Genomic DNA, 56,410 nt, shown 5'->3' on the forward strand with positions numbered 1-56,410 from the left:
GGAGGAGGAGAGCGCCCGGTGTATCAAGCCCGGTCTGTTGGACCGGTATGAAGGATGCGGCGACATCAGGGAGGAGGAAAGATGCCGCCGCTCTTACAACACCAAGACGCAGGGAGGAGGAGAGCGCCCGATGTATCAAGCCCGGTCTGTTGGACCGGTATAAAGGTGCGGCGACATCAGGGAGGAGGAGAGATGCCGCCGCTAGAAACAGACCCTCCAGGGAGGAGGAGAGGAGAGTCTGAACTCAAAAACTGGTGTGATCCTAAGATCAGCTCGCTTCGTAAGCGGCTTGATAGGCAATGCGTTTCAGCATAGAGCGGTGCAGGCCGAGATCGGCAAGCTCACGGTCCGACAGGACCGACAATTCGCTCAGTGTGTGGCGATATACGCGATAGCTTTGAAACCGCGATTTAAGCCCCTGCAGCCAGTCGGTTGTGACCGGGCTGCCGTTTGATTTCTTCAGTACAAGTGTGCTCATTGTTCTTAACCTCAGATGCGTTGGCGATTGTTAGCGCCTCAACTTGATACAAAGATAGGGTAATGCTGCAGATGCACAATAGTCGACTGTTCAATGCTGCCATGCAGCAATTGCATGGGGTAAATGTATGTTTAGCGGGCAGTTGCAGCAGAACTGCACAGAATACAGTCGTATTTCCCGCTTTGGGCGAATAGGACCGGGGTAACGCAAACAACGGGCAAGGGATGGTCTCATGAAGCTTACGCAAGGTCATGTAAAGACAGTGCTTTCGACTCTGATTCTTCCTGACGGTGGTGACTTGGTGAGTCGCGATATGGTGCGTGCCGTCGCGATTGATGGTGGCGCCGTGCGTTTTGTGATCGAAGCACCGTCGCCAGAAATCGCACAACAGATGGAGCCTCTGCGCCGCGCGGCAGAGGCTGCGGTTCTGGCGATGGACGGTGTAGATACGGTGTCGGTTGCCCTGACGGCGCATGGCCCCGCAGAAAAGCCCGCCGCACCCAGCCTCAAGATCGGCGGTCACCCAAAACCGCAGGAGGGGCCGACACGCCCCAGCGGTGTGGACCGGATCATCGCGGTTGCGTCAGGCAAGGGTGGCGTGGGTAAATCCACTGTATCATCCAATCTCGCCGTGGCGCTGGCGCGTGCCGGGCGCAAGGTCGGGCTGCTTGATGCTGATATATATGGCCCCAGCCAGCCGCGCATGATGGGTGCGTCGGGCAAGCCGGCCTCGCCTGATGGCAAGACCATCATTCCCCTGCACGCGCATGGGGTCACATTGATGTCGATCGGGTTCATGGTCGAAGAGGGCAAGGCAGTCGTCTGGCGCGGGCCGATGTTGATGGGCGCGTTGCAGCAGATGTTGGGGCAGGTGGAATGGGGCAAGCTGGACGTGTTGATCGTTGATCTGCCTCCGGGAACCGGGGATGTGCAGCTGACACTATGTACCAAGTCGCAATTGACCGGGGCCGTTGTGGTTAGCACACCGCAGGATGTTGCACTGCTGGATGCGCGCAAGGCGTTGGATATGTTCGCCACCCTCAAGACGCCGGTTCTGGGATTGATAGAGAATATGTCTGGCTTTGTCTGTCCGGACTGCGGATCAGAACACAATATATTCGGTCATGGTGGTGTGGCTGCCGAAGCCGACAAGCTGGGTGTGCCCCTGCTTGGAACCTTGCCGATTGATCTGGAGACGCGACTCGCGGGGGACGCCGGCACTCCGATCGCAATCGGAACCGGTCCGGCGGCGGAGGCCTATGCGCGTATGGCGGAGCGATTGATTAAAGGCGGCATGGCCTGAACCAGCCCGATTACACTTCTGGGAAATCATGGGACGAAGGTCGATTGGTGGCGCTTTCCTCTCGAATCAAAGCGCGCGACTCTGTTCTGACAGAAGCAATTACACCACCTCGCCAAGAACGTATCGGGAACAAGAGAGTAGTGCAGGTCACATGATGAAAAAATCTGGGAAATCGTGGGACGAATTTTCGCTCAAGAGCTCGCACTACATATAGTGTATTTTGGCGATTGAGTCGCAATTTGTGACAAAAAATCCACAAAATTAGGAATTTTTCGGGCGCGCCGTGGTGTTTCTCAATCCCGTGTGCACGCGCTTTCCCGTAAAAAACAGTTGCTTCCCATGAATTCCCGTGCGATCCCTTGTTCATCGGATGAAGAAGACAGCAGGGGCACCAAACGACCCCAAACCAACGATAAGCAGGTTTCATACAGGCTTCGACTTCATCAGACCAAGAGATCCGGCGCGCAAGCGAGCAGACATCCCCCCAGGTGGCGCGCGCGACTGGACACCCGCAAAGCGGGACAAGGCGGCGGGTTGATCAGTGGCAGCGGATCAACTCGCCGTTTTCTCTTTCAGGGGGCAAGCGAACGGGCGTCGGGACGCATAAAGAAGGGCAGGGAACTTGGGTCGCAGGTTCAGAGGCGAAGGCCACCACAAGGTGGATGTTAAGGGCAGGGTGACAATCCCGGCCTCTTTTCGCCGTGTTCTCGTCGAAGGCGATCCCAACTGTCAAACCGGCGGCAACCCCGAACTCGTCATCGTTTATGGCGATCATCGCCGCAATTACCTTGAATGTTATACGATGGAGGCGATCGACGAGGTCGATGCCAAGATCGACGCGATGCCGCGCGGCTCTATGGAGCGCAAGATGCTGCAGCGCATGTTCCACGGACAGTCCTTTCCGACCACTGTCGACGAGACCGGGCGTCTGGTTCTGCCCGCAAAGCTGCGCAGCAAGATCGATCTTGAAGGGATGGCGTTCTTTATCGCCGCCGGTGACACATTCCAGATATGGAAGCCCGAGACCTATGATACTGAGGAATTGGCCAAGGCAGAGGCCTGGCTGGACGAACTTCCCGGCGATTTCGATCCCCTTATATTCCTGGACGGTGCCGCACCGCCCAGCAATTCCGAGGGTTGAGCGGATGGCGGTCGAGGCCCATCCGGAAAAATCTGACGCCCACATTCCCGTTCTGCTGCGCCCGTTGCTTGCAGCGGTTGCACCGGTTGGCGGCATCTGGCTTGACGGAACCTTTGGCGCGGGTGGGTACACGCGTGGTCTGCTGGATGCAGGGGCAGAACGGGTTGTCGCAGTTGATCGTGACCCGCTGGCGTTCGACATGGCAAAAGGTTGGGCCGATCAATATGGCGACCGGCTGGTCATGCAATCGGGCGTGTTCTCGCGTATGGATGAATATGCAAGCGATCTGGATGGCGTCGTGCTTGATCTCGGTGTTTCGTCCATGCAGCTTGATCAGGCGGAACGCGGATTTTCGTTCATGAAGGATGGTCCGCTGGACATGCGGATGTCGCAGTCCGGTCCATCTGCCGCCGATCTGGTCAACGAGGCAGGCGAAAGCGTGCTCGCTGACGTTCTGTTTCATTATGGAGAAGAGCGCGCGAGCCGTCGCATCGCACGCGCAATCATCCGGGCACGGACAGAGGCTCCGATCACCACGACATTGCAACTCGCCGGGATCATCGAGTCTTGCCTGCCTCGACCCAAACCCGGGCAATCGCATCCGGCAACGCGCAGCTTTCAGGCGCTTCGGATTGCGGTCAACGAAGAATATGATGAATTGTATCGCGGCCTCATGGCGGCAGAGCGGGCGTTGAAGCCCGGCGGGCAATTGGCCGTGGTCAGCTTTCATTCCATCGAGGACCGTATGGTCAAACGGTTTCTGTCGGCACGTGCCGGGCAGGGCGGGCGCGCAAACCGCTATGCTCCCGAGATCGAAGAGGCCGCGCCGCAGTTCACGCTCAAGTCGCGCAAGGCAATCGGACCGGATGATGAGGAACTAGCCGAAAATCCGCGTTCGCGTTCTGCAAAGCTGCGGGTGGCGATCCGCACGGATGCACCGGCTGGCGAGGTTGATGCGCAGACCATCGGGACGCCACAGCTGAAAGGGGGACACTGATGCGAAGCATCGCGTATGTTCTGGCCGCACTGGCGGTCTTTGGGCTGGCCTTTTGGGCCTATCGTGAAAACTACGCAACGCAGCGGGTGCTGAGCGAAACCCGGCAATTGCAGCGTGATATCGGCGCAGCGCAGGTGCGCCTCAGCGTGTTGCGTGCGGAATGGGCCTATCTGAACCGCCCAAACCGGTTGCGTGAATTGGCGAATATCAATTTTGACCGGCTGGGTCTGTTGCCCCTGCGCCCGGATCAGTTTGGTCGCGTGGACGAGGTCAGCTATCCGACGGTCGACCTGTTGCCATTAATGAACCCGATCGACATCTCGACTTTGGCAGAGGAGGAGCCGCTGTGATCCGCACACCTCTGCGCCCACTGGCGCGCATTCTGTCGGCCCGTGCCAAAGGCGAAAACCCGGATACGATCGAACGCGAGAATATCCGCCGCCGCCACGAAGAAATGCGCGATCGGACCCGCGCCCGCGCCGAAGGGCGTCTGCTGGTGCTTGGCGTGTTCTTCTTCTGCGCCTTCGCCGTCGTTGGTGGGCGCATGGGGCTGCTGGCGACATCTGAAGCCACTGAACCGGTGGCCAGTGGGGGCGATACCACCATCGCCACACAACGTGCCGACATCGTGGACCGCAAGGGTCGGATACTCGCCACCAATTTCGAGACACATTCGCTTTATGCGCAGCCGCCGTATCTGATCGATCCGGTCGCAGCCGCCGAAGGGCTCGCGCGGATTTTCCCTGATCTTGAGGCCGAACGGTTGCTCAAGGATTTTACCGGGAAACGCAAGTTTGTCTGGATCAAGAAAAAGATCAGCCCCGAGCAAAAGCAGGCGGTGCATGACCTGGGCGATCCAGGATTGTTGTTCGGCCCGCGCGAAATGCGCCTTTATCCCAACGGTACGCTGGCGGCGCATGTTCTGGGTGGGGCGAGTTTCGGCAAGGAAGGCGTGAATGCTGCCGAGGTGATCGGGGTTGCTGGTGTTGAAAAGCAATTTGACGACTATCTGCGCGACCCGGCCAATGGCGCGACGCCGCTGCAACTGTCGCTAGACCTGACGGTGCAGGCGGCGGCCGAACGGGTGCTATACGGTGGCATGAAGCTGATGAACGCCCGCGGCGCGACATCCATCCTGATGGATGTGCACACAGGCGAGGTGATCTCGGTTGTGTCGTTGCCAGATTTTGATCCCAACGAACGCCCGCGCCCGCCGACATCCGGCTTTGACCCCTCGGCAAGCCCACTGTTCAATAGGGCGGTCCAAGGGGTGTACGAACTGGGTTCGACATTCAAGATTTTTGCGACCGCACAAGCGATGGACCTGGGGCTAGTCAGCCCGGAAACCATGATCGACATTCGTGGTCCGCTGCGGTGGGGCAAGTTCCGCATCAATGATTTCCATAACTATGGCAAAGAGTTGTCGGTCACAAAGATCATCGTGAAGTCGTCCAACATCGGTACCGCACGGCTGGCGCAACAGATCGGTGCCGACCGCCAGAAACAATTCATGGGTGCGCTTGGCATGCTGAAGGCAACGCCATTCGAAGTGGTCGAGGCAAGTGGGGGTGCCCCGCTCTTGCCCAAGAACTGGTCAGAACTCAGCGCAATGACAGTATCCTACGGCCACGGTCTGTCCGTCAGCCCGATGCATCTCGCAGCAGGATATGCGGCGATCGCCAATGGCGGTTTCTATGTCAATCCGACGATCATCCGTCAGGACGGCCCGCAGTATGGGCCGCGTGTGATGTCGGACCGGGCAGCGGCAGCATCGCGCCGTATGTTGCGGCAGGTCGTGACCGATGGCACCGCGAGCTTTGGCGAAGTTCCGGGGTACGGCGTTGCGGGCAAGACCGGCACAGCAGACAAGCCCAAACCGCGCGGTGGATATTACGAAGACAAGGTCATCGCCACCTTTGCGAGCCTGTTTCCGGTGCAGGACCCGAAATACGTTCTCATCGTGACACTTGACGAACCGTCCGAGAATTCGGGATCGAAACCGCGCCGCACCGCCGGGTGGACGGCTGTGCCAGTGGCGGCAGAGATGATCGGTCGGATCGCGCCGCTTCTGGGCGTGCGTCCGGACGTTGAACCGGGGCAGTCGGCTGGTATAAGGCTGACCTCGAACTAGCCTTGGGGGCCGGGCAAATGAGTACAGCCGAAACACACCCTGTAAAGTCACTCAGCCAACTGGCGTTGACCGCGCGCGGGGGGCGAGATCCGCAGATCACCGGCCTCGCGGTGGACAGTCGCGAGGTGAAGGATGGGTATCTGTTTGCCGCCTTGCCCGGCAGCCGTGTACACGGTGGCGAGTTCATCCAATACGCGCTGCGCATGGGGGCATCGGCAATCCTGACCGACGCAGAAGGCGCGGCGCTGGCAGAAACCGAGCTGGCCGCATCGGACGCGGCGCTGGTCGTCACCGAAGATCCCCGACAGGCATTGGCGTTCACCGCCGCGTTGTGGTTCGGGGAACAGCCCAAGACGATCATTGCGGTGACGGGTACCAACGGCAAGACTTCGGTTGCGACCTTTGTGCGCCAAATCTGGACCGAACTCGGACATGCGGCGATCAACCTGGGAACCACAGGGGTTGAAGGGGCGTGGTCAGCGCCGCTTGCCCATACCACACCCGAGCCGATCACCCTGCAACGCACGCTGGCCGAGGCCGCTGCGCATGGCATCACCCACGCCGCGATGGAGGCGTCGAGTCACGGCTTGGAGCAACGGCGCCTTGACGGGGTACATCTGACGGCGGCCGGATTCACAAATTTTACCCAGGATCATCTGGATTACCACGATACATTCGAAGCCTATTTCGCCGCCAAGGCGGGATTGTTCCGTCGGGTTCTTCCGGCTGAGGGCACGGCTGTCATCAACCTTGATGATGATCGCGGCCCGGAAATGCGCGCCATCGCGGCTGCGCGCGGGCAGCAGATCCTGACAACGGGGCGCGGGTTGGGCGACATCAACCTGCTGTCGCAGCGTTTTGACTCCACCGGACAGGACATCCGCTTCGGCTATCGCGACAAACCGCACCAGATCCGCCTGAACCTGATCGGCGGCTTTCAGGCGGAAAACGTGCTTCTAGCCTGCGGGCTGGCAATTGCCTGTGGCGATGCCGCAGGCGATGTCTTCGAAACCTTGCCGCGCCTGACGACGGTACGAGGTCGGATGCAATTGGCGGCGACTCGGTCCAATGGGGCTACGGTTTTTGTCGACTACGCACACACACCGGATGCGGTCGCGACCGCGCTCAAGGCGATGCGCCCGCATGTGATGGGGCGTCTCATTGCCATTGTCGGGGCTGGCGGTGACAGGGATGTCACCAAACGCCCGTTGATGGGGCAGGCGGCGGCAGAAAACGCCGATCTGGTTATCGTGACCGATGACAATCCACGCAGCGAAGACCCGGCGCTGATCCGCACCGCCGTTTTGGGCGGCGCACCCGAAGCAACAGAGGTCGGGGACCGCGCCGAAGCGATCCTGCGCGGTATAGATGAATTGGGGGCGGGTGATGCCCTGCTGATTGCCGGCAAGGGCCATGAAACCGGGCAGATCGTCGGGGATGATGTTTTGCCCTTTGATGACGTCGAACAGGCCAGTGTCGCGGTAGCGGCGCTGGATGGAGGGATCGCATGACGCTCTGGACCGCGCAAGACGCCGCCGAGGCCACGGGAGGGCAGGCGCAGGGTGACTGGGCGGCCAACGGAGTCTCTATTGATACGCGGACATTGCAGCCGGGTGATCTCTTTGTGGCACTGAAGGCCGCGCGGGATGGTCATGACTTTGTTGCGCAGGCGCTTAGCAAAGGGGCCGCCGCAGCATTGGTCACGCACGTCCCCGACGGCGTTGACCCAGATGCGCCCCTCTTGATCGTGGATGATGTGTTGCGGGGGCTTGAGCGTTTGGGGCAAGCTGGCCGTGCCCGCACGGATGCCCGTGTTATTGCGGTCACTGGCAGTGTCGGCAAGACCTCGACCAAGGAAATGCTGGCGCGGATGCTGGGCGATCAGGGGCGCACCCATGCCAGCGTTGCCAGCTATAACAACCATTGGGGGGTGCCGCTGACCTTGGCGCGGATGCCCAGCGACACCCAATTTGCCGTGATCGAGATCGGCATGAACCATCCCGGCGAAATCGAGCCGCTGGCCCGCATGGCGCGCCCGCATGTGGCGATGATCACCACCGTTGCTGCCGTGCATCTGGAAGCTTTCGCCAATGTTGCGGCGATTGCGACGGAAAAGGCCGCGATCCTTGACGGTTTGGAACCCGCCGGAACTGCCATTCTGAACGTTGATATCGAAGAGGCCGATATCTTGCGCGACAAGGCGGCGTCGGTTGGTGCCGCGATCGCTGAATTCGGAACCCGTGCGCAGGACTATCAATTGCTGGATGTCACGGTGACCGGTGACAAGACCGTCGCCCGTGCAACTGTGCATGGCGAGGAACTGCTCTTCAAAATTGCCACCGCCGGGCGGCATTTCGCGATGAATGGTCTTGGTGCGCTGGCCGCTGCGACGGCGCTGGGCGCAGATTCCGCACTCGCGGCACTTAGCCTTGGCAGGTGGAGCCCGTATCAAGGGCGCGGCGTGCGCGAGGTGATACAAATGGATGCGGTGGAAGCGGATCACGACATGATCCTGCTGGACGACGCCTATAACGCCAATCCAACGTCAGTGGCCGCCGCGCTGGATGTGTTGGCAGCGACCGACAAGGGCAAAGGTAGACGGATCGCGATTCTGGGCGACATGAAGGAACTTGGTCCGCAAGGGGCGGCGATGCATGCGGCTCTGGCCGACCTGCCCGCGATGGCGCAGATCGACACAGTGCATTGCATCGGTCCGTTGATGGGCGATCTGCACGCAGCACTTCCCCCGGCAAAGCGGGGTCGCCACGAACAGACCAGTGCGGCACTGCTCCCCATCCTGAACAAAATCGTGCATGGTGGTGATGTGGTTCTGGTCAAAGGCTCGCTCAGCATGAAACTGGGCGAAATCGTTGACGGCATCCGCAAAATGGGTCATGGCGAGCCGAAATTCGCGACACAAGATAATGAGTAGGGGGCGTTGAAATGCTCTATTGGTTGACTGCGCTTTCTGACGGGGGGGATTTTTTCAACCTCTTCCGCTATATCACATTCCGTGCCGGGGGGGCGTTTCTGACGGCCCTGATTTTTGGATTTCTCTTTGGAAAACCGTTGATTGCAGTGCTGCGCAAGCGGCAAGGTAAAGGCCAGCCGATCCGGGACGATGGTCCCGAAGGTCATTTCGTCAAGGCTGGCACTCCGACCATGGGTGGCCTGCTGATTGTTGGCGCGTTGATCACCGCCACGCTGCTTTGGGCGCGGCTGGACAATCCGTTTGTCTGGCTGGTGCTGTTCGTGACGATGAGCTTTGCGGCAATCGGGTTTGCCGACGACTATGCCAAGGTCAGCAAGCAAAATACATCTGGCGTACCGGGCAAGCTGCGGTTGGCCTTAGGTATTCTGATCGCGATGATCGCGTCGTGGTGGGCTGCACAGTATCATCCTGCGAATCTACAGGGGCAACTGGCCCTGCCGGTGTTCAAGGATACGCTGATCAATCTCGGTTATTTCTATGTTCCTTTTGGCATCATTGTCATTGTGGGTGCCGCCAATGCGGTGAACCTGACAGATGGCCTCGACGGGCTGGCGATCATGCCGGTGATGATCGCGGCCTCGACTCTGGGGGTGATCGCCTATGCGGTTGGGCGTGTCGACTTTACCGAATATCTTGATGTGCACTACGTGCCGGGTACTGGTGAGATCCTGATCTTCAGTTCCGCGCTCTTTGGCGGCGGGCTCGGTTTTCTCTGGTATAATGCGCCACCCGCTGCGGTGTTCATGGGCGACACAGGCTCGCTTGCCCTCGGCGGGGCACTTGGGGCGATTGCAGTCGCGACCAAGCACGAACTGGTGCTGGCCATCGTTGGCGGGCTATTCGTGGTCGAAGCGATGAGCGTGATCATTCAGGTGCTTTACTTCAAGAAAACCGGCAAGCGGGTGTTCCTGATGGCGCCGATCCATCACCATTACGAGAAAAAGGGTTGGGCAGAGCCCACCATCGTCATCCGGTTCTGGATCATTTCCCTGATCCTTGCGATGATCGGGCTGGCAACGCTGAAGGTGCGGTAGAAAAGCTAGACTGTTGGACCGCAATGTCCAAGGGCTGCATGTGTCAAAAGGGGCGCATCACACATAGCGGCCGGTGCATGAACAGGCACCGGTTTGGTCATGAAACCTGACGGGCCGGGGGGAAATCATGTCGCTTGAAACGCTGGTGCAGACCCTAGGCTTGCCGGGGATTGCCGTCGGTACTGTGGTCGAAGGTGATGCGGTTGCGTTTCTGGGTGGCGTGCTGGCGCATCGCGAACTTTTGCCCTTTGTCGGTGTCGTGCTTGCCGCAGCGCTTGGTGGCGCAGTGATCGACAACGTGATGTTTCTGATCGGGCGATATGCCGGGCATCGGGCCATTGTTCGGAAACAGCTGGCGCGCGGGCCGGTCCCTGCCCTTCAGGCACGGATCGAACGCCACCGGGTTACGACGATCCTCGGATTTCGGTTCATCTATGGTATGAAAAGCGTTGGTGCGATCCTGATTGGCATGACCCCTATTTCATGGCTGCGTTTTGCATTGCTAGATGTCGCTGCGACATTGCTGTGGGCCACGGTGTTTTGCGGTCTGGGCTTTGGCGTTGGCGGAACGATCCGGTCGGTCTTTGGACATATGAAATTGCACTTGCACCTCGGGCTCGCTGCGGCGATTTTCCTGTTCGGAGTTCTGCTGGTTTGGCTGGGGCTGCGATGGTGGAACAGGCACAAGGAAGCGCCTCAATGATCCCAGTTACGGGTATGGCCGATCGGCAAGTTGCGGTTCTGGGGCTCGGGCGTTCCGGGCTGAGTGCGGCGCGGGCACTCAGGGCCGGGGGCGCACACCCGGTCTGTTGGGATGACAATCCGGCGGCGCGCGCGACGGCCGAGGACGAAGGCTTTACCTGTCGCGATCTGACCGGAGCAGGGGCGTTTGACGAGGTCGCAGCACTGATCGTCAGTCCGGGTATTCCGCATCTTTATCCTGCGCCAAACTCGGTGGTCGCCGCTGCGTTGCGCGCCGGGGTTCCGGTGGACAATGATATCGGGCTGTTCTTTCGGTCATTTGCGACGCGAGCGTGGGACAAGTTTGACAGCCCGCCGCGCGTCGTGGCGGTGACCGGTTCCAACGGCAAATCAACCACCGCCGCGCTGATCCATCACATCCTGACCGAGGCGGGGCGCCCGGCACAGTTGGCTGGGAACATCGGGCGCGGGGTGCTGGATATCGATCCACCCGGTGATGGCGAGGTTATCGTGTTGGAGCTTAGCAGTTACCAAACCGATTTGGCGCGCGCCCTGACCCCTGACATTGCAGTGTTTACCAACCTGTCGCCGGACCATCTGGATCGGCACGGGGGGCTCGGCGGTTACTTCGCGGCCAAGCGTCGGCTGTTTGCCGAAGGTGGACCGGACCGTGCGGTGGTTGGTGTTGATGAGAACGAAGGCGAGTTTCTCGCCGGACAACTCTCGGAAGGGCCCACCGATGATCGGGTGATCCGTGTGTCGGTCACGCAGAAACCCGGTGGGCTGGGCTGGCAGGTGTTTGCACGCAAGGGGTTTCTCTCGGAATACCGCAAGGGGCGACAGGCCGGGTCCATCGATTTGCGCCAGATCGCGGGCTTGCCCGGTGCGCACAACCATCAGAACGCCTGCGCCGCTTATGCCGCATGTCGGGCCTTGGGTTTGGCGCCTCGGGTGATTGAGCAAGCGCTGCGCAGTTATCCGGGCTTGCCCCATCGCAGTCAGATCATCGCCGAAGTTGAGGGTATAACCTATGTGAATGACAGCAAGGCCACCAATGTGGACAGCGCCGCAAAGGCGCTGAGCGCGTTTTCCAGAATTCGCTGGATCTGTGGCGGGCTTGAAAAAGAAGGTGGGTTGGCGCAGCTGAATGCATCAAGCGGTACGGTCGCCAAGGCCTATGTCATTGGACGCGAGGCGGCGAATTTTGCGATGCAGCTTGATGTTGAAGCCGAGATTTGCACGACCATGGCCGAGGCGGTTGCGCGTGCAATGGCCGAGGCCGAACCGGGGGATACGGTGCTTTTGGCGCCCGCTGCTGCGAGCTTCGATCAGTATGACAATTTCGAACAGCGGGGTAATGATTTCACCGCAAACGTTCGCGAGCGGCTGGCAGGATAGGGGCGCTGCCCCCTTCCGGAGTATTTTCGCAAAGATGAAGCGCGGGGTCAGCTTCCGAAGGCAATGGCGATGCCGGCAGCATGTCCGGAGGACCAGGCCCATTGGAAATTGTACCCGCCTAGCCAGCCTGTGACATCGACCGCTTCACCGATTGCGTAAAGCCCTGGCACCGCTTGCGCCTGCATCGTCTTTGACGATAGCGCAGCCGTGTCGATGCCGCCCAGTGTCACTTCGGCAGTACGATAACCTTCGCTGCCCGACGGGGTGAGACGCCATTCAGACAACGCCGCAACCAGCGCGGATAGGGCGTTATCCGATTGATCGGCGAGGCGTCCGGTCAGGGGCAGATGGGCCGACAGGTGTTGTACCAACCGGGTAGGCAGATGTTGGGACAGTTCTGTATTGAGCTGGCGCCGACCTTCAGATTGGCGTTGTGTGCGCAGTGTCTCTAACAGCGGCATATCCGGGATCAGGTTCACGGCGATGTCTTCACCCTCGCGCCAGTATGAAGACAGTTGCAGTACTGCAGGTCCGGAGATGCCGCGATGAGTGAACAGCAATGCCTCGTCAAACCCGGTACGATCGTTGGAGAGACGTACAGGCAGCGAGACCCCGGAGAGTTCGGAAAATCGCCCATCTGGGAACGTCAGCGGCACAAGGGCAGGGCGTGTTTCGGTTACGCGCAGTCCAAATTGGGCCGCAATATCATAGGCCAAACCGGTTGCGCCCATCTTGGGGATTGATTTACCGCCCGTGGCGAGCACCAGATTGCGGCATCGTATCACGTGCCGTGCACCCTCGCGGTCCAAGGTGACTGCAAAGCCTGCATCGGTCTTTTGCACCTTTGTGACAGTGGTTTGCTGCCAGAGCGTGGCACCGGCGCGCTCGATCTCGGCCAACAGCATCGCGATGATTTGTTTGGCGGAGCCATCACAAAACAGCTGCCCGAGCGTTTTCTCGTGCCAGGCGATGCCGTGACGTTCTACGAGGTCGATGAAATCCCACTGAGTGTACCGCGCCAGTGCGGATTTGGCGAAATGCGCGTTTTCGGAGAGGAAATTCGCAGGCCCTGCATAAAGGTTGGTAAAATTACAGCGTCCGCCGCCGGAAATGCGGATCTTCTCGCCAGGTGCGCGCGCGTGATCGATGACCAGAACACCCGGTCCTGCGTGCGCTGCGCACATCAGACCGGCGGCGCCTGCGCCCAGAATGAGGGTTTCATACTCCATCCCTGCCGGTTGGCGCGGATTGCCGCCAAAAGCAAGAGGAAGAGACTGGCCTGATGCCCGATTATGATGTAGCTTTGCGTAATAGACCCCGAAAAGGGGCGGGCAGAGGCAGAAACGGCGGTAATCCATGACCGAAATGGTGTATGGCGCGGTCCCTGAACGGGGTGGCGATCCTATTCTTCCAAAATGGTGGCGGACCATCGACAAATGGTCGATGTCCTGCGTGCTGATCCTGTTTGTGATCGGCCTGTTGCTGGGGCTTGCGGCCTCGCCCCCATTGGCGGCGCGAAACGGCTTCGAGCCGTTTCATTATGTGTCCCGACAGGCGGTGTTCGGCAGTCTGGCATTGGTTGCCATGTTGCTGACGTCGATGATGTCACCGACACTGGTACGACGGTTGGCGGTGCTTGGGTTTCTTGCGGCCTTTGTCGGGTTGGCGATGCTGCCATTTTTAGGAACAGATTTCGGCAAAGGTGCGGTGCGCTGGTATAGCCTTGGGTTTGCAAGCGTGCAGCCCTCGGAATTCCTCAAGCCCGGATTTATCGTTGTCGGCGCCTGGATGTTGGCCGCCAGCCAGCAGATCAACGGGCCTCCGGGCACGGCGTGGTCATTTGCATTATGTGTCGCGATCGTGCTGATGCTGGCCTTGCAACCCGATTTCGGGCAGGCCTGTCTGGTGCTGTTCGGCTGGGGCGTAATGTACTTTGTCGCGGGTGCTCCAATGATCCTGCTGGTCGGAATGGCAGGGTTGGTCATTCTGGGCGGAACATTGGCTTATTCCAATTCCGAGCACTTTGCCCGCCGTATCGATGGTTTCCTCACCCCGGATGTCGATCCGACAACCCAGCTTGGTTATGCGACCAACGCGATCCGCGAGGGTGGTTTATTTGGTGTAGGCGTCGGCGAGGGGCAGGTGAAATGGTCGTTGCCAGATGCGCATACCGATTTCATCGTCGCGGTCGCGGCGGAGGAATATGGGCTGGTTCTGGTCCTGATCATCATCGCGCTTTACGCCAGCATCGTCGTGCGGTCGCTGCTGCGGCTGATGCGGGAACGTGATCCGTTCATCCGGTTGGCCGGAACCGGGCTTGCCTGTGTTTTTGGAGTGCAAGCGATGATCAACATGGGCGTGGCGGTGCGGTTGTTGCCAGCCAAGGGTATGACGCTGCCGTTCGTCAGCTATGGTGGATCGTCCCTGATTGCGGGTGGTATTGCGGTTGGCATGTTGCTGGCCTTTACCCGCTCCCGCCCACAGGGCGAATTCGCCGATCTGCTGCGAGGGCGCAGCAGATGAGCCAACCGCTCTTGATGATGGCGGCGGGCGGGACGGGTGGTCACATGTTCCCCGCGCAGGCACTGGCCGAGGCGATCCTTGCTCGGGGCTGGCGGGTCAAACTGTCAACCGATGCGCGCGGCGCGCGGTATACCGGCGGTTTCCCCCATTCTACCGAAATCACCGAAGTGAACAGCGCCACATTTGCGCGCGGCGGTCTTGCCGCCAAGGCGATGGTGGCGCCCAAGATTGCGTCCGGCGTTATAGGCGCGATGTTGCAGATGCGGCGCGATCGCCCGGATGTCGTGGTTGGCTTTGGAGGCTATCCGACGATTCCGGCATTGGGCGCGGCAGTTCTGTTAAAGCTGCCACGCATGATCCATGAACAGAACGGTGTTCTTGGCCGGGTCAACCAACTGTTTTCAACCCGTGTCGCCTGTGTTGGCTGCGGAGTCTGGCCCACCGACCTGCCCGAAGGGGCCGACGGTATTCATGTGGGCAACCCTGTGCGGGCGGCCGTGCTGGATCGGGCCGGGGCATCCTATATCCCGCCGGGTGACTACCCCATGTCACTTCTCGTCATGGGCGGCAGTCAGGGCGCGCGAATTCTTTCGGACGTAGTGCCGGACGCCATCGTCGCCTTGCCAGAACCGATCCGCAGGCATCTTCGTGTCAGCCATCAGGCCCGCCCCGAAGACATCGACCGAGTCACCGCACGCTATGCCGCCAACGGTATCGACGCCGATGTGCAGACATTCTTTCAGGACGTGCCGCGCCGGATGAGCGAAGCACAACTGGTCATCAGTCGCGCGGGCGCATCCTCGATTGCAGACCTGACCGTGATTGGGCGGCCTTCGATCCTGATCCCCTTTGCCGCAGCCGCGGGGGATCATCAGACCGCCAATGCGCGTGGGCTGGTCGATGCCGGGGCCGCGATCCTGATTCCAGAAGGGGCGCTTGCGGCGGCAAGCCTCGCAGATCAGATGACGGCGATTCTGGAAAACCCCAAAGCAGCAATGCAGATGAGCAACGCCGCGCTGACTTCGGGTGCTCCGGACGCGACAGAGCGTCTTGTTGCCCTTGTCACTGAATTGGCACAAAGGACGGATTGAACTGATGATGGATGGAAGCCCAGTTATGAATGCAGCCACCAAACTCCCCCTTGATATCGGCCCGATTCACTTTGTCGGTATCGGCGGTATCGGCATGTCGGGCATTGCCGAGGTTCTGCTGAATCATGGCTACCGGGTTCAGGGTTCTGACCTCAAGGCGTCCAAGATCACCGAGCGGTTGGGTGTGCTGGGGGCTGAGATCTGCATTGGTCAAGCCGCCGAAAATCTGGGCGAGGCCGAGGTTGTGGTGATCTCGTCTGCGATCAAGCCGGGCAATGCCGAACTGGACGAGGCCCGCAAGCGTGGCTTGCCAGTGGTGCGCCGGGCCGAAATGCTCGCCGAACTGATGCGGCTGAAATCCAACATCGCGATTGCCGGGACGCATGGCAAGACGACGACGACGACCATGATGGCCGAATTGATGGTGGCCGGACACTTTGATCCGACCGTAATCAATGGCGGGATCATTCACGCCTATGGCTCCAATGCGCGTATGGGGCAGGGCGAATGGATGGTGGTCGAGGCGGACGAGTCCGACGGCACATTTAACCGGCTGCCTGCAACCATCGCCATTGTGACCAACATCGACCCCGAGCATATGGAGCATTGGGGCGATTTCGACACTCTGCGTGATGGCTTCCACGAATTCGTGTCCAATATTCCATTCTATGGCGTTGCCGTGTGCTGCACCGACCATCCAGAGGTACAGTCACTGGTGGGCCGGATCACTGATCGTCGCGTCGTGACCTATGGCTTTAACACGCAGGCCGATGTGCGTGCGGTGAACCTGACCTATAAGGCTGGTGTCGCCCATTTCGATATTCAGCTTCAGGCTGAGGACAAGGTGATTGAAGGGTGCACGCTGCCGATGCCCGGCGATCACAACGTGTCAAACGCACTGTCCGCAGTGGCCGTGGCCCGCCATTTGGGCATGAAGACTGACGAAATCCGTGATGCGCTGGCGGCGTTTGGTGGCGTCAACCGGCGTTTTACCAAGGTGGGTGAGGTCGATGGGGTGACCATCATCGATGATTACGGCCACCATCCGGTGGAAATCACCGCCGTGCTCAAGGCTGCGCGTCATGCAAGCGAAGGACGCGTGATCGCCGTGCATCAGCCGCACCGCTACAGCCGTCTGCATGATCTGTTCGACGATTTCTGTGCCTGTTTCAACGATGCCGACGTCGTGGCGATTGCTGAAGTCTTTGCCGCTGGTGAAGACCCGATTGAGGGCGCGAGCCGCGACGATCTGGTTGCCGGGTTGATTCGCCATGGACACCGCCATGCGCGCGCCTTGATCGACGAAGATGATCTGGTGCGAATGGTCCGCGAACAGGCGCGACCCGGCGACATGGTGGTTTGTCTCGGCGCTGGTACAATCAGCGCATGGGCGAACAACCTGCCGGATCGCCTGCAAGGGTAGTGGCCGCGGTAAACAGACCTGCTAATCCCGCAATTTTAGGCAAAGCGGGATTGCATTTTGTCATTAGGGATTGCACTAGCGGCCCTGCTTTCTGTCGAGAGACCCGCCCGCAGGCGTGGGGCGGCAATCGGTGATGTCACTGAGGACCTGAATATGCCATTGTCCCTGATCCTTGCTGCTCTCTGGGCGTTGATCGCCAACATACTGGCGATGTTGCCAAGCCGCGATCATCACTGGCGCAAGGCATATGCTCTCATCGCGTTTGGCATCCCGATCCTTGGTTACGTCACCTATGAGAACGGCCCGTGGGTCGGACTGGCGGTGATGGTTGCTGGGATGTCGATGTTGCGTTGGCCGGTGATCTATCTGAGCCGTTGGGCGCGACGCAAATCATCGGGATTGCGTGACCATGGTTGATCTGTCTCAGGCCCCGATACGCGGACGGTTGACCCCCAACCGCGACCTGTCCGACCTCACATGGTTGCGCGTTGGCGGCCCGGCGGACTGGTTGTTTCAGCCTGCGGATCTGGACGACCTGTCCGGCTTTCTGAGATGGCTTGATCCCAATGTTCCGGTGTTCCCGATGGGGGTCGGATCGAACCTCATCGTGCGCGATGGTGGTATACGCGCGGTGGTGATCCGGCTGGGGCGCGGTTTTAATGGCATCGAGATCAACGGCACAACAGTGAACGCAGGGGCGGCGGCGCTGGATGCACATGTGGCGCGCAAGGCGGCCGATGCCGGGCTGGATCTGACATTCCTGCGCACGATTCCGGGCAGCATCGGTGGTGCCGTGCGGATGAACGCGGGCTGTTATGGCAGTTATACGGCAGATCACCTCGTTTCGGTCCGCGCGGTTTTGCGAGACGGGTCTATTGTCACGCTGACCCTCGATGAACTGAACCCACGCTATCGGCAGACCGATTTGCCTGAAGGCGCGGTGCTGGTCGACGCAACCTTTCGCGCAACCTCCGGTGATCCTGCGGAACTGCACGCCCGCATGGCGGCACAACTGCAAAAACGGGACGAAACACAGCCGACCAAGGATCGCAGCGCAGGATCGACCTTTCGCAACCCGGCCGGGTTCTCAAGCACCGGGCGGGCTGATGACGTGCATGATCTGAAGGCCTGGAAAGTCATCGACGATGCCGGATTGCGCGGTAAACGGCGCGGTGGTGCACAGATGAGCGAGAAGCACCCGAATTTCCTGATCAATTCCGGCGGCGCCACGGCGGCGGATCTCGAAGGATTGGGCGAAGACGTGCGAAAAAAGGTTTACGATTCGAGCGGTATCACGCTAGAGTGGGAAATCATGCGGGTCGGAGATCCTGCAGATACCTAAAGACCCCGAACACACCCGAACAGGCAAAAATCCGGGTGTGACACAATCGGGAAAATGAAAAACACCGGCCGCAAAAGGCACGGGAATTTGAGGCGCTAGTCGTGGGTCAGTCGAGCAGGACACCCCGAACAGTTGCGGTATTGTTGGGCGGACCCTCGGCTGAACGCGAGGTGTCGCTGTCCAGCGGGCGTGAATGCGCAACCGCTCTGCGGGAAGAAGGATTTGAAGTGACAGAGCTGGACGCGGGTTCGGACCTGTGTGATCGCCTGCGCGAGATTTCCCCGGACGTTGTATTCAATGCCCTGCACGGTCGCTGGGGCGAAGATGGTTGTGTGCAGGGGCTGCTGGAATGGCTCGGCATCCCCTATACCCATTCCGGCGTGTTGGCCTCGGCGCTTGCGATGGACAAACAGCGCAGCAAGGATGCGTTTCGCGCTGCCGGATTGCCCGTGGTCGAGAGCCTGATCTGCGCGAAGGAAGAAGTGCGCGCCCGCCACGTGATGGCGCCGCCCTATGTGGTCAAACCGAACAACGAAGGCTCGTCAGTCGGCGTCTATCTTGTGCATGAGGTGGCCAATGGTCCGCCGCAACTGTCGGATGACATGCCAGATGATGTCATGGTGGAAACCTTCGCGCCGGGGCGCGAGCTGACCACCACCGTGATGGGCGACAAGGCGTTGACTGTGACGGATATCCTCACCGATGGCTGGTACGATTACGACGCCAAATACAAGCCCGGCGGTTCGCGCCATATCGTGCCTGCAGACATTCCCACCGAAATCTTTGATCTCTGCATGGATTATGCGGTGCGCGCGCATGACGCGCTTGGCTGCAAGGGCCTGAGCCGCACGGACTTCCGCTGGGACGAAGCGCGCGGTGCGGATGGGCTGATCCTGCTGGAAACCAACACGCAACCGGGCATGACGCCAACGTCGCTCAGCCCGGAACAGGGAACAAAAACGGGGATCAGTTTTGGCGCAATGTGCCGGTGGCTGGTCGAGGACGCATCATGCCACCGGTAACCCCAACACCCCGCGATCCCGCCCCGTCGCGCATGCGGTACCGGATGCAGCGCTGGATGCTTACGCCCGGCATTCGCACAGCGCTGCGCATCGGCATACCGCTGATGGTTGTTATCGGCGCCGCTGGTGGGTTTCTGTCCGATCAGGACCGCCGCGATATGCTGATGCTCAAGATCGGCGAATTGCGCGCCGGCATCGAGGAGCGCCCGGAATTCATGGTGGGCCTGATGGCGATCGACGGGGCGTCGGCTGGGTTGTCTGATGACATCCGCGAGGCGGTGCCGCTCGATTTTCCAGTCAGTTCATTCGATCTGGACCTTGAACAGATCCGCACCAAGATTGCCGAGCTCGACCCTGTCAAGAATGCCAGTGTACGTATTCGCCCCGGCGGGGTGCTTCAGGTCGATGTGATCGCGCGCAAGCCCGCAATCATCTGGCGGAGCCGCGACGGGGTCGCGCTGCTTGACCGGAACGGGGCGCATATCGATGAGATTGGCAGCCGACTGCAATATCCCGACCTGGCGGTCATTGCAGGTGACGGTGCGGATGATGTCGTACCCGAGGCGCTGACATTGATTCAGGCGGCGGCTCCGCTAGGCGATCGGCTGCGCGGCCTGGTACGGGTTGGCGAGCGCCGATGGGATGTGGTGCTGGATCGCGATCAACGCATTCTTTTGCCACCTGATCGCCCGGTGCGTGCGCTGGAGCGGGTGATTGCGCTGAGCGAGGCGCAGGACATGCTGGAGCGTGATGTCGCCGTAGTCGATCTGCGGCTCTCGGCGCGACCAACTCTCAGAATGACATCGGACGCCGTCGAAAACTGGTGGCGCATTCGCGAAATAAACGGAAACGGGCAATAACCAATGGCAGACTTTTACCACACACAGCGGGCAATGCGGCAAATGCGGCGACAGGCGCTGCAGCGTGGTGTGATTGCCATTCTGGATGTCGGCAGTTCCAAGACCGCCTGCCTTGTCTTGCGATTTGACGGCCCAGAGCAGCTTAGCGAAGACAATTCAATTGGCTCACTGGCCGGGCAATCGGCGTTTCGCGTCGTGGGCGCGGCGACCACACGGGCACGGGGGGTGCAGTTTGGCGAAATCACCGCGATGCAGGAAACCGAACGGGCCATCCGTACGGCGTTGCAGGCGGCGCAAAAGATGGCCGAGATCCGTGTCGATCACGTGATCGCCTGTTTCTCGGGCGCCAGCCCGCGCAGCTATGGGCTTGATGCACACGTCGAACTCGAAGGTCAGGTTGTTACTGAAGCCGAAGTGGCCCGCGTGCTGGCCGCTTGCGAAGTCCCGGAGTACGGGACGGGGCGCGAGGTACTGCATGCGCAGCCGGTCAATTTTGCGCTCGATCATCGCTCGGGTCTGATCGATCCACGTGGCCAGTTGGGACAGACCCTGTCTGCGGATATGCATATGCTGACGGTCGATGCGGACGCCGTGCAGAACCTCGTCCATTGCGTCAAGCGCTGTGATCTTGAGCTGGCTGGCATTGCCAGTTCGGCCTATGCCAGCGGCATCTCGGCACTGGTCGAGGATGAGCAGGAGCTTGGCGCGGCCTGTGTTGATCTCGGTGGTGGTTCGACCGGGGTGTCGATTTTTATGAAAAAGCACATGATCTATGCCGATTGTGTGCGCATGGGGGGTGATCATGTCACCGCAGACATCTCGATGGGCCTTGGTATTCCGGCGGCCAATGCCGAGCGGATGAAGACGTTCTACGGCGGCGTCCACGCCACCGGAATGGACGATCGCGAGATGATCGATATTGGTGGCGATACCGGTGACTATGAACATGACCGCCGCAGGGTCAGCCGCGCCGAATTGATCGGCATCATGCGACCGCGCGTCGAAGAAATATTGGAAGAGGTCCGCGTCCGGCTTGATGCGGCGGGTTTCGAACACCTTCCCAGTCAGCAGATCGTCCTGACCGGCGGTGGCAGCCAAATCCCCGGTCTTGACGGGTTGGCCAGCCGCATTCTGGGCCAGCAGGTGCGTCTGGGGCGCCCCTTGCGCGTGCATGGTCTGCCACAGGCCGCAACAGGCCCCGGATTTGCCAGCGCGGTAGGGCTCGCCCTGTTCGCGGCGCACCCGCAGGACGAGTGGTGGGATTTTGAGATTCCCGTCGACCGCTACCCCGCGCGCTCATTCCGGCGCGCGGTCAAGTGGTTCCGGGACAACTGGTGACCGCTAGATATTGCCATCTTGGCGACATTGGGCGGAAACACGCGCGAAAAGGTCCATATTTTGGGGTGATTTTTGCGTTTTTGTGGTGACGACCGGCCCTCTGGCGGCTAAGGTCGTGACAATTGGACCAAAAAACACCCGCGAATGTGGGTCGGCAGAACAGGCGGAACTCAAATGACATTGAATCTCTCGATGCCCGGACAGGACGACTTGAAACCTCGGATCACCGTGTTTGGTGTCGGGGGGGCAGGTGGCAACGCTGTCAACAACATGATCGAAAAGCAGCTCGACGGGGTCGAGTTTGTTGTGGCCAACACCGATGCTCAGGCACTTCAGCAAAGCGCCTCGCAGAACCGGGTGCAGCTTGGCGTCAAAGTGACCGAAGGTCTGGGCGCGGGCGCTCGGGCAAGTGTGGGCGCTGCAGCCGCCGAAGAAAGCATCGAGCAGATTGTCGATCACTTGGCCGGCGCGCATATGTGCTTTATCACTGCGGGCATGGGCGGTGGCACCGGAACCGGAGCCGCGCCGATCATCGCACAGGCGGCACGTGAACTTGGTGTTCTGACCGTCGGTGTCGTGACCAAACCATTCCAGTTCGAAGGCGGCAAGCGGATGCGCCAGGCCGAGGACGGCGTGGAAAGCCTGCAAAAGGTCGTCGATACGCTTATCATCATTCCCAACCAGAACCTGTTCCGGCTGGCGAATGAGAAAACCACATTCACCGAAGCCTTCTCGATGGCTGACGACGTTCTCTATCAAGGTGTCAAAGGCGTGACTGACCTGATGGTGCGCCCCGGCTTGATCAACCTCGACTTTGCCGACGTTCGCGCCGTCATGGACGAAATGGGCAAGGCGATGATGGGTACCGGCGAAGCGGAGGGCGAAGATCGCGCCATTCAGGCCGCCGAAAAGGCCATCGCCAACCCGCTTCTGGACGAAATCAGCCTACGCGGCGCCAAAGGTGTTCTGATCAACATCACCGGCAGCCACGACCTGACCCTGTTCGAACTCGACGAAGCGGCGAACCGCATCCGCGAAGAAGTCGATCCCGAGGCGAACATCATCGTCGGCTCGACACTGGATACCGACATGGAAGGCATGATGCGCGTCAGCGTTGTCGCCACTGGTATCGACGCGGGCGAAGTGAACACCGATATCCCGGTTCCGCGTCGCTCCATGTCTGCGCCACTGCGCACCAGCGTCAGCGTCGAAGAAGAGCAGCCTGCGCCGCAATACGAAGAAGCGCCTGCTGCGCCGGTCGTGGCCGATGCCGCAGAAGAACGCACGTTGTTTGAGAACATCGAACCCGTTCAGGCCGTCGTGGAAGAGGAAGTTGAAGAGTTCTATCCACCTGCCGCCGAGACTCGCGAACAGGATGATGGTCTTCCTCCGCCAGCCTATGAACCCCGTGTTGCCGCATTCGAACCGCGCACGGAAACTGCCGAGGTGGAGAAATTCGTTGCGCCACGTGCTCCGGCTCCCGGAACTCCGTCACCCGAGGCCTTGGCCCGTCTGCAAAAAGCGGTTCAGAATGTGCCAAATTCGGCGCAACGCGGGACGGCTGCACAATCCCGTCGGCCTGCAGCCGCAGCTCCGGTGGATACAGGCGACAAGCCACGGTTCAGCGTCAACTCGCTGATCAACCGGATGACCGGCCATGCGGCGGACACCCCGGCAGATCGCGGTGCGCAAACTGCACGCCAGCAACCGCCAATGCACCAGCGTGACGCTGCGGAACCCTATCAGGACGAACCGGACCACGAGCAGGACCGGATCGAAGTTCCAGCCTTTTTGCGCCGCCAGGCCAATTAACCACGTCACAAAAGACACTGAACGGGCCGCCTTGGGGCGGCCTTTTCTCTTTTAAAAACAAAATCTTACCGGGTGTATGGCGGGGTTCTGCCGATATGTTACATGCATGTTTCATTCGGTTACAAAGATTGAGTTGAGTGACAATCAGCAGCCCCTTAACTGAGAGTACGCCAGCCCGGTCGTGGTTGGAGAAACGGTTAGAGGCCTGTCTTGCAAAATACGCTCAAAGCCCCGGTGACGTTTGATGGTGTCGGTCTGCACAGTGGTGCGCCCGCTCGTATGGTGCTGCGCCCGGCGCAGGCCGGTTTTGGCATCCGCTTTCGTCGCACAGATATCGAGCTTGGCAACGCTGTGATCCCGGCCCTCTGGGACCGTGTTGAACGCAGCCCGCTGTGCACCCGCCTTGTGAACGAGGCCGGCGTGTCGGTTTCGACCGTGGAACATGTGATGGCCGCGCTTTCGGGCTGTGGCATCAACAACGCCTTGATCGATATCGACGGCCCCGAAGTCCCGATCCTTGATGGGTCGTCCGCGCCTTTCGTGCGTGGCATCATGGCCCGTGGAGTGCAGTTGCAGGGTGCGCCCGTGGTGGCGCTGGAAATTCTCAAACCCGTCACCGTGGAAAAGGATGGCGCTCGCGCCACGCTTCTGCCTGCGGATGGCTTTGAAATCGAGTTCCACATTGATTTTGCCGACGAGGCCATTGGGCGTCAAAGCAAGGTCCTTGATATGCGTAACGGCGCCTTTGCCCGCGAACTCTGCGACAGCCGTACGTTCTGCCGTCAGGCAGACGTGGATGCGATGCACGAACAGGGCCTTGCGTTAGGCGGTACGCTTGACAATGCGGTTGTGGTCGACGGCGAAGAGGTCCTTAGCCCCGGTGGTTTCCGCCACACTGACGAAGCCGTGCGCCACAAGATGCTTGATGCTCTGGGTGATCTGGCGCTGGCTGGCGGTCCGATTCTCGGTCGTTACGTTGGTGAACGCGCCGGTCATGCGCTGACCAACACCCTGTTGCGGGCGCTGTTTGACACACCTAACGCCGTTCGGATGGTGGTCTGCGATGGTGAAGAAGCTGCACGCCTGCCGGGCCAGGGCCTCGTCTGGGCGGAAATCCCGCAAGTCGCCTGACTCTGAACCTGCGCGATCTCGTCCCCATGTCTTTATGGCGTTTTGCACCCGAAAATATTGTGCTAGACCCTTCCGCAATCGGGGCTACACCCCGGATCAGGCGACAAGGGTAATCTAGCATGTTGGGTGGCAAGTTCAGGGCCAAGGTCATCGGCACCGTACTTCTGGTGGCGTTTCTCGCCTCTTGCAGTGGCAGCAGTCGGGCTGATCGGACCGAGTCGCTGGAAGGCTATACCCCGGAACAGATCTTTGAGCGGGGAGAGTTCGATCTGGCCCGTGATCGTACCGACGACGCGGCGTGGTATTTCTCAGAGATTGAAAGGCTTTACCCCTATTCTTCATGGGCGAAACGCGCCTTGATCATGCAGGCGTATTCCTTTCATCAGGGCAAGGATTACCCCAATAGCCGCGCCGCCGCGCAGCGGTATATCGACTTTTATCCGGCGGACGAAGACGCCGCCTATGCACAATATTTGCTGGCGCTCAGCTACTATGACCAGATTGACGAGGTTGGCCGCGATCAGGGTCTGACCTTCCAGGCGCTGCAGGCGTTACGCACGGTGATCGAGGTTTACCCGGACAGTGAGTATGCCACCACATCGATTCTGAAGTTCGATCTCGCCTTCGATCATCTCGCGGGCAAGGAAATGGAGATCGGTCGTTATTACCTGCGCCGCAGTCACTATACCGCTGCCATCAACCGGTTCCGGGTGGTGATCGAAGATTTCCAGACCACTAGCCACACTGCTGAAGCGCTGTTCCGCGCGATCGAAGCCTATCTGTCTCTTGGACTGCTGGATGAGGCGCAGACCGCAGGCGCGATCCTTGGTTATAACTATCGTTCGTCCGAGTGGTATGATGATGCCTACAAGCTGCTGACCAGCCGCGGTCTCAAGATGAAGAGCCGGGGCAATAACTGGCTCAGCCAAATCTATCGCCAATCGGTCAAGGGCCAGTGGCTCTAGGGCGTTTCCGGAGCGTGCTGGGATCATTGCATATCGGAGTTCGCTTTGGCGGCACGCGGCTAGGTGTGATCCAATGTTGACGGCGCGCCCGGATCGATGCCGGGCGATACCTTTCATGCGGGATGGTTCGGATGCTGCGCGCGCTTGATATTCGAGACATGCTCATCATTGATCGGCTGGAGCTTGCCTTCCAGCCGGGTCTGAACGTGCTGACCGGCGAAACCGGGGCAGGCAAGTCGATCTTGCTGGATTCGCTCGGCTTTGTCCTTGGCTGGCGGGGTCGCGCGGAATTGGTGCGACAGGGGGCCGAGCAGGGCGAAGTTGTCGCCGTTTTCGACCTTCCTGCCGGGCATCCAGCGCATGCGGTACTGGAGGAGGCGGGTCTGCCCGGCGGTGACGAATTGATACTTCGCCGCATCAACCGACCGGACGGGCGCAAGACGGCCTGGGTCAACGACCGCCGCTGTTCCGGTGATGTGCTGCGTGCGCTTTCCGAAACACTGGTGGAATTACACGGTCAGCATGATGATCGCGGATTGCTCGACCCGCGCGGGCACCGCGAGATGCTCGACGCGTTCGGGGGGCTTGAGCAGGCGCGGAGCGAAACCCGCGCGACGTGGTCTGCCTTTTCACGGGCGAAAAAGCTGGTTGATGCGACGCGCGCTGCACTCAATGCGATCCGTGAGGAAGAAGAATTCCTGCGTCACGCGGTTGCCGAGTTTGATGCGCTTGATCCGCAAGCGGGAGAGGACGCCGAACTCGATGCGCGGCGGCGCACGATGCAAGGAGCCGCACGCATCCGAGAGGATGTTGCCCGTGCCCTTGGTTTGCTGGGTGGCGATGGTGCCGAAGGGGCGATGGCCGATGCACTGCGTTGGTTGGACGGAGTTGCCGAAAGTGCCGACGGCACGTTGGACGCGCCGCTGTCCGCATTGAACCGGGCGATGGTCGAACTGGGAGAGGCACAATCGGGTGTCGAGGCCAGCCTTGATGCACTTGATTTTGATGTACACGAGTTGGAAAACACCGAAGAACGCCTTTTTGCGATCCGGGCGCTCGCTCGCAAGCATGACTGCGCCCCTGACGAATTGCCCGCCACTGGCGTTTCTCTGCGCGAGCGTCTGGCAACACTTGATGCCGGGGACGCCGACCTTGCCCGGCAAGAGGCCGATCTTTGCACGGCGCAGGCCACCTATGAGACCACCGCAACTGCGTTAAGTGACCAGCGCGCTGCTGCGGCGGCGCAGCTCGATACCGCCGTGATGGCGGAACTTGCACCATTGCGAATGGAACGTGCCGAGTTTCGTACCATCCTTGATACCGCAGAGCCCGGACCGGATGGGCATGATACCGCGACCTTCACGGTCGCCACCAATCCTGGCGCGCCAGCGGGTGCGTTGAACAAGATTGCGTCGGGTGGCGAACTCAGCCGCTTTCTGCTTGCGCTCAAGGTCTGTCTGACCGGGCGTGACAGCGGGTTGACGATGATCTTTGATGAAATCGACCGGGGTGTCGGCGGTGCAACGGCCGATGCTGTTGGGCGGAGGCTGGCTGATCTCGCCGAGAATGGCCAGGTGCTTGTCGTCACCCATTCGCCTCAGGTCGCTGCGCGCGGTGCGCATCATTGGCGGGTCGAGAAACATGTCACCGACGGGTCCACCCTGTCGCGCGTGGTCCCGCTGCCCGAAACAGATCGGATCGACGAAATTGCCCGGATGCTCGCCGGTGATACTGTCACTGCCGAGGCCCGCGCGGCCGCACGTGCCCTGCTCGCGGGGTAGGGGCTGCAAACTGTGCCTTTCGCCGTGTCGTTTCTGACCTAGGGTCAGGTCAATGGCGATCGTTCTGGTAGATCGCTGTTTCATGTCAAAGCCGAAACGCTTTAGACAGGAGAGGCAACGACTGCGGAATCCAGATGACCGAAAGCACGCGTTCAATCCTTGCCAAGCAGTTGGCGCATGCCGCCGGCGCATTGCGCAATGGGTTGTCCGTCATTCGGCGGCGCGGGCCAAGTCAAATTCAGTTCTGGTTCATCGCGCTGATCATCGGCATTGCTGCCGGTTTTGCCGCGCTTGGTTTTCGGCTTGGGATCGCAACGCTGCAAGCCGCGATTTACGGCACCGATGATGTCCGGCTGCTGCACAGCCATGCCGAGCAATTGCCGTGGTACCTGATCCTTGTCATTCCGATTGTTGGGGGGCTGATTGTTGGTGTGATCCTCAATCGGTTCACGCCGGATGGTCGTGTTCGCGCGGTCGCCGATGTGATCGAGGGAGCCGCCTTGCGGGACGGGCGCGTGGAAACCCGCGCCGGGCTGGCATCGCTTGCGGCTTCTCTTATTACGCTTAGTTCCGGAGGCTCGTCCGGGCGCGAAGGTCCTGTCGTCCATATGGCCGGGGTGATCTCCACCTGGGTCAGCAACCGGATTCACGCCGATGGCATCACCGGGCGTGACCTTTTGGGTTGTGCGGTGGCGGCGGCGGTCTCTGCCAGCTTTAACGCGCCGATTGCCGGGACGATCTTTGCTCTGGAAGTCGTCCTGCGCCATTTCGCGGTCCACTCTTTTGCTCCGATCGCCATTGCAAGCGTTGCCGGGACCGTCATCAACCGACTGCACCTCGGGGATGTGGCCGAATTCAATCTCATCACGCCCGGCGCCTTGAAGTTCTATGTGGAACTGCCTGCCTTTCTGTTGCTTGGCCTCGTCTGTGGCGTCGTTGCAGCGGTAATGATGCGCGGCATTTTCTGGACAGAGAACATGGGCGATCACCTGCAGAGGCGCATCGGTTTTCCCGGTTGGCTTCGTCCGGCAATTGCCGGGGTAATGCTAGGGGGCATCGCAATCTGGTTTCCACATATCATCGGCGTTGGATATGAAACCACGCGGATCGCCCTGTCTGGCGAACTGCTGTTGCACACGGCGATCCTGTTCACTGTGGTCAAGGTCGCCGCAGTTGCAATTACCATGGGCGGGCGCATGGGCGGCGGGGTGTTTTCACCGTCATTGATGGTCGGGGCGCTGACCGGTCTGTCTTTCGGCATAATCGCCACCAATGTGCTTCCCGAAGTGTCGGGCACACATGCGCTCTATGCTTTCGCGGGTATGGGGGCAGTGGCGGCAGCGGTGCTGGGTGCGCCAATATCGACCACGCTGATCGTGTTCGAGCTGACGGGCGATTGGCAGATCGGCATCGCGGTTATGGTTTCGGTCAGCCTTTCGACTGCACTGGCCTCGCGGATTGTAGACCGGTCATTTTTCCTCACCCAATTGAAGCGTCGAGGCATCGCGCTTGCAGCAGGGCCGCAAGCCTATGTTCTGTCGTTGTTGCGTACTGGTGCTGTGATGCGCCCGCATGATCACGAGCGCGCGGCGGATCGTGAACGCTGCGCCGTATTGATTGCCGATGGTGTCTGTATCACCCCGTCCAGTACGCTTGAGTCCGCCATGCCGATGCTGGAACGGGGGACAGATGGGTTTTTGCCCGTTGTGGTGCTGGAAGGCGAGGAAACCAAGCCGAAACTGGTCGGTGCGTTGTTCTATATCGATGCGCTCAAGGCTTATAACCGTGCGCTGGCCGCCACTGCGGCCGAAGAACACTCCTGAACGAGCACAGAATTCTCCGGATAGGGACAATTGTCTGAAAGTTGACGTATTTGGGTCCTGATTTGACCATCTGACCGGGCGATACCGCAGACAGTGAAGTTACCAGTACGCGGAGTTAATCGCATGACGTTCAAACTTTCAGGGCTGGCTGCGGCCATTTTTGTTTTCGTGGCCAGCCTTGTGTCGTCCGCGAGTGCGGCAACCGTCGACGCACGGAACGCGGTGGCATTCGAGTTTGATTTTTCCACGACAGATTCAACGAGGTTCAACAGGTTCGGCTATAACTGCGGTAGCTGTAGCGGCGAGGGGCTGTTTTTGTCCGGCGCTACGATGCAGCTTGATTTTGGCACCACGCTTGGCGGGTCCGAGATCGGCACGCGGACATTCACCAACCCGTTCAATTTTGCGATCAGCAATGTCAGTTCCGGTCTGACGCCCGAAGTGGCTGTTCCCGGCTCGGTCGATACGCTGTTCATGACCTTCCGTTACGTGGATGACGCGTTCGAGATTTCGTCCGCAAATATCTACGGCCAATCGACGGGTGTGATGACCGGGACATTGATAGGCACCGTAACACCGGCGCCGGTTCCGCTTCCGGCTGGCATTTTTCTGATGGTCAGCGCACTTGGTGGGTTTGCGTTTATGAAACGCAAATAAATCGCTTTAACGCGTTTTGAAGTAAGAAAACCGGGGCCTCGTGCCCCGGCTTTTCATTTTAACGGCCAGCAATGATTCAGAGTTTTTCAACCTTGATCGAGGCACTCGTATAAAACGCGAGATGGTCCTTGATCGCGGCGACCGCCTCCAGTGGATCCTCATAAGTCCATACAGCGTCTTTATCGACCGATGACTTGTTGACGATCGAGTAGTAGTTGGCGTCGCCCTTGTGCGGGCAATGTGTTGTCTTGTCAGAGCGATCCAGAAACGCCATCGCGATATCGGAGCGCGGAAAATAGATAACGGGTGCGAGATCGCCTTCGCTGAGTTCAAGCGCATTGGCGGTTTCGCCCAGTATCGCGCCGCCTGACCGCACGGTCCATGTTCCCGGTTTCTTGCGTACACGAATTCGATCTGGCATCTTGTTTCCCTCTGAAACTTAGCGCCCAGCCCGCATGGCCAGCGCAACAAAAAATACGCCGCGGTCTCAGACCGGGGCGGTTGCCGCATCCAACCACATCCGGGCCGACTTGCCTACCCGCGGCGCGATCTTTTCCCGAACCTCTGCGTGGTAGGTGTTCAGCCAGGCCCGTTCGTCTTGCGACAACATGTCGGTCACGATCAGCCGGCGGTCAATCGGTACATAGGTCAGGGTTTGCCAACACAGCATAGTGCGTTCCGCATCGCCGCCGGGCAGGGCCGGAGCGGGCTGAACGACCAGCAGATTTTCGATGCGGATACCAAAGGCCCCTTCGCGGTAATACCCCGGCTCGTTTGACAGAATCATTCCTGACTCCAGCGGGACCGTGCTCATCCGGCTCAGGCGTTGCGGCCCTTCATGCACGCTCAGATAGGCACCGACGCCGTGGCCGAGACCGTGGTTGAAATCCTGCCCTGCCAACCACAGCGGCATGCGCCCGATCGCCTCGATATCGCGACCCGCCAGCCCTTTTGGCCAGCGCAGCCGGGACATGGCGATCATGCCCTGAAGCACGCGGGTAAAGGCTGCGCATTCCTCCGTGCCGGGCGCACCGATTGCAATCGTGCGGGTGATATCGGTGGTGCCATCCAGATATTGGCCGCCGCTGTCCAAAACCAGCAACTGGCCGTCTTTCAACACGCTGTCGGTTTCTTCGCTGACCCGGTAATGCATGATCGCACCATTGGGCCCCGTGCCGGAAATGGTATCAAAGCTGATGTCCTGCAAGGCGTTGTCTTTGCGCCGGTTTTCCTCCAGCTGTTTGACAACCGCGATCTCTGTCAGACCTCCAGGCGCTTGCGCATCCAGCCAGGCCAGCACTTCAACCATCGCGGCCCCGTCACGCAGATGCGCCGCGGCGCTGCCTTCGATCTCGGCCCGGTTCTTGCGCGCCTTGGGAAGTGCGCAGGGATCTTCACCAAACACCGCCGAGGCGCCAAGCACATCTGCCAGCTTTTGCGGCGCGGATGATTTTTCGAGCCGCACCGGCCCGCTCAACTCGGCTAGCGCGGTCAGAAACCCGTCAGGCGGACAGATCGTGACCATCTCAACCAGATGGTCACGTACTGCGTCGAGCTTGGCCGGTTCCATGAACAGATCGACGCGCCCGTCGTCATGCAGCACAGCGAATCCATGCGCCACCGGATTGCGGGCGATGTCAGAGCCACGGATGTTCAAGAGCCACATGATCGAGTCGGGCAGGGTGATCACCGCTGCACGATGCCTGGCATCGCGCAGTTCCTTGGCCAGCCGTGCCGATTTGTCGGCAGCGGTTTCGCCGGCGAATTCCAGCGGATGCGCTTTGACTGGCTGCATGGGCGGGGCAGGTTGATCCGGCCAGACCCGGTCCACAAGGTTGTCGGATTGCACCATAACGATGCCGGTCTCGTCAAGGACTTGTGCCCAGCGTTCAACCTCGGCCACGGTGTGCAGCCACGGATCAAATCCGACCCGCCCGCCATCCGGCAAGTGTTCGATCAGCCAGTCGGGCAGACCCACGTCCGGCCATGGTACCGGAGTATACTCCGGTGCCACCTGCGCCTTGACCTGCGTGCGATAACGCCCGTCAACAAACACGCCTGCCACATCGCCTAGCGCCGCACAAAAACCCGCCGATCCGGTGAACCCTGTCAGCCACGCCAACCGCGCATCATGATCGGCGACATATTCGCCTTGATGGGCATCCGCACGCGGAACAAGGAACCCGTCAAGCCCTTGGGCCTGCATTTCCTCGCGCAACCGTGCGAGCCGGGGGGGGCCCTGTTCAGGGCGGGCAGTCACTTCGAAACTCTGAAACATGTAAGGCCTATCTGCTTCTTGCGTTGCGGCGAAACCTGAGCGGGTCGGGGGAAAATGTCCAGCCCGTCCATCAGATGCCGGTGCAAACCTAATGCGCACCTTGCAGAGCCGCCTGAACCAGCGCTAGTTTGCTCTCGCATCCCCAGAGGACTCCCAAATGAAAAGCCTGATCGCGTTCCTTTTGCTCGTGCCTGTCGCCGCCCTGTGCGAAGGCACAGAAGAACAGGTTGAAATGCCAGATCTTGCCGCCGATGCGCTCGTGGAAAAGGCGGGATCGGCAAAGCGGGTTCGGGGGTTGGAACTCTCACGCGCCGTTCCACGTCGAAATGGCAGCAAATCCATGTGCGGCACCACCAACGCCTATAACAGCGCTGGCAATTTCATCGGACTGACCTATTGGGAATTCACATTCAACGCCGATGGCTCCGAACTTGAATCCATGCGCGACGTGACCGGCCTGAACAGCGCGTGTTACAGCGCCAGATACAAGAAATATTGAGCGCTTCGCGGTCCGATGGCGCTCGTCTCTGGTCCAGAGGATTCGAAGCGCGATCGACACCGATTTGAGACATCTAGTGCGAACTCACCACAGACGCCGTTCAAATTGCGGTCCTTAAACTGGCTTGTTGCGGAGTTTTCTGCCGTTCGATAGATGAAATACAGGAAACCGATTTACGCTTTGACGGATTGTACATCCTGAGACGCGTATGCTGTTTGAGTACCAAGAGCTGTTGGGAGATGTCGTCAATGAACGTTCGGGTTTGGGTTATGGGGTGCGCAACGTTGTTGGTTGGCGCCTGCGATGAATTCCAAGACTTCAGCAGCAGTCCAACAGACGGCTTACTGACACAGGCCCCCGAGGGCGTTCTGGCGATCGCAGCACCAAACCAAGATCTGACCGCTGTTCGGGTAGACCCGGCAAACGGGTGCTATGTCTACCGCTACAAAGGCCCAGTGGAAACAACACTTCTGCCGCTTCGTACCGTGGATGGCAGGCCTATCTGCACCGGTTCAGTTGATGCGCAGGTGGCTGGGTAATCTATCCAAGGTCGCGGCGAACGCCGGTCAGGCTGACAATAGGTGTCAGGTTTTCGCGGCGGTCAACTCTTCGGGCGCATACAAAATCGCCCTAGAACCTGTGTTCACCTGCTCATACAGACCGTTGATGTGAGCCATGATCATGCGCACGCAACCGGAACTCGCGCGACCGCCAATGGATCTCGGGCTCGGGGTGCCATGGATGCGCAGATAGGTGTCGCGGTTGCCGACATAAAGATAGAGCGCACGTGACCCGAGTGGGTTTGACGGCCCCGCATTCATGCCGTCAGCATGTTGTGCATAGGCACCGGGATCGCGCTTGACCATGGCAGGGGTCGGCGTCCATGTCGGCCATTTCGCCTTGCGCTTGATGCTATAGGTGCCGGGTTCGTAGAGATTGCCCTTGGCAATGGCGACGCCGTATCGCATCGCGGTGCCATTGTCGCGGATATGATAAAGATAGCGCGCCACAGCATCCACGTGGATGTCACCCGGCGTCAGACCCGGGTTTGCCTCGACGACCTGAGGCAGGAACCTGTTCGGAACGCCCCATGGGTTCGAAGTGGCGGGATCGTAATTTGCCGGTGTAACCCGCGCATCCCATGCGTTCCACTTTGATCTGTCAGTGGTGGCAGCACTGGCAGACGATACCGCAAGCGGTGCCGAGAACATGGCCGCCGTCGATCCAATAAAGTGGCGTCTGGTCAACATGGATTCGCGCTCCTATCCAGTTTTCAGTCAGGCAATTGCCCCGGAGGGGTTTAACCAGCGGTTCATTGCAAGACTAGTAACATGGATGTGTAAGGTCTGAATCGTGTAGATATTGTTGCGATAAAACAATTGCGCCGCGCCGCTTGATTGCGAGAAACCCGAGCAAACGTTGCCGTTAAACTGTGCATTCTGATCTATTATCGGCTGTGCAACGACATGACGTTCGAGTTCAGATTGCTCTGAACCCATGCGTAAAATGTCGTCTAAAGCCTCGGAGCTTTTTTAGTTCAAACCGCCGAACCGCCTCAACTCGCTCGCTTAATCCCCATCACCCGTGCGCGGGCGCGAGGGTCGGCATCGAACAAGGCAGCAAGCTGTTCGGTCATGGCGCCGGCCAATTGCTCGACATCGGTGATCGTCACGGCGCGTTCGTAATAGCGGGTCACGTCATGGCCAATGCCGATGGCGAGAAGTTCGACCGCTTTGCGCCGTTCAACCATCTCGATCACATCGCGCAGGTGCTTTTCCAGGTAGCTGGCCGGATTCACCGACAGGGTCGAATCGTCGACCGGCGCACCGTCTGAAATCACCATCAAGATCTTGCGGGCCTCGCGCCGGTTCACCATCCGCCGGTGCGCCCATTCCAGCGCCTCGCCGTCGATGTTTTCCTTGAGCAGGCCTTCTTTCATCATCAGACCGAGATTGTCGCGCGACCGTCGCCATGGGGCATCCGCACGCTTGTAGATGATGTGGCGCAGATCGTTCAGCCGTCCCGGCTGTTGCGGGCGGCCATCGTTCAGCCATGCCTCGCGCGCCAGCCCGCCTTTCCACGCCCGAGTGGTAAAGCCGAGAATCTCGACCTTGACGTTACAGCGTTCCAACGTGCGGGCCAAAACATCCGCACAAATCGCAGCAATCGAAATTGGCCGTCCTCGCATGGAGCCGGAATTGTCGAGCAAGAGCGTCACGATGGTATCGCGGAATTCAGTGTCTTTCTCGACCTTGAAACTCAGCGGAGTGGTCGGGTTCGCCACCACGCGTGCCAGACGCCCGGCATCCAGAATCCCTTCTTCGCGGTCAAATTCCCAACTGCGGTTCTGTTGTGCCTGCAACCGGCGCTGCAGCTTGTTGGCCAGCCGCGACACGGCGCCTTTCAAGGGTTCAAGCTGCTGATCCAGATAGGCGCGCAGCCGTTCCAGTTCGACCGGCTCGGCCAGATCCTCGGCGGCGATTTCCTCGTCGTGGTCGGTCTTGTAGACCTTGTAATCAGGATCAGCGTCCGAGATCGGCTGCGGGGCAGGAGGCTCGAGCGGCGCTTCGCCTTCGGGCATTTCGGCATCTTCGGTCAGATCCTGATCGGCGAGATCGTCAGAGCTGACCTGTGCCTGAGACTGGTCCTGCTGATCGTCCTGTGTCTGTTCCGGATCGGCATCGGCGCTGTCGTCGTCATCATCCTGACCGGTGCTGTCGGGATCCTGATCGTCCTCGGTATCATCCTCGGCCTGATCCTCTTGATCCTCGTCTTCGCTGTCCGGATCCTCGCCAAGTTGATCGCCATATCCCAGATCGGCAATCACCTTGCGCGCAAATCTGGCAAATTCGGTCTGGTCGGCCAGCCGTTCCTGCAGGTCTTCCAATGTGCCGCCGGCCTGGTCCTCGATAAAGCCGCGCCACAGTTCCATGACGTTCTGCGCCCCGCGCGGCATGTCTCGCCCGGTGGCGAGGTGGCGGATCAGATAGCCCGCCGCCACGGACAGCGGTGCCTCTGAGGCCTGGGTGATCTGATCATATCCCCGGCGTAACGCATCATTTCCGATCTTGGCATCGATGTTGCCTGCCGTGCCCGGCATGTCGCGCGCGCCCATCGCTTCGCAGCGGGCCGTTTCCATTGCCTCGTACAGCTCACGCGCCATGTCGCCCGGCGGGGCATAGCGCGCGTGGGTGGCATTGCTGTGATACTTACGATTGAGAGCCAAGGCATCGGCGGTGCCGCGTGCCAGCAACACCTCGTCGCGTGTCATGCGGCGGCTGACCTGGGGCAGGCGCATTGCGTCGCCCGACAGGCCCGAGGGATCAACTGTATAGCTGATCGACAACTCGGGATCGTCCGCCATCACCTTGGTCGCTTCGGCCAGCGCCTTTTTGAACGGATCGGCAGGGTTGTCGGATTTGATGGCCATTGCGATGCTCGACAGTCTGAGGGTTGGCGTTGCGCGTCGGGTGTATCCCACGCAAGATGATCTAGTCCGGTCGGTGTTGGCCGCACATGGGAATACGAAGGAAACCGGTCTTGCGCGTTGTATATTGTGTTTACGGAAAGCGAAAGTACGTCTTGCAGATGGAAGGCTCGATCGCTTCGCTCAGACGCTTTCACCCCGAGGCGAAGATCGAAATTCATACAACGCCCGACTGGGCGCCACGTCTCGCGCATCTTGACGCGGATATCCGCCTGATCGACACGCTGACACCGCGCGACAGCGCCTGGCATGACCCGATGATGAAAGCCGCGGCGATCGGGGCCGCCTGTGGCTCGGATTTCCTGTATCTCGACAATGACACCTACATCTGCGGCCCGCTGCAGTCGGCGTGGGATATGCTGGACAAATTCGATTATATGGGGGTCCACGCGCCGATCTATGATCAGCGCGAATTTCTCGGCTATCCCGCGCCAGGCGATCTGCCGTGCACGCCTGATGCGTTTACCGAGTGGAACAGCGGCGTTCTGTTCCTGTCCGGCCGGCAGGCCACCACTGATCTGATCAAGTATTGGCAGAGCCTGTTGTCACGCGGTTACGAAGGCGGCAGTGATCAGTGGTTGTTGCGCGTGGCATTGTGGCAAGGGGCAGGGCGGTCTCATGTCCTGCCACCGATTTACAACTGTCGTCTGCCACTGCGCCCGTCGGTCTATGGTCAGATCAGAGTGCTCCATGCAGAACATCCGAATCTGGCACAAGTCGCTAAGGCACTGAACGCCGATCTCGGGCCGCGCCAGATTCGGCGCAGGGATGGCGAATGGACCTATGCGTTGGCCCATACAAAGCAATCACGCCCTGCGATGTGACCGTGCAATCGGGATCGGCCAAAATGCCGATCCCGATTGGTATTGATACGGTCGCTTATCCCAACGCGGTGCTTGCAGCACTTTCCGGCAGCTCTTCGTCAAAGCAACGCTGATAGAACTCGGCAACGGTCTGCCGCTCCAGTTCGTCGCATTTGTTGAGGAAAGACAGGCGGAACGCATAGCCGACATTGCGGAAAATCTCGGCGTTTTGCGCCCAGGTGATCACGGTCCGCGGGCTCATCACCGTAGACAGATCACCGTTCATAAACGCCGTGCGGGTCAGGTCGGCCACGGTCACCATCTGACCGATGGTCTTGCGACCCTTCTCGGTGTTGTAGTGCGGTGCCTTGGTCAGAACGATGGCGCTTTCGGCGTCATGGCTCAGATAATTCAGCGTCGCGACCAGAGACCAACGGTCCATCTGCGCCTGGTTGATCTGTTGGGTGCCGTGATACAGACCCGTCGTGTCGCCAAGGCCCACAGTGTTCGATGTTGCGAACAACCGGAAACAGGGGTTCGGCGTGATGATCTCGTTCTGATCGAGCAGTGTCAGTTTGCCGTCATGCTCCAGCACCCGCTGAATCACGAACATCACGTCGGCACGGCCCGCATCATATTCGTCAAAGACGATCGCGGTCGGATTGCGCAACGCCCAGGGCAGGATGCCTTCGTGGAATTCGGTGACCTGCTTGCCATCACGCAGCTTAATCGCGTCCTTGCCGATCAGGTCGATCCGGCTGATGTGGCTGTCAAGGTTGACGCGAACGGTCGGCCAGTTCAACCGGGCCGCAACCTGTTCGATATGGGTCGATTTCCCTGTTCCGTGATAGCCTTGGATCATCACCCGGCGATTGTGCGAGAACCCGGCCAGAATGGCCAGCGTGGTATCCGGATCAAATTTATAGGTCTGGTCCACTTCGGGTACACGGTCGCTGCGATCGGCAAACCCCTTAACTGTCATAGGGGTATCAATTCCAAACACTTCCCGCACCGAAACGTCTTCGGTTGGTTTCGCATTCATCTCAATCGCGCCGTCGGCCATGCCCGTTGTCCTTATCCTCGGTCCCCCCGGCTGGGGGCTGAACCCGCGTGTGGTGCAACATTAAGCGGGCAAGGGCAAGGGGACGGGCGGTGAAATTCGATCCAACAAGGCACTGAGTTGGAGGTTTCTTGATAAGGTGCGGACAGACATAGCGCAGCGGCCATCCTGACAATCGGTTCGCCATCCAATGATTGTAGGTCGGCAACGCGAGACGAAACGATCATCCCCGACGCTTGACGCAACCCATAAGATGACTGATCTTGCCCCTGTGAACTGGCCGTATTGGCAATCCGATCAGGATATTTATGCCAGAGATCACGGTGTCGAATAGCGCCAGCCAAGACGCTTCTGCACTAGCGTCTCAGATTCAACCCACATCAAAAATCACTGGAGGCTGAGAAAATGATCTCATCCGAATACTGTCGGCTCATGGCTCGCTACAATACGTGGCAAAACATCTCTTTGGTAAGCGCCGCCGATGGACTCAGCAATGCGGATCGCTGGAAGGATCGAGGTGCGTTCTTCCAATCGATTGCGGCTACTCTGAACCATCTTTACTGGGCTGATGCCTTGATGTTGCAGCGAATAAAAGGCAACGAGCGCCCAGAAGAAACCATCACGCACTCTCTGACCAGCCCGTCAAATTGGGACGATTTCAAAGCGCTACGCTCGCAACGCAACGATGAAATCGAAGAATGGGCGGCCCGATTGGCCGATACTGAGCTCAACGGTACGCTTGTTTGGTATCCTGGGGGCGGTTCAACCCGGATCGAAAGATCAACGGCTCTCTGTGCTGCTGAACTCTTCAATCATGAGACCCACCACCGGGGGCAGGTCCACGCTATGCTGACGGCTGCGGGTGCCAAGCCAGAGCCAACCGACCTCTCGATAGTGCCATAATCTGTTCGCTCGGGCTAAAGCCGGACGTTGGAGGCCCAGAGCGTAAGTACCTCAGTCTCTGAAATTCCGGCTGACCTTGATCTGATCCCAGGCCCAGACCACCAGTTGCAGCTGTTCTTCCTGACTGCGGTCGCCGCCGTTCATGTCCGGATGCAGCACCTTGATCAGCTTCTTATAGGCTTTGCGCACCTCGGTCTTGGTCCAGCTGTCCTTGCCTTCCAGAATCTCGATCGCCCGGCGTTCCGTGGGCGGTAAACGTTTTCCGGCACCTCCGCCCCTGCCCGGGTTCTGCGTTGCATTCGCGCCCAGCACCTGATGCGGGTCCTCAATGCCCAACCGTGCCCAGGCCCGTGCTTCGGGGTCGGTCATTGGCTTGGTCGTGCGCTCCCAGACCTTGTCCTTGGACTGCTGCGCGTTGATTTCGGCCTCGGTGGTTCCGTCAAAAAAATTCCACTTCAGGTTGTATTCGCGCACGTGCTGCTGGCAGAACCAGTAATAGTCATCCAGCACGTCCGGCGCCTTGGGTGCGCGGAACTTGCCCGGCTCCGTGCATCCCGGGTGCTCGCATTGCCGCACCGAGGTTTCGGAGGCGCCCGACATCCCCCGGCGTCCGCGCGGGTTCTTTTTCTTGGCTGACTTGATCGACATGTCAAAGCCAAAGGGGTCTGATTTTGTCATCGGTGGAACCTTTGCACGGGCATCTTTCAGTTTCGGAGACCAGAGTTTAAAGTATGTGGCGTGAGATAGAAGAGGGTGCGGCAAAAAAATTTCCGCAATTACAAAATATGAGCGTCACCAACGATATTCATGAGCGGCTTCAGGCCGCTTTTTCCCCGACGATATTGGATGTTGTCGATGACAGTGAAAGTCATCGCGGCCATGCCGGGTATCAGGAGGGCGGCGAAAGCCATTTTAACGTCCGTATCCGGTCAGAGGCGTTTCGCGATCAGTCCCGGATTGAACGACACCGCGCTGTACATAAGGCGCTTGGGGCTGATCTTGTAGGGCGTATTCACGCGCTGTCGCTGGATATTGGCATCTGAACGCAGGCTGATATTTGTCGATGGGCTCCGATATCTGCTGCACTTAAAGACCTGCCAAACTTCGGAGTATTGACACGGTCGTGCCGCTCAGCGATCCGGCGGCGTCCATCCGGGTGGCGGCACGTCCCGGCGGCGCAGGCGCAGGGCGAGCCCAAGTGCGACGCCGACGCCGATTGCAACGGTCAGGTCGGCGACCACGGTCAGAACCAGTGTCAGCACCAGCAGGAACTTGTCGGATCGTCGGCCGGACGCATAGCCGCGCCATTTGTGCGGCTCGCTCATGTTCCAGGCTGTCAGGATCAACAACCCGGCCAGTGCGGGCAGCGCCAGTTTTCCCGCCAACGGGGCCGCCACCAGCATGATCAGCAAGATGGTCAGCGCATGCACGATTCCCGCGACAGGTGTGCGCCCGCCGGCGCGAACATTGGTTGCGGTGCGTGCAATTGCCCCGGTCGCAGGGAGGCCGCCGAATAGTGCCGATCCGATATTGGCCGCACCTTGCGCCAGCACCTCTGCGTTGGGGCGATGCTGTCCTCCGATCATCCGGTCGGCAACCATCGCCGACAACAGCGATTCCACTCCGGCGAGAAACGCGATCACCACAGCGGAAGGCAGCAATTCAACCACCCGCGCCAATGTGATTTCAGGGAGATGTGGAACGGGTAGGGAAGCGGGCAAGGCGCCGAAGCGCGACTCGATTGTATCCACAGGGAACCCGGCCCAAAGCGCGATGGCCGACATCAACCCAACCGCAACAATCAATCCGGGAAACCGCGGAGACAGCCGCCGAAGCAGGACGATAAGGACCATGGTCCCCACGCCAATGGAACAGGCGGCAAGCGTCAATGTATCACGCGAGTCCCAGAGCGCGGTTACCTTGGCAATGAATTCCGCAGGCACCTCACGCATCTCAAGACCCAGCAGATCCTTGATCTGGCTGGTCGCGATGATCACCGCGATGCCGATGGTAAAGCCGTTAATCACCGGTTCCGGAACATGGGAAATCAGGCTGCCCGCTCGCAGATACCCGGCGGTCAACAGGATGATCCCCGCCATCAGCGTTGCCAGCACCAGCCCGTCATAGCCATGCTCGACAATCACGCCAAACACCACCACGATGAACGCGCCGGTCGGGCCACCGATCTGTACGCGGCTGCCGCCGATCAGCGAAATCAGTAACCCGGCTACGATCGCCGTCACTAGTCCCTTGGACGGATCCGCGCCCGATGCAATGGCGATGGCAAGGCTCAGGGGCAGCGCGACCATCGCAACAGTGATCCCGGCGACCACATCGGCCCCGAATTCCGCGCGCGTATAGCCCGGAAGAGTCGTCAACAGTTTGGGTTTCATGCCTTATCGGTACCGCTGCAACGCAGCGAGATCAAGAGCCCATGACTTGACCAAGTCAGGGGCGCTGCGTAGGCAAGATCGAGCGCCCGGCCGGGGGCAACGGAACAGTCGGAAGGTCATCAATCATGAATGGGCGTCTTGCGGTGGTGTTCGGGGCCTGCCTGACCCAGTTCACGATCATCGGTCTGCTGTTTTCATATGGCATTTTCATCAAGGCGTTCGAGACCGAGTTCGGCTGGTCGCGCACACTGTTGTCAGGCTGTTCAACTCTTGCCTTTTTCATGATGGGGCTGCTTGCAATGGTCGGCGGCCGTCTCAGCGACCGGTTCGGGCCGCGCCGGGTGCTGGCCGTAACCGGACTCAGCTATGGTCTGGGCTATGTTCTCATGTCGCAGATCAACGCGCCGTGGCAGCTATACCTGATCTTTGCCACCTTCCTCGGGCTGGGGCTTGGCTCGCATGATGTTGTAACGCTCTCCACCATTGGGCGTTGGTTCTCGGCGCGCCGGGGCATCATGACCGGGCTTGTCAAGGTCGGCACCGCCACCGGGCAGATCATTGTGCCGCCGCTTGCCGCGCTGCTGATCGCCGGGTTTGGCTGGCGCATGGCGTTGATAATTCTAGGCGTGTCTGCGGCAATCCTGCTTTTCACCGCCGCGATGGCCATGCGAAGCCCGCCGGTTGCCGCCAGTGCCGATCCTCTTTCCGCGCCGCAGGGGATGACGTTTGACTCGGTCCGCCGCACCCGTGCGTTCTGGACGCTTGGTGCTGTCCAGTTTCTGCTGATGCCTTCGCTGTTCACCGTACCGCTGCACGTGGCGGTTCATGGCATGGACATCGGGATGAGCGCGCCCTTTGCGGCGACATTGCTTTCGGTGATCGGGGCGGCGAGCATCGCGGGGCGGCTATCGGTGGGCGGACTGGTTGATCGCATTGGTGGGCGCAACGGGTATATTCTTTGCTTTGCGGCCCTGATCGCTGGTCTTGCCGTTCTGATCCTCGGCCATGCCCAGATTGCGCTTTTTGCCGCGGTAGCCATTTATGGCTTTGGACATGGCGGGTTCTTCACCGTGGTCTCTCCCACAGTCGCCGAATTCTTTGGCCTGCGCGCGCATGGGGCGATTTTTGGCACGGTGCTGTTCTTTGGGACTGTCGGCGGCGCGCTCGGCCCGATCCTGGCCGGTCTCGTCTTCGACACCACGGGCAACTACGTGATCGCCTTCAGCGGGCTTCTGGTCATGGCGATACTTGGTCTCGCGCTGGTTCTTTCGCTGCCGAAGCCCGATCCCGAAACCGTTCCGGCCAAGGCCTGACGCATCGGTCAGGTTGGGTCGCGTTCGCTCTCCTGCCGCTCGGCCGTTGGCTCGACGCCTGATACCAGCGGAGGCGTGCGCACCGGTTCTTCGACATTGACCGGTGGGGCCGCCACAACGGCAGGGGCGGTGACTGCGGGCGTGTCCATCACCGGGGCAACCACGGCTGAGTCATCTTCAAGCGCCCGGCGAAACACCAGCACATTGCGCCAGTGAGTCGCCGACCCGGTCAGGCCCGTGCGCTCTTCGCTCGGCAACAATTCGGCTCGCAGGTATTCCCAGCCTGACGCGGCCAGTTCATTCAGCACCGCCTCGACCGATAACGCAAAGCGTCCCTCGGGCGTTTTGACACCCTTGGTTTTCTGCCCTTTTTGCGGGGCAGGGACGACCTTGTATTCATAGCGTGACATGTCTGCGATCCCGAGTTCTTTCTGCGCGCTTCCTATAACAGCGCGATTGCGATCAACACCAGCCCTATCGCCGGATCCCGATACTGCGCCCGGCTTTGTCGGGCCGGGGCAGACCCGCCTGCGCGGCCGCCATCGCCGCGAACTTTTCGGCCACATCCGGCGGGAAGGGTGCAACCTTGGGCCCGCTCATGTCGATATGCAGCCCCAAGGCTTCGCCCGTTGCGGCAAGCCAGCCATCCTCGTGGAACAGTTCCTGATAGCAGTGAAAACTCTTGTCCGAATGATCCACCAGTTGGAAACTTACCCGCACCCGGTCGCCCTCGTGCAATTCGCGCACGTAACAGATGTGGAACTCTGCCGTATAGGTCGTGAAACCCCGCGTCTTGGCATAGTCCGGCCCCAAGCCCAGCAGTTCGTAGGCCTCGTCGCCGCAGGTATCGAACAGCACGTTGTAGTATGCCATGTTCAAATGGCCGTTATAATCGATCCACTCCGGTTTAACGGTCATCACACTGGACATGAATGGCGCGCTCATAGTCTTCTCCCTTGACCTGCCTGTACCAACCCTAACGCGGTTTTTCCACGCAGAGTAGGGGCGGGACCCGTCCGAGTTTGATCACACGGATTGGCTTGATCCGGGTTCGATGCGGATCAGGCGATTTCGAACGGTTTGGCTGGAATTCAGAGCGCCAGCTTGGCGGCCACGATCTCGTTCACGGCCTTGGGATTGGCCTTGCCACCCGTCGCCTTCATCACCTGACCCACGAACCAACCGGCCAGTTTTGGATTGGCGTTGGCCTTTTCCACTTGCGCCGGGTTTTCGGCGATCACCTTGTCGACTGCAGCCTCGATGGCGCCTGTATCGGTAACCTGTTTCATCCCGCGTTTCTCGACAATGTCCGCAGGGTCTCCGCCTTCGGTATAGACGATCTCAAACAGGTCCTTGGCGATCTTGCCGCTGATATCGCCCTTGGAAATCAACTCGATGATGCCGCCCAGTTGTGCCGGGGATACCGGGCTTTCGCCGATATCGTGGTCTTCTTTCTTGAGCCGCCCGAACAGTTCGTTGATCACCCAGTTCGCCGCCAGTTTGCCATCACGGCCTTCTGCGACAGCTTCGAAATAGCCTGCGGATTCCAGATCAGCCGTCAGCACCGACGCATCATAGTCGGACAGGCCAAAGTTCTTGATAAAACGCGCCTTCTTGTCATCCGGCAATTCCGGAAGGCTGGCCGCGATGTCATCGACCCAGCCCTTTTCGATCTCAAGGGGCAACAGGTCAGGATCGGGGAAGTAGCGGTAGTCATGCGCTTCTTCCTTGGAGCGCATCGACCGCGTTTCGCCCTTGTCCGGATCATAGAGCCGGGTTTCCTGATCGACGGTCCCGCCGCCTTCGACAATCGCGATCTGACGCCGTGCCTCGACATCAATCGCCTGCTGAATAAAGCGCATCGAGTTCATGTTCTTGATCTCGCAACGGGTGCCGAGATGAGAAAAATCCTGTGTTTCCTGATATTTCTCGTACTGACCGGGGCGGCAGATCGACACGTTCACGTCCGCGCGCAGGTTGCCGTTCTGCATGTTTCCGTCGCAGGTCCCGAGATAGCGCAGGATCTGGCGCAGCTTGGTCACATAGGCGGCGGCCTCTTCGGGGCCGCGAATGTCGGGACGCGAGACGATCTCCATCAGCGCCACACCGGTCCGGTTCAGATCGACAAAGGACATGTTAGGATCCATGTCATGGATCGACTTGCCGGCGTCCTGCTCGATATGGATACGTTCGATCCGCACCAGTCGCGCGACGCCATCGCCCATCTCGACCAGCACTTCGCCTTCGCCGACGATCGGGTGGTATAGCTGCGAAATCTGATAGCCCTGCGGCAGGTCGGGATAGAAATAATTCTTGCGGTCAAAGGCGCTTGCCAGGTTGATCTCAGCCTTCAGGCCAAGTCCTGTGCGTACGGCCTGTTCGATGCAATACTCGTTGATCACCGGCAACATGCCCGGCATTGCCGCATCCACGAAGGCAACGTTTGAATTCGGCTCTGCGCCAAATTTGGTCGATGCGCCCGAGAACAGTTTGGCGTTCGAGCTGATCTGCGCATGCACCTCCATGCCGATGACCAGTTCCCAGTCATGCTTGGCTCCGGCAATGATCTTGGGCTTGGGGGTTGTATAGCTCAGGTCCAGCATGGCGTGCCTCTTGTCGGTGATGGATTGCCTTCTAGGCCAGCGGCGCAAGCGTCGCAAGGGGGGCGCTGCGACCTAGAAGAATGCAAAATGATTGCGTCTGACCCTTATGCCGCGCATCTCAAGCGCTTTTTCAAACGCGCGGTGTGGCGGTGTAGCTTCAAACGGCAGCTGTACGCGTTTCTTGTTGTGCAACACCGCGCGGACCCGCACCGACAAATCCCACCGCGTGTCAAACCGCATGTGGTCGATTTCGTCCAGTTCCAATTCGCCTCGCCGACGCCCGCTGTGCCATTGCAAGGCCCTGTCGCTCAGGCACAATCCGGCGGCGGTATTTTGGTAGAAATCCCAGAGGGCGGGAAGCGTCAAAAGGGCCAGCCCACCAACCAGCGAGATAGCGGCGTCCAACACCACCACCGCCGCAATCAGCACCACATAGATCAAGGTCAAAAGGATCGCCATCCGGGTGGTACGTGCGTTGCGCTCAAAGATGAAATCCGCAGCCATCATTTGCGGCCCGCGAGTGGTGTCGGCCGATGCGGGAAGCCTGTGTTGCATGCGCAAGGGGCGCGGGTTTGGTTCTTTCTGCACATCGAAGGAAAATATGGTATCATTCGGCTATTTGAAAGGCATTTTGCAATGATAGATACTGCAGATCCGATTATACTCTTTCGAATGTTCGAGCGCATGACGCTGACTGCCACCGTGATTGTCGTGGCCCTTATCCTGATGATCGGATTTTGGCGTTCGGTGCAGAAAATCGATCTGGCGCAGGGGGGATCGCTTGGCATTGCCGGCTCTTTCGTCTTTTCGACGCCGGTGTTCGCGCTGCTGGTCATCGTCGGTTATGCCTATGTCAGCCTCTCGCATCCAATCAAGGTCGACGCCTCGCCACAGACTGGTGCGCCGACTGAGCTGGCACAGAGCAGCGGTGGTCAATCGCAATTTCTTGGGGCCGCTGGCGGTGCCGGAGCTGAGACCGCACCGGTTGGCTATGACCTTGCCACCGTGCACCGGCGGGTGCGCAGTCTGAATTGCCTGCTGCAGGACCAAGCGGTCAGCCCGCGTTTGCAGGACGACATGGCTGACATCAAACTGGCGCTGATGACACCGGTCTGGAGCGCGGATTGGGGTGATCCTGAGACCTTTGCGGATTGGGCAACGGGCAGGTCCACCGCGTCCCCGAATGCAATTGCTCGGGCAGTCTTTGAAGAGAGGCACCAGCTATGCTGAGATTGACACACCTGATCCTGACCGTCGCACTGGGCATGCCAGCAGCGGCACAGATGCAATATGACGACGCCGACCTGCAGCGTGTAAATGAGCGGTCGGTTCCGAATATCCGCAGTGTCTTTGTCGAAGACATCATAAGGCTGTTGCCGCGCGATCTGCGCCCCAAGGCCGCAGGCATCACCTTGGCATTTCCACGCAATGGGCCCAACCCGCTCGCCTTTTATGCCGAACCGTCGACTCAGACCATTTATATGCCGCTCAGCTCGATCCGCTTCTTCGATGACGTGGCGACATTGTTTGCGTGGTTTGAAAGCAAATCCTGTCAGCCGGAATATCTGCAATCCTATCTTTATTCCCTGCTGCGCAAGGGGCGGCCATTGCCGACCCCGCTGAAAGCCTTTTCTATCGATCGCGAAGTGGCCTTGGCCGATGCCTATACCAACGATGTTTCGACCAAGATTTTCTCTTCGGGGCTGCAGTTTATTCTGGCGCATGAGACCGGGCATTTGCTGCTGGAGCATACACCGGGCGTCGGCGCCGCCATCAGTCAGCAACAGGAAACCGCCGCTGATCTCTTCGCGCTCGAGCATTTTGCCCGGCTTGGCGGCGTGCCGATGGGGGTGCTGTGGTATTATATGGCCGCGTGGTGGCAGGACCCGCTGACAGCAGCGCGCGACAGCAGCAGTCATCCGGTGTCACCCGAGCGGATCCGGGCTCTGGGCCAGCGCCTGCTGTCCGATCCGATGGATTTCTCACACGGCGAAAATGATCCCACCAACGAGGCGGAACTGGTCCGCCAGATGGCCACAATGGTTCTGTCGCTGGCGGATCAGATCGACGAAGATGGCTTTCTGACGCTGTTGCCAAGCGAGATGGACCGCAATTATCCGGCTTCACGGTTTGATCGGGCCTGCCCCAGCTAATGCGTTTCGACATCAGCCTGCGTTACCTAACGCGTTGAAATCATAAAGCTCAACGCGTTAGTTGATCGACGGTATAGCACGTCAAAGCCGAAGCGCTTTGGGGCTTCAGGCGTCGCGAATGCGGCTGACCATTTCTGTCGTATCAGGAGACAGGTCCGGTGCGCCCGCAATACGCTCAAGTTCGGTCGCGATCTTGGACTGGCGGTCGCTGTCATAGCGCCGCCAGGTCTGGAATGCGCTACACATACGCGCCGTGGTCTGCGGGTTCACAGGATCAAGACGGATCAGCCAATTCGCAAGCAGGCGATAGCCCGATCCGTCGGCTGCATGAAAACCGGCGTGGTTCATCACCAGCGCACCCAGCGTGGCGCGGAAACGGTTGGGGTTCTTCCAGTTGAAATCCGGGTGCTCTGTCAGGGTCTCGGCAACAGCAGCGGCCTTGTCTGGTGCGGCTTGGACAATCTGCATCCCGAACCATTTGTCGATTACCAGCCGGTCGTCCTGCCATTGGTCGTAAAAGGCCGCGACCTCTTCGCTGCCTTTGCCGGCTGCCAGCAGACAGCCGAGGGCAGACAGTTGCAAAGTCATGTTGTCCGCCGCCGAATACTGCGCTGCGGCCTGCGTGCCGCCATCCAGACGCGTGACCAGTGACAGGGCCCGCGCACCAAGCGCGCGTTTGCTGGTCTGATCCGGGTCCGGGCGATAGGGGCCATCCACGCGACATTCGGCCAGAATGCGCGGCAGCACATCCTGAGCATGTTGGGCCATTGTCAACGCCAGTGTTTCGCTGGCTTGCCAGATCGCATCAGGATCGGGTGTGGTGCCCGCTTCGGCCAGGGCGGCGGCCAGTTCTGACTGGCTCGGTTGGCCCAGCATCAAGGCGCGGTAGGCCGGATCGAGATCCGCATCGCGCAGCACCGCCAGCATACCGTCCAGATAATCCGCCCCCGCAGGCGCGCCGGACGTGGCCATGTTCATCAGCGTTTCGCGGGCCAATGCACGGCCCGCTTCCCATCGATTGAACGGATCGGTGTCGTAGGCCAGCAGAAAAGCCCGTTCGGCGGTGTCGACCTCGCGGTCCAGCACGACCGGTGCGGAAAACCCGCGCAGGATTGATGGAATTGGCTTTGCCGCCAACCCTTCAAACGCAAAGCTCTGCGTGGCTTCGGTCAGTTCAAGCGTTTCGGTGGCATGGACTTCGTCGCCATTGGGGCCCAGCAGGCCAAGGCTGATCGGAATCACCTGTGGTTGTGGATCGGATGTGGACGCACTGGCCGCGAGCGACTGTGCAAAGTGCAGCGTATAGGTGCCGTCGTTCCACTCTTCACGCACCGACAGGCGCGGCGTACCTGCTTGCGAATACCAGCGCTTGAATTGCGTGAGGTCGCGGCCCGTGACATCCTCGAACACTTGCAACCAGTCTTCGATGGTGCAGGCCTGCCCGTCGTGGCGCGCGAAGTAGAGATCAAGCGCCCGCGCATAATCGGCATCGCCGACCAGCCGTTTCAGCATGCCGATGACCTCAGCGCCTTTTTCATAGACGGTCGCGGTGTAGAAGTTGTTGATTTCCTGAAAGCTTTCGGGCCGCACCGGATGCGCCAGTGGCCCCTGATCCTCGGGGAACTGGCGCGCACGCAGTTCGATCACATCGCTGATCCGCTTGACGGGTGCGCTGCGCAGGTCGCTGGTGAACTGGCTGTCACGATAGACGGTCAGCCCCTCTTTCAGACACAGCTGAAACCAGTCGCGGCAGGTGATGCGGTTGCCGGTCCAGTTGTGGAAATACTCATGGGCGATGATCGCCTCAATACGCTCGAAATTTGCGTCGGTCGCCGTTTCCGGACTTGCCAGCACGGCGGAAGAGTTGAAGACGTTCAGCCCCTTGTTTTCCATCGCACCCATGTTGAAATCATCCACCGCAACGATGTTGAACACGTCCAGATCGTATTCGCGGCCATAGACTTCTTCGTCCCACTTCATGGACTTTTTGAGCGCTTCCATACCAAACGCGCATTTGCCTTCGTCTCCGGCGCGAACATAAAGGTTGAGATCAACCGTCTTGCCAGAGCATGTCGCAAAGCTGTCCGAGTGGGCCACCAATTCGCCCGCGACGAGGGCAAAGAGATAGGCCGGTTTGGGCCAGGGATCATGCCAGATCGCGTGACCCTCACCCTGCACCTGCGGGTTGCCGTTGGACAAAAGTACCGGGTGGGGGCCTTTGATCTCGACCGTGAACACGCTCATCACGTCGGGCCGGTCGGGGTAGTAGGTGATCTTGCGGAACCCTTCGGCCTCGCATTGGGTGCAATACATGCCGTTGGACATGTAGAGCCCTTCTAGCGCCGTGTTTCCCTGTGGGTCGATTTCGACTTCGCATTCCCAGACAAAGGATGCGTCGGGAACCGGGCAGGTCAGCCCTTCGTCCGTAATCTCCGGGGTCACCGGTTGCCCATCGATCGCCGCCTTGATCAATGTCAGTTCTTCGCCATGCAGAAAGAACTTGTGGTCCGTCGCCTCGGGGTTGGGGGCAAAGGCAATGCGGCTGGTGACCCGCGTCGCGTTGGGTGACAGATCAAATGTCAGATGAACGGACTCAACGACAAATCCAAAGGGCGTGTAATCCTTCAGATAGATTGTCTGTGGGGCGGTGTCCTTCATGGGGATTGGTCTCCGGAGTGAGGCAGGTGTTGTTGCGGGACGTTAGGTTCGCGCGCCCAGAGGTGCAACCGGCCGATGTCGTTGATCTGTAGCTATGGTGACGATGGCTTTGGAACATGATGGGTTCCCGCAAGCCCGACAAATGCGCGTTCTGAGACGACCGCTGGCCTTAAGCGCTCGTATTGTGGTCGCTTGTTGCCTATCGGAAACTTTCGATCTAACAAGCCCGGTATACATTCGTGCACATCTCAAGAGAGGGACCTCAATGAGCGAAAGAACCGTGATCCAGGGGCTGCAAATTGCGCCCGAACTTGTGGAGTTCATCGAAGAAAAGGCGCTCCCGGGGACGGATATCAGCGCGGATCAGTTCTGGGCTGGCCTTGCGCGAGTGATGAACGAGTTGGGTCCGGAGAACCGCGCATTGCTGGAGCGACGCACAGAGCTGCAGGGCAAGATCGACGCCTGGCACCTTGAGCATCGCGGCAAAACGCACGATCACGTGGCTTACAAGGCGTTCCTTGAGGAAATCGGCTATCTGCTGCCCGAGGGCGATGACTTCCAGATCGATACGGAAAACGTCGATCCCGAGATCGCCACGGTTCCGGGCGCGCAGTTGGTGGTTCCGGTCACGAATGCACGGTATGCGCTCAATGCTGCGAATGCCCGCTGGGGCAGTCTTTATGATGGGTTCTACGGTACAGATGCCATGGGCAGTACGCCGCCTGCGGGTGGGTATGATCGCGGGCGCGGCGCGCGGGTTGTCGCGCGGGCGCGGGTGTTTCTGGACGAAGCCTTTCCGATTGCCGGTGCCAGCCATGCCGATGTGCGCCGCTATCATGTTCATGATGGGGCGTTGCTGGTTGACGGTCAGCCGCTCGCAAACCCGGCGCAATTCGTCGGGTATCGCGGCAATCCCAAGGCGCCGGACGGGGTGGTTCTGGTCAATCACGGGCTGCATGTGGAACTGGTCTTTGACCGTGCGCACCCCATTGGCAGCCACGATCAGGCAGGTCTTGCCGATGTGCTGATGGAAAGCGCGATGACCGCGATCATGGATTGCGAGGATTCCGTTGCCTGTGTCGACGCCGAAGACAAGGTGCTGGCCTATGGCAACTGGCTGGGCCTAATGCGGGGCGATCTGGCCACGACGCTGGAGAAGGGCGGCAAGACCGTCACCCGCGCACTTAATCCTGATCGGGAATATACCGCGCCGGATGGGGGCACACTGTCGCTCAAGGGGCGGGCGCTGATGCTTGTCCGGAATGTGGGTCATCTGATGACCAACCCGGCAATACTCGACGACGCGAGCAATGAAACGTTCGAAGGCCTGATGGACGCGATGGTGACCGTACTGATTGCCATGCATGATCTGAAAAGGGACGGGGGCAATTCGGTCAAGGGATCGGTTTATGTTGTGAAACCCAAAATGCACGGCCCCGAAGAGGTCGCCTTTGCCGCGCGCACCTTTGACATGGTCGAGGATGCGCTGGGCCTGCCGCGCAACACGGTCAAGATAGGCATCATGGATGAAGAGCGGCGCACCAGCGTCAATCTCAAGCAATGCATCCGCGCCGCCAAGAGCCGCGTCTGTTTCATCAATACAGGATTTCTGGACCGCACCGGGGATGAAATTCATACGTCGATGGAGGCGGGGCCGTTTTCGCGCAAGGACTTCATCAAGCGCAAGGACTGGATCGGGGCCTATGAGGACCGCAATGTCGACATCGGGCTGGAGTGCGGTCTACAGGGCAAGGCGCAGATCGGCAAAGGTATGTGGGCAATGCCCGACATGATGGAGGCGATGCTGGATCAGAAGATCGCCCATCCCCGCGCCGGAGCCAATACCGCCTGGGTGCCAAGCCCGACGGCGGCGACATTGCATGCGCTGCACTATCACAAGGTCGATGTGTTCGCGGTTCAGGACAAACTGAAGGCAGGGGGGCGGCGCGCGCATGTTGATGCCGTGTTGACCATCCCGCTGGCGACGTATCAGCGTTGGACGGACGAACAGAAAACCCGTGAGGTCGAGAACAACGCACAGGGCATTCTGGGCTATGTCGTGCGCTGGATCGATCAGGGCGTCGGCTGTTCCAAGGTGCCGGACATCAATAACGTCGGACTGATGGAAGACCGCGCGACCTGCCGGATCTCGGCCCAACATATCGCGAATTGGTTGCACCATGGGATCGTCAGCGAGACAGAGGTGCAGGATGCGATGCGCCGGATGGCCGCCGTCGTGGACGGGCAGAATGCCGGTGATCCGCTTTATCGTCCAATGGCACCAGGATTTGACGGGATCGCCTTTCAGGCGGCCTGTGATCTGGTGTTCAAGGGACGCGAGCAACCTTCAGGCTATACCGAGCCGGTGTTGCATGCGCGGCGTCTGGAGCTGAAAGCCGCCGGTCGCGCGTAAGGCAAAATTTGGGAACGAGGGGGCTGTCTGCCCTCTCGTGTTTGCCAACGCTGTTTTCAGCAAAAAAATGGGAATGCAGACATGACGATTTCATTGCGCAAGGCGCGTACGATCATCCGCAAGACACTTGAGAAAGGTCGCGAGCTGGAGCTCAAGCCGCTGTCGGTGGTGGTTTTGGATGCGGGCGGCCACGTGCAGGCGTTTGAACGCGAAGACGGGGCCTCTCCGGGTCGCTTTGCTATTGCACATGGCAAGGCCTATGGGGCGGTGATGCTGGGCATGGCCGGAACGGCGCAGATGGCGCGGGCGGAACAGCAGGCCTATTTCATGGGCGCGGTGAACGGGCTCTTTGGCGGTCAGATGGTCCCCGTGCCGGGTGGCGTGCTGTTGCGCGACAAGAAAGGTGTTGTCATCGGGGCCGTTGGCGTGACCGGGGATACGTCAGACAATGACGCCGCCGCCGCGATAGCGGGAATTGAGGCCGCGGGTCTGACCGGCGAAATCTAACCTGCCTGTTCTCTGCGCAATGGTGCGTCACAACACACCCACTTGCGCCGCCATGCAGGGTCCGGGAGTTGCCGAACGTCACGGGGCGTCTTAGACTTGTCCAAACAAAAGCGGACAGGCAAATACATGACGCGCCCAATTGTAGGCATCATCGGTAACACGCACCTGATCAATGACGAATACCCCGCCCACGCGGGCGGGTCACATAATTCCGAAGCCGTCGCCGAAGTCGCCAAGTGCATGCCACTGCTTATCCCCGCCGATCCGAGATATCTGTCGGTCGAGGAGTTGCTTGAGACATGTGACGGGTTCCTGCTGACCGGGGGGCGTCCGAACGTGCATCCCGAGGAATATGGCGAGGACGCAACCGAGGCGCATGGGGCGTTCGATCGGGCACGCGATGCGATTACCCTGCCGCTGGTGCGGGCCTGTGTCGAACGTGGGCAGCCGTTCTTTGGGATTTGCCGTGGTTTTCAAGAGGTCAACGTCGCCATGGGGGGGACGCTTTACCCTGAAATTCGCGACCTGCCGGGGCGCATGAACCACAGGATGCCGCCCGACGGCACGATGGAAGAGAAATTTGCGCTGCGCCACATGGTTGAATTTTCCGAGGGCGGTGTGTTTCACAATCTGTTTGGTACCACTCAGGTGATGACCAACACGTTGCACGGGCAGGGGATCAAACGACCCGGTTCCCGCATTGTGATCGATGGCTATGCGCCGGATGGCACGCCCGAAGCGATCTATGTCGAAAACGCGGCGGGTTTTACCCTGTCAGTCCAGTGGCATCCGGAATGGGATGCCGCCAATGACCCTGTGTCGCGCCCGCTGTTCACAGCGTTTGGCGATGCGGTGCGGGCCTGGGCGGCGCGTCCTCCGTTGCAAAAGAGCGCCTGATCCCCCGGACACCTTGATCCGGCGCAAGGCCGGGGTATTCAATTTCGTGCAGACTGTCCGTGCAAAGCGGAGGACAGCACATGAAGATCTTGATTTGTTATGCCACAACCGAAGGACAGACGCGCAAGATCGCGCGCTTCTGTGCCGATCAGCTGTTTGCGGGCGGTCACAATGTCGAAGTTCTGGCTGTGAACGACGCAGAGGCGCTGGACCTCGCGGGTTTTGATGCCGCGATCCTCGCTGGATCAGTGCACATCGGACGATTGCAACGCGAACTGGCCACTTTCGCCGAGGCGAGCGCACCGGCGTTGAACGGACTTCCGACCAAATTGCTCGTCGTTTCTTTGTCGGCTGCGGGAGGTGAAAAGTCCGAGATGGACGATCTTGACCGGATGGCTCAGGCGTTTTGCCACGAAACCGGATGGACCCCAGGTGCCGTGCATCACGTTGCCGGTGCGTTTCGGTTCACCGAATATGATTTTTTCAAATTCTGGGCGCTGCGTTGGATCGCGGCGCGAAAGGGGCAGAAAGTCGACCCAAATGCTGACATGGAATATACCGATTGGGCGGTATTGGCAGATCTCTTGAAGGATTGGCCGGGCCCGCAGAGCCCGGCCTGAAGCGCAGTCAAAGCAGCAGATCGAAGCTTTTGCTGAAGGGCAACTCGCGCGCCCGCGTTCCGGTCAGATCGAACAGGGCATTGCCAAGTGCCGGCATCGATGGCGGGGTGCCCGGTTCACCCGCACCGCTGATGTGGCGCTTGTTCTCCAGAATCGCGACTTCGGTTATCGGTGCGGTATGCATGCGAATCGCGTCGTAGTCGGGAAAGTTCATCTGTTCGACTTCGCCATCGGCAAAGGTAATCTCTCCGAAACAGGCGGCAGACAGGCCATAGTTCATACCGCCGATCATCTGCGCCTCGATGATGCTGCGGTCCAATGCAATCCCGACATCACAAGCGATCCAGGCCTTGTTGATGCGGATCGTGCCGTCTTCGTCGACGACTTCGATCACCTGCGCAACCGGCGTGCCAAAACTGTAGGTAAAGCCGACGCCACGCCCGACACCCTCTGGTGTCTTGCCGGTCCAGCCTGACATATCGCGCACTGTTTCAAGGCAGGCAGCGGCAGGGGCCCATTCGGCCATGGCAAGTTCAAGCCGGAACTCAAGCGGATCACGCCCCGCAGCATGGGCCATCTCATCGATAAAACTGTCCAGCAGGAACCCGTTGACAGAGGCACCGACCGAGCGCCAGAAACCAACGGGGACGGCAAGATCGGCGAGATATCCCCGGACGCGGAAATTCGGAATGGCGTAGGGCGCATTAAAGGCCCCGTCGACCGTGGTCTTGTCGGGGCCAGCAGCGGGTGCGCCCATCCAGCGGCCCATCGCCTGATGTGCGCAGGACTGGGCCGCGATGCCGCCGTCCAGCATCACCGCCTTGCCATCCTGCACCGCGCCCCGGAAACGCCCGATGGCGGCGGGGCGATAGAAATCATGCTGCATGTCTTCTTCGCGCGACCATGTGACCTGAACTGGAACGTCAGGCATTTCCTTGGCCACACGCGCGGCGAGCACGGCGAAATCCACCTCGCCCCGACGCCCAAAGCCGCCGCCAAGATAGGTGGTGTGCACGTCAACCGCTTCGGGTTCCAGCTCGACAGCCTTGGCGCAATGGCGGGCAACGAATATAGGGGCCTGATTGCCGCACCAGATGTCAAGCTGAGTGCCGGAGTACAGCGCGGTGGCGTTCATCGGTTCCATTGTCGCATGCGCAAGATAGGGGACTTGATATTCGGCACGGACCTCGGTGGCACCTGCGGGGATCGTTTCCACGTCACCATCATCGCGCATGGTCGAATTTGCGTCGGCGCCAAAGGCAGCTGCGATCTTGGCCAATATCTGATCGGTCTCGGGCGGATAGGGGGCCTCTTCCCATTCGATTTCGAGACTCTCTAGCGCCTGCATCGCAATCCAGGTGTTGTTGGCGACAACGGCCACGCCGGTGCCAAGATCGATCACCTTTTCGACCCCCGGCATCTGTTTTGCTGCTGTCGCGTCAAATTTCGTCATGCCCGCGTGGCGAGGAGACATCCGAACCGAGGCAAATTTCATCCCGTCCAGCCGAACATCAATGCCGAATTCGGCGGTGCCCGTGGATTTCCCCACCATGTCGACGCGTGGCTGCGATTTGCCCAGCAGGCGCCATTCAGTCGAGGGACGCACACCGGCCTTTACCGGATCAAGCGCGGCCGCAGCGACCGCCAGCTCGCTATAGGCGATCTCGGTTCCGTCCGGCGCGATCACCTTGCCGTCTGCTGTCTTTAACGATTGCCGGTCCAAGCCGAGTTGCTGGGCGGCAGCTTCTTTCAAGGTCTCGCGGGCCGAGGCCCCTGCGGCACGCATACGTTCAAACCCGTCCACCATCGAGGTTGATCCGCCGGTGACCTGCATCCCAATGACCTTGCCAATCTTACCAAGGGTTTCGGCAACACCATG

53 protein-coding genes (1 of these 53 cut by a window edge) are annotated in these 56,410 nt (G+C 59.8%); 37 read left to right on the forward strand and 16 right to left on the reverse strand.

The features are described from left to right. On the forward strand, positions 1-242 hold a 242-nt coding region (locus ABJO75_RS08710), incomplete at its 5' end, for a hypothetical protein (RefSeq protein WP_348432450.1). Between the two features lie 26 nt (positions 243-268). On the opposite strand, the gene ABJO75_RS08715 is transcribed toward ABJO75_RS08710, so the two are convergent. Further along, the gene (locus tag ABJO75_RS08715) at positions 269-478 is read right to left on the reverse strand and encodes a DUF1127 domain-containing protein (protein ID WP_348135301.1); all 210 of its coding nucleotides are present in this window, start codon (positions 476-478) and stop codon (positions 269-271) included. A gap of 232 nt (positions 479-710) precedes the next feature. Here ABJO75_RS08715 and ABJO75_RS08720 point away from each other — a divergent pair, with 232 nt between their 5' ends. The 10 genes from ABJO75_RS08720 to murD all read left to right on the forward strand — a co-directional run bounded on the left by ABJO75_RS08720 (position 711) and on the right by murD (position 12,176). Further along, positions 711-1,781, forward strand: coding sequence for an Mrp/NBP35 family ATP-binding protein (locus ABJO75_RS08720; RefSeq protein ID WP_348135303.1), 1,071 nt, complete (start codon positions 711-713; stop codon positions 1,779-1,781). A gap of 658 nt (positions 1,782-2,439) precedes the next feature. Then, positions 2,440-2,922 (forward strand): division/cell wall cluster transcriptional repressor MraZ, encoded by a 483-nt coding sequence (mraZ, locus tag ABJO75_RS08725; protein ID WP_348432452.1) that lies wholly within the window; start codon positions 2,440-2,442, stop codon positions 2,920-2,922. A 4-nt stretch (positions 2,923-2,926) separates the two neighbouring features. Beyond that, a complete protein-coding gene (gene rsmH / locus ABJO75_RS08730; RefSeq protein WP_348135307.1) occupies positions 2,927-3,919 on the forward strand; it encodes a 16S rRNA (cytosine(1402)-N(4))-methyltransferase RsmH in 993 nt (330 codons plus the stop codon). Next, the gene (locus ABJO75_RS08735) at positions 3,919-4,269 is read left to right on the forward strand and encodes a cell division protein FtsL (protein WP_348135309.1); all 351 of its coding nucleotides are present in this window, start codon (positions 3,919-3,921) and stop codon (positions 4,267-4,269) included. Before rsmH ends, ABJO75_RS08735 begins: the two co-directional genes overlap by 1 nt. Next, the gene (locus ABJO75_RS08740) at positions 4,266-6,050 is read left to right on the forward strand and encodes a penicillin-binding protein 2 (protein WP_348135311.1); all 1,785 of its coding nucleotides are present in this window, start codon (positions 4,266-4,268) and stop codon (positions 6,048-6,050) included. The genes ABJO75_RS08735 and ABJO75_RS08740 overlap by 4 nt, the downstream gene beginning before the upstream one ends. A gap of 17 nt (positions 6,051-6,067) precedes the next feature. Further along, the gene (locus ABJO75_RS08745; RefSeq protein WP_348135313.1) at positions 6,068-7,561 is read left to right on the forward strand and encodes a UDP-N-acetylmuramoyl-L-alanyl-D-glutamate--2,6-diaminopimelate ligase; all 1,494 of its coding nucleotides are present in this window, start codon (positions 6,068-6,070) and stop codon (positions 7,559-7,561) included. Further along, on the forward strand, positions 7,558-8,982 hold the full coding sequence (gene murF, locus ABJO75_RS08750; RefSeq protein ID WP_348135315.1) for a UDP-N-acetylmuramoyl-tripeptide--D-alanyl-D-alanine ligase: 1,425 nt from the start codon (positions 7,558-7,560) through the stop codon (positions 8,980-8,982). Before ABJO75_RS08745 ends, murF begins: the two co-directional genes overlap by 4 nt. Positions 8,983-8,993: 11 nt before the next feature. Next, a complete protein-coding gene (gene mraY / locus ABJO75_RS08755) occupies positions 8,994-10,076 on the forward strand; it encodes a phospho-N-acetylmuramoyl-pentapeptide-transferase (RefSeq protein ID WP_348135317.1) in 1,083 nt (360 codons plus the stop codon). Positions 10,077-10,203: 127 nt separating this feature from the next. After that, entirely contained in the window at positions 10,204-10,779 is a 576-nt protein-coding gene (locus tag ABJO75_RS08760; RefSeq protein ID WP_348135319.1) for a DedA family protein, read from the forward strand. Continuing rightward, a complete protein-coding gene (gene murD / locus ABJO75_RS08765; RefSeq protein WP_348135321.1) occupies positions 10,776-12,176 on the forward strand; it encodes a UDP-N-acetylmuramoyl-L-alanine--D-glutamate ligase in 1,401 nt (466 codons plus the stop codon). Before ABJO75_RS08760 ends, murD begins: the two co-directional genes overlap by 4 nt. Positions 12,177-12,223: 47 nt before the next feature. Here murD and ABJO75_RS08770 read toward each other — a convergent pair whose 3' ends face one another. Beyond that, a complete protein-coding gene (locus tag ABJO75_RS08770) occupies positions 12,224-13,405 on the reverse strand; it encodes an NAD(P)/FAD-dependent oxidoreductase (protein ID WP_348135323.1) in 1,182 nt (393 codons plus the stop codon). A gap of 127 nt (positions 13,406-13,532) precedes the next feature. Here ABJO75_RS08770 and ftsW point away from each other — a divergent pair, with 127 nt between their 5' ends. The 14 genes from ftsW to ABJO75_RS08840 all read left to right on the forward strand — a co-directional run bounded on the left by ftsW (position 13,533) and on the right by ABJO75_RS08840 (position 29,944). Next, positions 13,533-14,699, forward strand: a complete 1,167-nt coding sequence (gene ftsW, locus ABJO75_RS08775) for a putative lipid II flippase FtsW (RefSeq protein ID WP_348135325.1) — start codon at positions 13,533-13,535, stop codon at positions 14,697-14,699. Continuing rightward, positions 14,696-15,790, forward strand: coding sequence for a UDP-N-acetylglucosamine--N-acetylmuramyl-(pentapeptide) pyrophosphoryl-undecaprenol N-acetylglucosamine transferase (locus ABJO75_RS08780; protein WP_348135327.1), 1,095 nt, complete (start codon positions 14,696-14,698; stop codon positions 15,788-15,790). Before ftsW ends, ABJO75_RS08780 begins: the two co-directional genes overlap by 4 nt. 25 nt (positions 15,791-15,815) lie before the next feature. Then, positions 15,816-17,213 carry a UDP-N-acetylmuramate--L-alanine ligase gene (murC, locus tag ABJO75_RS08785; protein WP_348135329.1) on the forward strand — a complete coding sequence of 466 codons (1,398 nt, stop codon included), beginning with the start codon at positions 15,816-15,818 and terminating at the stop codon, positions 17,211-17,213. A 153-nt stretch (positions 17,214-17,366) separates the two neighbouring features. Continuing rightward, entirely contained in the window at positions 17,367-17,630 is a 264-nt protein-coding gene (locus ABJO75_RS08790; RefSeq protein WP_348135331.1) for a DUF2484 family protein, read from the forward strand. Next, the gene (murB, locus tag ABJO75_RS08795; protein ID WP_348135333.1) at positions 17,623-18,555 is read left to right on the forward strand and encodes a UDP-N-acetylmuramate dehydrogenase; all 933 of its coding nucleotides are present in this window, start codon (positions 17,623-17,625) and stop codon (positions 18,553-18,555) included. Before ABJO75_RS08790 ends, murB begins: the two co-directional genes overlap by 8 nt. A gap of 101 nt (positions 18,556-18,656) precedes the next feature. Then, complete coding sequence (locus ABJO75_RS08800) at positions 18,657-19,577, forward strand: D-alanine--D-alanine ligase (protein WP_348135335.1); 921 nt, start codon at positions 18,657-18,659, stop codon at positions 19,575-19,577. Next, entirely contained in the window at positions 19,565-20,437 is an 873-nt protein-coding gene (locus ABJO75_RS08805; protein ID WP_348135337.1) for a cell division protein FtsQ/DivIB, read from the forward strand. Before ABJO75_RS08800 ends, ABJO75_RS08805 begins: the two co-directional genes overlap by 13 nt. 3 nt (positions 20,438-20,440) lie before the next feature. Continuing rightward, on the forward strand, positions 20,441-21,775 hold the full coding sequence (gene ftsA, locus ABJO75_RS08810; protein WP_348135339.1) for a cell division protein FtsA: 1,335 nt from the start codon (positions 20,441-20,443) through the stop codon (positions 21,773-21,775). Between the two features lie 174 nt (positions 21,776-21,949). Next, positions 21,950-23,587, forward strand: a complete 1,638-nt coding sequence (ftsZ, locus tag ABJO75_RS08815) for a cell division protein FtsZ (protein ID WP_348135341.1) — start codon at positions 21,950-21,952, stop codon at positions 23,585-23,587. Between the two features lie 210 nt (positions 23,588-23,797). Further along, positions 23,798-24,718, forward strand: coding sequence for a UDP-3-O-acyl-N-acetylglucosamine deacetylase (lpxC, locus tag ABJO75_RS08820; protein WP_348135343.1), 921 nt, complete (start codon positions 23,798-23,800; stop codon positions 24,716-24,718). Positions 24,719-24,837: 119 nt separating this feature from the next. Further along, on the forward strand, positions 24,838-25,683 hold the full coding sequence (locus tag ABJO75_RS08825) for an outer membrane protein assembly factor BamD (RefSeq protein WP_348135344.1): 846 nt from the start codon (positions 24,838-24,840) through the stop codon (positions 25,681-25,683). Between the two features lie 131 nt (positions 25,684-25,814). Beyond that, positions 25,815-27,464, forward strand: a complete 1,650-nt coding sequence (gene recN / locus ABJO75_RS08830) for a DNA repair protein RecN (RefSeq protein WP_348135345.1) — start codon at positions 25,815-25,817, stop codon at positions 27,462-27,464. A 134-nt stretch (positions 27,465-27,598) separates the two neighbouring features. Beyond that, the gene (locus ABJO75_RS08835) at positions 27,599-29,287 is read left to right on the forward strand and encodes a chloride channel protein (RefSeq protein ID WP_348135347.1); all 1,689 of its coding nucleotides are present in this window, start codon (positions 27,599-27,601) and stop codon (positions 29,285-29,287) included. Positions 29,288-29,410: 123 nt separating this feature from the next. After that, on the forward strand, positions 29,411-29,944 hold the full coding sequence (locus ABJO75_RS08840) for a VPLPA-CTERM sorting domain-containing protein (RefSeq protein WP_348135349.1): 534 nt from the start codon (positions 29,411-29,413) through the stop codon (positions 29,942-29,944). A 76-nt stretch (positions 29,945-30,020) separates the two neighbouring features. Here the strand turns inward: ABJO75_RS08840 and ABJO75_RS08845 are convergent, their stop codons facing one another. Both ABJO75_RS08845 and ABJO75_RS08850 read right to left on the reverse strand, forming a co-directional pair. After that, positions 30,021-30,365 carry a DUF427 domain-containing protein gene (locus tag ABJO75_RS08845; RefSeq protein WP_348135351.1) on the reverse strand — a complete coding sequence of 115 codons (345 nt, stop codon included), beginning with the start codon at positions 30,363-30,365 and terminating at the stop codon, positions 30,021-30,023. A 66-nt stretch (positions 30,366-30,431) separates the two neighbouring features. Then, positions 30,432-32,222 (reverse strand): aminopeptidase P family protein, encoded by a 1,791-nt coding sequence (locus tag ABJO75_RS08850; protein ID WP_348135353.1) that lies wholly within the window; start codon positions 32,220-32,222, stop codon positions 30,432-30,434. 157 nt (positions 32,223-32,379) lie between these two features. On the opposite strand from ABJO75_RS08850, the gene ABJO75_RS08855 reads away from it, so the two are divergent. Both ABJO75_RS08855 and ABJO75_RS08860 read left to right on the forward strand, forming a co-directional pair. Next, entirely contained in the window at positions 32,380-32,721 is a 342-nt protein-coding gene (locus ABJO75_RS08855; protein WP_348135356.1) for a hypothetical protein, read from the forward strand. Between the two features lie 248 nt (positions 32,722-32,969). Further along, positions 32,970-33,260: a hypothetical protein gene (locus ABJO75_RS08860; RefSeq protein ID WP_348432454.1), complete on the forward strand. Its 291-nt coding sequence runs from the start codon at positions 32,970-32,972 to the stop codon at positions 33,258-33,260. A gap of 45 nt (positions 33,261-33,305) precedes the next feature. Here ABJO75_RS08860 and ABJO75_RS08865 read toward each other — a convergent pair whose 3' ends face one another. Genes ABJO75_RS08865 through cobT form a run of 3 tightly spaced genes read right to left on the reverse strand, consistent with a single transcriptional unit; the run spans position 33,306 to position 36,151 of the window. Beyond that, positions 33,306-33,971, reverse strand: a complete 666-nt coding sequence (locus ABJO75_RS08865) for a L,D-transpeptidase (RefSeq protein WP_348135358.1) — start codon at positions 33,969-33,971, stop codon at positions 33,306-33,308. Positions 33,972-33,998: 27 nt separating this feature from the next. Further along, positions 33,999-34,220 (reverse strand): hypothetical protein, encoded by a 222-nt coding sequence (locus ABJO75_RS08870; RefSeq protein ID WP_348414039.1) that lies wholly within the window; start codon positions 34,218-34,220, stop codon positions 33,999-34,001. 56 nt (positions 34,221-34,276) lie between these two features. Continuing rightward, on the reverse strand, positions 34,277-36,151 hold the full coding sequence (gene cobT, locus ABJO75_RS08875; RefSeq protein WP_348135360.1) for a cobaltochelatase subunit CobT: 1,875 nt from the start codon (positions 36,149-36,151) through the stop codon (positions 34,277-34,279). Positions 36,152-36,261: 110 nt separating this feature from the next. On the opposite strand from cobT, the gene ABJO75_RS08880 reads away from it, so the two are divergent. Then, positions 36,262-37,032 carry a hypothetical protein gene (locus ABJO75_RS08880; protein ID WP_348135363.1) on the forward strand — a complete coding sequence of 257 codons (771 nt, stop codon included), beginning with the start codon at positions 36,262-36,264 and terminating at the stop codon, positions 37,030-37,032. A 55-nt stretch (positions 37,033-37,087) separates the two neighbouring features. Here ABJO75_RS08880 and cobS read toward each other — a convergent pair whose 3' ends face one another. Continuing rightward, on the reverse strand, positions 37,088-38,074 hold the full coding sequence (gene cobS, locus ABJO75_RS08885; protein WP_348135365.1) for a cobaltochelatase subunit CobS: 987 nt from the start codon (positions 38,072-38,074) through the stop codon (positions 37,088-37,090). Positions 38,075-38,476: 402 nt separating this feature from the next. Here cobS and ABJO75_RS08890 point away from each other — a divergent pair, with 402 nt between their 5' ends. Further along, positions 38,477-38,974, forward strand: a complete 498-nt coding sequence (locus ABJO75_RS08890; protein ID WP_348135367.1) for a DinB family protein — start codon at positions 38,477-38,479, stop codon at positions 38,972-38,974. 51 nt (positions 38,975-39,025) lie between these two features. On the opposite strand, the gene ABJO75_RS08895 is transcribed toward ABJO75_RS08890, so the two are convergent. Further along, positions 39,026-39,652 (reverse strand): J domain-containing protein, encoded by a 627-nt coding sequence (locus ABJO75_RS08895; protein WP_348135369.1) that lies wholly within the window; start codon positions 39,650-39,652, stop codon positions 39,026-39,028. A gap of 107 nt (positions 39,653-39,759) precedes the next feature. On the opposite strand from ABJO75_RS08895, the gene ABJO75_RS08900 reads away from it, so the two are divergent. Beyond that, complete coding sequence (locus ABJO75_RS08900) at positions 39,760-40,017, forward strand: BolA family protein (RefSeq protein ID WP_348135371.1); 258 nt, start codon at positions 39,760-39,762, stop codon at positions 40,015-40,017. An 87-nt stretch (positions 40,018-40,104) separates the two neighbouring features. Here the strand turns inward: ABJO75_RS08900 and ABJO75_RS08905 are convergent, their stop codons facing one another. After that, positions 40,105-41,367: a SulP family inorganic anion transporter gene (locus ABJO75_RS08905; RefSeq protein ID WP_348135373.1), complete on the reverse strand. Its 1,263-nt coding sequence runs from the start codon at positions 41,365-41,367 to the stop codon at positions 40,105-40,107. Between the two features lie 125 nt (positions 41,368-41,492). On the opposite strand from ABJO75_RS08905, the gene ABJO75_RS08910 reads away from it, so the two are divergent. Further along, entirely contained in the window at positions 41,493-42,680 is a 1,188-nt protein-coding gene (locus tag ABJO75_RS08910) for an MFS transporter (RefSeq protein WP_348135375.1), read from the forward strand. Positions 42,681-42,688: 8 nt separating this feature from the next. Here ABJO75_RS08910 and ABJO75_RS08915 read toward each other — a convergent pair whose 3' ends face one another. From ABJO75_RS08915 to ABJO75_RS08930, 4 genes are all read right to left on the reverse strand, one after another. Next, complete coding sequence (locus ABJO75_RS08915; protein ID WP_348135376.1) at positions 42,689-43,090, reverse strand: DUF4177 domain-containing protein; 402 nt, start codon at positions 43,088-43,090, stop codon at positions 42,689-42,691. A gap of 64 nt (positions 43,091-43,154) precedes the next feature. Continuing rightward, positions 43,155-43,625: a thioesterase family protein gene (locus tag ABJO75_RS08920; RefSeq protein ID WP_348135378.1), complete on the reverse strand. Its 471-nt coding sequence runs from the start codon at positions 43,623-43,625 to the stop codon at positions 43,155-43,157. A gap of 146 nt (positions 43,626-43,771) precedes the next feature. Further along, positions 43,772-45,283, reverse strand: a complete 1,512-nt coding sequence (gatB, locus tag ABJO75_RS08925) for an Asp-tRNA(Asn)/Glu-tRNA(Gln) amidotransferase subunit GatB (RefSeq protein WP_348135380.1) — start codon at positions 45,281-45,283, stop codon at positions 43,772-43,774. 72 nt (positions 45,284-45,355) lie between these two features. Continuing rightward, positions 45,356-45,787, reverse strand: coding sequence for a hypothetical protein (locus tag ABJO75_RS08930; protein WP_348135383.1), 432 nt, complete (start codon positions 45,785-45,787; stop codon positions 45,356-45,358). Between the two features lie 132 nt (positions 45,788-45,919). Here ABJO75_RS08930 and ABJO75_RS08935 point away from each other — a divergent pair, with 132 nt between their 5' ends. Continuing rightward, complete coding sequence (locus tag ABJO75_RS08935; protein ID WP_348135385.1) at positions 45,920-46,513, forward strand: hypothetical protein; 594 nt, start codon at positions 45,920-45,922, stop codon at positions 46,511-46,513. After that, positions 46,507-47,436, forward strand: coding sequence for a hypothetical protein (locus tag ABJO75_RS08940; protein WP_348135387.1), 930 nt, complete (start codon positions 46,507-46,509; stop codon positions 47,434-47,436). Before ABJO75_RS08935 ends, ABJO75_RS08940 begins: the two co-directional genes overlap by 7 nt. 105 nt (positions 47,437-47,541) lie before the next feature. Here the strand turns inward: ABJO75_RS08940 and pepN are convergent, their stop codons facing one another. Further along, on the reverse strand, positions 47,542-50,094 hold the full coding sequence (gene pepN, locus ABJO75_RS08945) for an aminopeptidase N (RefSeq protein WP_348135389.1): 2,553 nt from the start codon (positions 50,092-50,094) through the stop codon (positions 47,542-47,544). Positions 50,095-50,359: 265 nt separating this feature from the next. Here pepN and ABJO75_RS08950 point away from each other — a divergent pair, with 265 nt between their 5' ends. From ABJO75_RS08950 to ABJO75_RS08965, 4 genes are all read left to right on the forward strand, one after another. After that, positions 50,360-52,507, forward strand: a complete 2,148-nt coding sequence (locus ABJO75_RS08950; RefSeq protein WP_348135391.1) for a malate synthase G — start codon at positions 50,360-50,362, stop codon at positions 52,505-52,507. 81 nt (positions 52,508-52,588) lie between these two features. Then, positions 52,589-53,014 (forward strand): heme-binding protein, encoded by a 426-nt coding sequence (locus ABJO75_RS08955; RefSeq protein ID WP_348135393.1) that lies wholly within the window; start codon positions 52,589-52,591, stop codon positions 53,012-53,014. 126 nt (positions 53,015-53,140) lie between these two features. Next, positions 53,141-53,911: a gamma-glutamyl-gamma-aminobutyrate hydrolase family protein gene (locus tag ABJO75_RS08960; protein WP_348135395.1), complete on the forward strand. Its 771-nt coding sequence runs from the start codon at positions 53,141-53,143 to the stop codon at positions 53,909-53,911. Between the two features lie 80 nt (positions 53,912-53,991). After that, the gene (locus ABJO75_RS08965) at positions 53,992-54,531 is read left to right on the forward strand and encodes a flavodoxin domain-containing protein (protein WP_348135397.1); all 540 of its coding nucleotides are present in this window, start codon (positions 53,992-53,994) and stop codon (positions 54,529-54,531) included. A 7-nt stretch (positions 54,532-54,538) separates the two neighbouring features. Here ABJO75_RS08965 and ABJO75_RS08970 read toward each other — a convergent pair whose 3' ends face one another. Continuing rightward, positions 54,539-56,410: the 3' portion of a molybdopterin cofactor-binding domain-containing protein gene (locus ABJO75_RS08970; RefSeq protein WP_348135398.1), read on the reverse strand. Its footprint extends 366 nt past the window's final position; the window shows 1,872 of its 2,238 coding nt (coding positions 367-2,238); its start codon lies off the right edge, out of view — the gene reads right to left on this strand; the stop codon is at positions 54,539-54,541.

Origin of the sequence: Sedimentitalea sp., from assembly GCF_039973035.1 — a bacterium.
GTDB lineage: Bacteria > Pseudomonadota > Alphaproteobacteria > Rhodobacterales > Rhodobacteraceae > Sedimentitalea.

Excerpts from the sequence above, each read along its gene's own strand:
- ABJO75_RS08715 (WP_348135301.1), bottom strand. The coding sequence starts at position 478 with ATGAGCACACTTGTACTGAAGAAATCAAACGGCAGCCCGGTCACAACC.
- ABJO75_RS08720 (WP_348135303.1), top strand. The coding sequence starts at position 711 with ATGAAGCTTACGCAAGGTCATGTAAAGACAGTGCTTTCGACTCTGATT.
- rsmH (WP_348135307.1), top strand. The coding sequence starts at position 2,927 with ATGGCGGTCGAGGCCCATCCGGAAAAATCTGACGCCCACATTCCCGTT.
- ABJO75_RS08735 (WP_348135309.1), top strand. The coding sequence starts at position 3,919 with ATGCGAAGCATCGCGTATGTTCTGGCCGCACTGGCGGTCTTTGGGCTG.
- ABJO75_RS08745 (WP_348135313.1), top strand. The coding sequence starts at position 6,068 with ATGAGTACAGCCGAAACACACCCTGTAAAGTCACTCAGCCAACTGGCG.
- murF (WP_348135315.1), top strand. The coding sequence starts at position 7,558 with ATGACGCTCTGGACCGCGCAAGACGCCGCCGAGGCCACGGGAGGGCAG.
- mraY (WP_348135317.1), top strand. The coding sequence starts at position 8,994 with ATGCTCTATTGGTTGACTGCGCTTTCTGACGGGGGGGATTTTTTCAAC.
- ABJO75_RS08760 (WP_348135319.1), top strand. The coding sequence starts at position 10,204 with ATGTCGCTTGAAACGCTGGTGCAGACCCTAGGCTTGCCGGGGATTGCC.
- murD (WP_348135321.1), top strand. The coding sequence starts at position 10,776 with ATGATCCCAGTTACGGGTATGGCCGATCGGCAAGTTGCGGTTCTGGGG.
- ABJO75_RS08770 (WP_348135323.1), bottom strand. The coding sequence starts at position 13,405 with ATGGAGTATGAAACCCTCATTCTGGGCGCAGGCGCCGCCGGTCTGATG.
- ftsW (WP_348135325.1), top strand. The coding sequence starts at position 13,533 with ATGACCGAAATGGTGTATGGCGCGGTCCCTGAACGGGGTGGCGATCCT.
- ABJO75_RS08780 (WP_348135327.1), top strand. The coding sequence starts at position 14,696 with ATGAGCCAACCGCTCTTGATGATGGCGGCGGGCGGGACGGGTGGTCAC.
- murC (WP_348135329.1), top strand. The coding sequence starts at position 15,816 with ATGAATGCAGCCACCAAACTCCCCCTTGATATCGGCCCGATTCACTTT.
- ABJO75_RS08790 (WP_348135331.1), top strand. The coding sequence starts at position 17,367 with ATGCCATTGTCCCTGATCCTTGCTGCTCTCTGGGCGTTGATCGCCAAC.
- murB (WP_348135333.1), top strand. The coding sequence starts at position 17,623 with ATGGTTGATCTGTCTCAGGCCCCGATACGCGGACGGTTGACCCCCAAC.
- ABJO75_RS08805 (WP_348135337.1), top strand. The coding sequence starts at position 19,565 with ATGCCACCGGTAACCCCAACACCCCGCGATCCCGCCCCGTCGCGCATG.
- ftsA (WP_348135339.1), top strand. The coding sequence starts at position 20,441 with ATGGCAGACTTTTACCACACACAGCGGGCAATGCGGCAAATGCGGCGA.
- ftsZ (WP_348135341.1), top strand. The coding sequence starts at position 21,950 with ATGACATTGAATCTCTCGATGCCCGGACAGGACGACTTGAAACCTCGG.
- ABJO75_RS08825 (WP_348135344.1), top strand. The coding sequence starts at position 24,838 with ATGTTGGGTGGCAAGTTCAGGGCCAAGGTCATCGGCACCGTACTTCTG.
- recN (WP_348135345.1), top strand. The coding sequence starts at position 25,815 with ATGCTGCGCGCGCTTGATATTCGAGACATGCTCATCATTGATCGGCTG.
- ABJO75_RS08835 (WP_348135347.1), top strand. The coding sequence starts at position 27,599 with ATGACCGAAAGCACGCGTTCAATCCTTGCCAAGCAGTTGGCGCATGCC.
- ABJO75_RS08840 (WP_348135349.1), top strand. The coding sequence starts at position 29,411 with ATGACGTTCAAACTTTCAGGGCTGGCTGCGGCCATTTTTGTTTTCGTG.
- ABJO75_RS08845 (WP_348135351.1), bottom strand. The coding sequence starts at position 30,365 with ATGCCAGATCGAATTCGTGTACGCAAGAAACCGGGAACATGGACCGTG.
- ABJO75_RS08850 (WP_348135353.1), bottom strand. The coding sequence starts at position 32,222 with ATGTTTCAGAGTTTCGAAGTGACTGCCCGCCCTGAACAGGGCCCCCCC.
- ABJO75_RS08855 (WP_348135356.1), top strand. The coding sequence starts at position 32,380 with ATGAAAAGCCTGATCGCGTTCCTTTTGCTCGTGCCTGTCGCCGCCCTG.
- ABJO75_RS08860 (WP_348432454.1), top strand. The coding sequence starts at position 32,970 with ATGAACGTTCGGGTTTGGGTTATGGGGTGCGCAACGTTGTTGGTTGGC.
- ABJO75_RS08865 (WP_348135358.1), bottom strand. The coding sequence starts at position 33,971 with ATGTTGACCAGACGCCACTTTATTGGATCGACGGCGGCCATGTTCTCG.
- ABJO75_RS08870 (WP_348414039.1), bottom strand. The coding sequence starts at position 34,220 with ATGGGTTCAGAGCAATCTGAACTCGAACGTCATGTCGTTGCACAGCCG.
- cobT (WP_348135360.1), bottom strand. The coding sequence starts at position 36,151 with ATGGCCATCAAATCCGACAACCCTGCCGATCCGTTCAAAAAGGCGCTG.
- cobS (WP_348135365.1), bottom strand. The coding sequence starts at position 38,074 with ATGGCCGACGGCGCGATTGAGATGAATGCGAAACCAACCGAAGACGTT.
- ABJO75_RS08890 (WP_348135367.1), top strand. The coding sequence starts at position 38,477 with ATGATCTCATCCGAATACTGTCGGCTCATGGCTCGCTACAATACGTGG.
- ABJO75_RS08895 (WP_348135369.1), bottom strand. The coding sequence starts at position 39,652 with ATGACAAAATCAGACCCCTTTGGCTTTGACATGTCGATCAAGTCAGCC.
- ABJO75_RS08900 (WP_348135371.1), top strand. The coding sequence starts at position 39,760 with ATGAGCGTCACCAACGATATTCATGAGCGGCTTCAGGCCGCTTTTTCC.
- ABJO75_RS08905 (WP_348135373.1), bottom strand. The coding sequence starts at position 41,367 with ATGAAACCCAAACTGTTGACGACTCTTCCGGGCTATACGCGCGCGGAA.
- ABJO75_RS08910 (WP_348135375.1), top strand. The coding sequence starts at position 41,493 with ATGAATGGGCGTCTTGCGGTGGTGTTCGGGGCCTGCCTGACCCAGTTC.
- ABJO75_RS08915 (WP_348135376.1), bottom strand. The coding sequence starts at position 43,090 with ATGTCACGCTATGAATACAAGGTCGTCCCTGCCCCGCAAAAAGGGCAG.
- ABJO75_RS08920 (WP_348135378.1), bottom strand. The coding sequence starts at position 43,625 with ATGAGCGCGCCATTCATGTCCAGTGTGATGACCGTTAAACCGGAGTGG.
- gatB (WP_348135380.1), bottom strand. The coding sequence starts at position 45,283 with ATGCTGGACCTGAGCTATACAACCCCCAAGCCCAAGATCATTGCCGGA.
- ABJO75_RS08930 (WP_348135383.1), bottom strand. The coding sequence starts at position 45,787 with ATGGCTGCGGATTTCATCTTTGAGCGCAACGCACGTACCACCCGGATG.
- ABJO75_RS08935 (WP_348135385.1), top strand. The coding sequence starts at position 45,920 with ATGATAGATACTGCAGATCCGATTATACTCTTTCGAATGTTCGAGCGC.
- ABJO75_RS08940 (WP_348135387.1), top strand. The coding sequence starts at position 46,507 with ATGCTGAGATTGACACACCTGATCCTGACCGTCGCACTGGGCATGCCA.
- pepN (WP_348135389.1), bottom strand. The coding sequence starts at position 50,094 with ATGAAGGACACCGCCCCACAGACAATCTATCTGAAGGATTACACGCCC.
- ABJO75_RS08950 (WP_348135391.1), top strand. The coding sequence starts at position 50,360 with ATGAGCGAAAGAACCGTGATCCAGGGGCTGCAAATTGCGCCCGAACTT.
- ABJO75_RS08955 (WP_348135393.1), top strand. The coding sequence starts at position 52,589 with ATGACGATTTCATTGCGCAAGGCGCGTACGATCATCCGCAAGACACTT.
- ABJO75_RS08960 (WP_348135395.1), top strand. The coding sequence starts at position 53,141 with ATGACGCGCCCAATTGTAGGCATCATCGGTAACACGCACCTGATCAAT.
- ABJO75_RS08965 (WP_348135397.1), top strand. The coding sequence starts at position 53,992 with ATGAAGATCTTGATTTGTTATGCCACAACCGAAGGACAGACGCGCAAG.